Raw genomic sequence first — 44,654 nt, forward strand, 5'->3', positions numbered from 1 at the left:
ACACCCCCCCCGCCCCTCTGGCGGGGGGGGTTGTTTTTTTTTAAACCCACCCCCACACCGGGGGGCGCTTTCTCTTTTTTTAAAACCCCCCCCCCCCACTCCGTTTATCTGTCTGGGAGGAACCGTGACCACACCCCGCGAGGTGTTCGACCAGCTGTCCGACGGCATCACCGCGGCCCGCTGGGACGAACTCTCCGCGCTCTACGCCGAAGACACCGTCGTCGAACATCCGCAACAACCACCGGTCCCCGGCCGCATCGAGGGCCGCGACGCCTTGCACGAACGGTTCACCAGCCCGCTCGCCGCGTCGCTCCGGCTGCACCGCCACGACACCGTCGTGCACGAGACGACCGATCCGGAGGTGATCGTCGCCGAATGGGCGTACTCCGGGAAAGCGCTGAACACCGGGAAAACGTTCGAAGCGGCCAACATCCAGATGCTGCGGGTGCGCGACGGGCTGATCACGCACTCCCGCGACTACCACGACTTCCTGAAGTTCGCCGTCGCCCAGGACGCGTTCGACGCGCTCAAGGCCGGATTCGCCGACGCCACAAGGGAAACCACGCCACTCCCGCCGCGACCCGCTTCGGACGCGGCGCCGGACAGCCCGCGTGGAGTGTTCGAGCGGCTCGTCTACGGCGTCTCGGACGGGCGATGGGCCGAACTTCCCGATCTCTACGCGCCGGAAACCCACGTGACACACCCGTTCCTGCCGGGGGCGCCGGTACTGCGGAGCCGCGACGACCTGCGGGAGCACTTCTCGATCGGCTCAACGATGGAGATCGACATCGAAGCGCGGGACCTGGTGACCCACCAGAGCACCGACCCCGAGGTGGTCATCGGCGAGTTCGCCTACCAGGGTCGCGCCGGGATCGGCACGGCGTTCCAGGTGGCGAACGTCTTCGTGCTGCGGGTGCGGAACGGACTCATCGTCGAATCCCGCGACTACGGCGACCACCTCGCGCTCGCGGCCGCCACCAGCCGCCTCGACGACCTCGCGGCGCGAGCGGCCGCCTAGCGCTTCTCGCTCGCCGGGGCGGGTTCTTCCAGGTCCTCGGGCAGATCGAACTCGCCGTCGCGGACCCCGGCGACGAAGGCGTCCCATTCCGAGGGGGTGAACACGAGGATCACGCCGTCGGGTTTCGAGGACTGGCGCATGGCCACGTAGGTGACACCGTCGGTGTGCGGGACGAACGCGTACTCGACGCAGTCGTCCAGCGTGACACCCTCGGGTTCGGCGCGGATCCAGGCGGCCTCGCTCAGGTCCAGCTCATGCCGGATGTGCGCCTTGTCGTCGACCGGCTGCTCGCTCATGCGATCGCCTCGCTCCGCGAGACAGCGTCCAATTCCTTTTGGCGCATGACATCCATGATTCGCTCGCAAGCGTCGCTCATGGTGCCAGCGTATCTGCCCACCCACCGAACGACAGCAAAGGTCCCCTGCTCTCTTCGGGCGATCGTCGGATGCCGTTGTTACGACCCCGAAACGCCGTGAAGGCCTCCTTCACAGCATTGAGCGCTGTGAAGGAGGCCTTCACGGAACAACCGGGAAACTCAGGCGGTCTCGGTGATCGGCCGGTCGACCCAGGACATCAGGTCGCGCAGCTTCTTGCCGGTCGCCTCGATCGGGTGCTGGTTGCCCTGCTCCTCGAGCTTGGTGAAGTTCGGGCGCCCCGCCTCGTCCTCGGCGACCCATTCACGGGCGAACGTGCCGTCCTGGATCTCGCCGAGGATCTTCTTCATCTCCTCCTTGACCGCGGGCGAGATGACGCGCGGGCCGCGGGTCAGGTCGCCGTACTCGGCGGTGTCGGAGATCGAGTAGCGCTGACGCGCGATGCCGCCCTCGTACATGAGGTCGACGATGAGCTTCAGCTCGTGCAGCACCTCGAAGTAGGCGATCTCCGGGGCGTAGCCGGCCTCGGTGAGCACCTCGAAACCGGTCTGCACCAGCGCGGACGCGCCACCGCAGAGCACGGCCTGCTCGCCGAAGAGGTCGGTCTCGGTCTCCTCGGTGAAGGTCGTCTTGATGACACCGGCGCGGGCACCGCCGATGGCCGCGGCGTAGGACAGCGCGAGCGCCTGGGCGTTGCCCGAGGCGTCCTGCTCCACCGCGATCAGTGCCGGGACGCCCTTGCCGTCGACGAACTGGCGGCGAACCAGGTGGCCGGGGCCCTTCGGCGCGACCATGGCCACGTCCACATTGGACGGCGGCTTGATCAGGTCGTAGCGGATGTTGAAGCCGTGGCCGAAGAACAGCGCGTCGCCGTCCTTGAGGTTCGGCGCGATGTCCTGCTCGTAGATGAAGCGCTGCTTGGTGTCCGGCGCCAGGATCATGATCAGGTCGGCCTCGGCCGAGGCCTCAGCCGGGGTGAGCACGCGCAGGCCCTGCTCCTCGGCCTTCGCCCGCGACTTGGACCCCTCGGGCAGGCCGATGCGGACGTCGACGCCGGAGTCGCGCAGGCTCAGCGAGTGGGCGTGGCCCTGGCTGCCGTAGCCGATGACAGCGACCTTGCGTCCCTGGATGATCGAGAGGTCGGCGTCGTCGTCGTAGAAGATTTCCACTGCCATGGGGGTTACTGCTTCCTTTCCTGACTGCACAAAACTGTGGGGATCAGCGGGGAGAAGTGGCGGTGATCGAGCGGGCCCCGCGTCCCACCGCGACCATGCCGGACTGCACGAGCTCCCGGATGCCGTACGGCTCCAGCATCCGCAGCAGCGCGCCGATCTTGTCCGAGGTCCCGGTCGCCTCGACGGTGAGCGCCTCCGGCGAGACGTCCACCACCTTGGCGCGGAAGAGCTGGACCGTTTCGAGGACCTGGCTGCGCACGGTGGCGTCGGCACGGACCTTCACCAGCAGCAGTTCGCGCTGCACGGCGGTCGACGGCTCCAGCTCCACGATCTTGATCACGTTGACCAGCTTGTTGAGCTGTTTGGTCACCTGTTCGAGCGGTAGCTCTTCAACGGCGACCACGATCGTCATGCGGGACACCTCGGGATTCTCCGTGGGCCCGACGGCGAGGGACTCGATGTTGAAACCGCGGCGGGAGAACAACCCGGACACCCTGGCGAGCACGCCTGGCTTGTTCTCGACCAGCACGCTCAGCGTGTGCACGCTCATCAGTGTTCTCCTTCCGCGCTGACGTCGTCGTCATCGAACAGCGGCCGGATCCCGCGCACCGCCATGATCTCGTCATTCCCGGTGCCGGCGGCGACCATCGGCCACACCTGGGCATCCTTCCCCACGACGAAGTCGATCACGACGGGGCGGTCGTTGATCTCCATCGCGCGGCGGATGGTGGCATCGACGTCCTCGCGGGTCTCACACCGCAGGCCCGCGCAGCCGAGCGCCTCGGCGAGCAGGGTGAAGTCCGGGATCCGGTGCTTGTGCGTGCCGAGATCGGTGTTGGAGTACCGCTCGGAGTAGAACAGGTTCTGCCACTGGCGGACCATGCCGAGGTTGCCGTTGTTGATGACCGCGACCTTGATCGGCGCGCCCTCGATGGCGCAGGTGGCCAGCTCCTGGTTGGTCATCTGGAAGCAGCCGTCGCCGTCGATCGCCCACACCTGCTTGTCCGGGACGCCGAACTGCGCGCCCATCGCCGCGGGCACGGCGAAGCCCATGGTGCCGAGGCCGCCGGAGTTGATCCAGGTGCGCGGGTTCTCGTACTTGACGAACTGCGCGGCCCACATCTGGTGCTGTCCGACGCCCGCCGCGTACACCGCGTCCGGTCCGACCAGCTCACCGATCCGTTCGATGACGTATTGCGGCGACAGCGACCCGTCGTCGGGCCACTCGTAGCCCGCCGGGTAGTTGTCGCGCCAGTCGTTCAGCTGCGTCCACCAGTCGGCCAGGTCCGGCTTGCCGTGCTCCTGCTCCGCGCCGACCGCGGCGATCAGCTCACCGATGATCTCCTTGCAGTCCCCGACGATCGGCACGTCGGCCTTGCGGTTCTTGGAGATCTCGGCCGGGTCGATGTCCGCGTGGACGATCGCGGCGTCCGGCGCGAACGACGACAGCTGGCCGGTGACCCGGTCGTCGAAGCGGGCACCGAGCGCGATCAAGAGGTCCGCCCGCTGCATCGCCGCGACCGCGGCGACCGAGCCGTGCATACCCGGCATGCCCAGGTGCTGCGGATGCGAGTCGGGGAACGCGCCGCGCGCCATCAGCGTCGTGACGACCGGGATGCCGGTCAGCTCGGCCAGCTCGCGCAGCTGCTCCGACGCCTCCGCCTTGATGACCCCGCCGCCGACGTACAGCACCGGTCGCCGGGATTTGGCGATGAGCCGCGCGGCCTCGCGGACCTGCTTGCCGTGCGGGCGCAGCGTCGGCCGGTAGCCGGGCAGCCGCAGGTCGGTGGGCCACGAGAAGGACGTCATCTCCTGCAGGACGTCCTTGGGGATGTCCACCAGGACCGGGCCGGGGCGGCCCGTGGCGGCGATGTGGAAGGCCTCGGCGATGGTCCTCGGGATGTCCGCGGGGTCGGTGACCAGGAAGTTGTGCTTGGTGATCGGCATGGTGATGCCGCAGATGTCGGCTTCCTGGAACGCGTCGGTGCCGATCAGCGCACGGGTCTGTTGCCCCGTGATGGCGACGACCGGGACCGAGTCCATGTTGGCGTCGGCCAGCGGCGTGACCAGGTTCGTCGCGCCGGGACCGGACGTGGCCATGCAGACGCCGACCTTGCCGGTCGCCTGCGCGTACCCGGTCGCGGCGTGCCCGGCGCCCTGCTCGTGCCGGACCAGGACGTGGCGGACCTTCGTCGAGTCGAGCAGCGGGTCGTAGGCGGGCAGGATGGTCCCGCCCGGAATGCCGAACACGACTTCGGCGCCGACCGCTTCGAGCGAGCGCACGAGCGACTGGGCGCCCGTGACCCTTACCGGGGTTCCCGCCGGCGGTGCCGGCTTCGGACGTGCTCCTGGGACACCGGGCGCTGTGGGCCCGGGCTTCGCGTCGCTGCGCGAGGTGGCACTGGTCATCGGTCTCTGCCTCGTGGGTCTCGGTGTGTCACTCGTTCGGGTAGTGCTGCGGGGGTGGAACTGGCTCCGGGCCACGCTGCGTCGGAACATGGCTGTGTTTGAACACGCTGTGTCCAAACACAAAAAACCCCCGCCGACCGATTGGTCGCACGAGGGTCGCGCGTCGACGCAGCGGAGACTTCCTAAGCGTCGACGCGCTTGGGAAGTACGAGGCCGGTCTGCGTTGTCACGTGGCAGACCGTAATCCGCCCTCGGGCGAGGTGTCAACTCTGCGGGACGGACGTTCCGCATGGTGGACGTCCCGGCGGTGCCCGGCACCCGCTTTCGAGCCCTCGCGCGCGGGCGTGCACCATCTTGGTCGTGGCCGAAAAAGAGCAGCGCAACCAGGCAGACGAGGGCCGGACGGCCGTCTTCAAGATCCCGGGCACCGCGTACGCGGCGATCGCCCTTCTCACCGTGTGTGTGACCCCTATCGCACTGGGCGAGATCCCCGGGCTCGAGTTCCTCTACCTCGCCCCGATCGCGTTGTTCGTCTTCGTGCTCCGGACCCGCACGGTGGCCACCCGGCAGGGGCTGGCGATCCGCACGATGTTCGGCAAGCGCGACATTCCGTGGTCGTCGCTGAAGGGCCTCGCGATCACGAAGAAGGCGCGGGTGCGTGCCGTCCTGAAGGACGACACCCAGGTCACGCTGCCGACCGTGCGCACCCGGCATCTCCCGGTGTTGTCGCTGGTCAGCGAGGGCCTGGTGGCCGACCCGAGCGGACTGCTCGACAACGAAGAGCCGTCGCCCGGAAAGCCCGCCGCGGACAAGCCGACCGAGACCGGCCCTTCCGGGGCGGCGACCCAGGAGTAGAATTGGTAGGACCAGTTTTGCGGGCCTCCCGAACCCCCTGCTGGTCCATCCACCTCCACCTGGGAGAACGCCGTGCCTCAACTCCGTTCCCGGACCACCACCCACGGCCGCAACGCGGCGGGCGCGCGCTCGCTGTGGCGGGCCACCGGGATGACCGACAGCGACTTCGGCAAGCCGATCGTGGCCATCGCCAACTCGTACACCCAGTTCGTGCCGGGGCACGTGCACCTCAAGGACCTCGGCGAGATCGTGGCCGAGGCGGTGGCCGAAGCGGGCGGCGTCGCGCGTGAGTTCCACACGATCGCCGTCGACGACGGGATCGCCATGGGCCACTCCGGGATGCTGTACTCGCTGCCCTCGCGCGAGATCATCGCGGACTCGGTGGAGTACATGGTCAACGCCCACCAGGCCGACGCGCTGGTGTGCATCTCCAACTGTGACAAGATCACCCCCGGCATGCTCAACGCCGCGATGCGGCTGAACATCCCGACCGTGTTCGTCTCCGGCGGGCCGATGGAGGCCGGGAAGGCGGTCGTGGTCGGCGGGGTCGCGCAGGCACCCACCGACCTGATCACCGCGATCGCGGCGTCGGCGAACAGCGAGGTCGACGAGGACGGGCTGGGGATCGTCGAGCGGTCCGCGTGTCCGACCTGCGGTTCCTGTTCGGGCATGTTCACCGCGAACTCGATGAACTGCCTGACCGAGGCGCTCGGCCTCTCGCTGCCGGGGAACGGCTCCACCTTGGCGACGCACGCCGCGCGGCGCGCCCTGTTCGAGAACGCCGGACGCACGGTCGTCGACCTGTGCAAGCGCTGGTACGGCGAGGACGACGACTCGGTCCTCCCCCGCTCGATCGCGACGAAGAAGGCGTTCGAGAACGCGATGGCGCTCGACATGGCCATGGGCGGTTCGACGAACACCGTGCTGCACATCCTCGCCGCCGCGCAGGAGGGCGAGGTCGGCTTCACCATCACCGACATCGACGAAATCGGGCGACGCGTGCCCTGCCTGTCCAAGGTCGCGCCGAACTCCGACTACCACATGGAGGACGTCCACCGCGCGGGCGGAATCCCGGCGATCCTCGGTGAGCTGTACCGCGGCGGGCTCCTGCACACCGACGTCCACTCGGTGCACTCGCCGGACCTCGAGTCGTGGCTGGCCGAGTGGGACATCCGCGCGAAGGATCCGTCGGCGGCCGCACTGGAGCTGTTCCACGCGGCACCCGGCGGGGTGCGGACCACGAAGGCGTTCTCCACCGACGCCCGCTGGTCCTCTTTGGACACCGACGCGGCCGATGGCTGCATCCGCGACGTCGAGCACGCCTACACCAAGGACGGCGGACTCGCGATCCTGCGCGGCAACCTCGCCGAGAACGGCGCGGTGATCAAGTCCGCGGGCATCGACGAGGACCTGTGGCACTTCGAAGGCCCCGCCCGGGTGCTGGAGAGCCAGGAGGAAGCCGTCTCCGCGATCCTCAAGAAGGAGATCCAGCCCGGCGAGGTGCTGGTGATCCGCTACGAAGGCCCCGCGGGCGGGCCGGGCATGCAGGAGATGCTGCACCCGACGGCGTTCCTCAAGGGCTCCGGGCTCGGCAAGAAGTGCGCGCTGATCACCGACGGCCGCTTCTCCGGCGGCTCGTCGGGCATCTCGGTCGGGCACATCTCGCCGGAGGCCGCCGCCGGGGGCCTGATCGGGCTCGTCGAGAACGGCGACCGGATCCTGCTGGACGTCCACGAGCGCCGGCTCGAACTGCTCGTCGACGCCGAGGTGCTGGCCGAGCGGCGCTCGAAGATGGAGGCCTCGGAACGGCCGTGGCAGCCGAAGGAGCGGCAGCGCCCGATCACCGCCGCGCTACGGGCCTATGCCCGGATGGCGACCTCGGCCGACACCGGCGCCGTCCGCGACCCGAACAAGTAGAACGGCTCGCTCGGCGGCCTACGATGATCGAGTGACCACGGTGTTCTCGGAGGTCGCCGAGCGCTGCGCCCGGGTAGTCGGCCCTTGCGACGTCGTCGCGGACCTTTCGTGGCCACACGGCGAGGCCACGGTCCTCGCGCTTCGCGGAGCCGACGGGCGCGAGTGGATCGCGAAAACCATCCGCCAGGAGCGGAACTACGTGCGGGAGCGCGACGCCTACCTGAGCTGGGCATCGCCGTTGAACGGCTACGTCCCCGAGCTGATCCACCACGATGACGAGCTGCGGCTGTTGCTGCTCTCCCGGCTGCCCGGTGAGCTCCTGTTCGGGCACCCAGACGAGCTCTCCCCCGACGTCCACTTCCAGGCGGGGGCGCTCACCCGGCGTCTGCACGAAGTCGCCCCGCCGGAAGCCGATCCGGAGTTCGGCGCGCGGCTGCTGCGCAAGTTCGAGGACGTCGTCTCCCGGGCCGACGGGCTGGTGCCCGCCGAGGGTGTGGCGTTCACCGGCCGGGCGTTGCGGGAGCTCGTCGCGCTGCCACCGCCCGAGGTGGTGCCGTGCCATCGGGACAACCAGCCGAGAAACTGGCTGATCGACGACGTCGGGGTGGTCCGCTTCATCGACCTCGGCCGCGTCGAACGCGATGTGTGGATGGCCGATCTGTACCGGCTCCACTTCGACGAGTGGGTCACCCGGCCGGACCTGCGCGAGGCGTTCCTCGCCGGCTACGGCCGCCGTCCCTCCGCCGCGGACCTCGCGCTGTTCCGGACCTACAACGCCTACTCCGCGGTCAGCACCATCGTCTGGGCACACGAACACGAAGACCCGGCGTTCGAGGCCCACGGCCGCATGATGCTCGCGAAGGTCCTCGACGGCCCGGCATGACGAACAAGCCGTCGCCGAAATTCGGCAACGGCCCCTGACCTGGGCTAACGGGTCAGCACGATGACGACGACCGACGCGGCCGCCGCCAGCAGCACGCCGCCGACGGCGAACGGGAACGGCCGCTTGCGCCACGGGGTGTTGCGGTCCAGCGCGAACCGGCCGGAGCCGGTGAAGAGCAGCGCCAGCGCGACGGCGCCCAGCAGCAGCTCGAACTCGAAGCCCTGCCCCTGGCCTTGGAAGAACCCGCCGTGGAACTTCGCGTACACGATGTTGGCGGCCACCCCGAGCAGCCCCGCGGCACCCAGCCAGGTGAACAGCCCGGCGACCACGAGCACGGCACCGCCGACCTCCGTGATCCCGGTGATCCACGAAAGCAGCGTCGTCTGTTTGTGGTAGCCGAACATCTCGAGCGCCCGCGCGAACCCGCCGATGCCCGGACCGCCGAAGAGGCCGAACAAGTGCTGCAGCCCGTGGGCACCCATGATCACGCCGAGAGCGAGCCGGAGTACCAGCAGCCCCAGATCGGACCCGCCCGAACGCGATTCGTCGTCAGTGTCCTCCACGCCGGACAAGATACTGGTGTTCTGGTAGTCGTCAGCTTCACTGCTCACGCGCGCAGGTTAGGGGATACGTCACACTCCCGCGACCCGGATCGCCGGTCAGTACTCCCCTCGGACGAGATTGTTCGGCAGTTCACCCCCGGCATACCGCGCGATCTCCGCCGCCGCCACCGCGTAGGAGCGGCTACGGCCACCGCGCACCGCGCCGCCCACATGCGGGGTCAGCAGCAGTCCCGGCACCTTCCAGAGCGAGTGATCGGCGGGCGGCGGCTCCGGATCGGTGACGTCGAGCGCGGCACGCAACCGGCCCGTCGCCAGCTCGGCGACGAGCGCGTCCGTCGCCACCACGGAGCCACGGGAGACGTTGACCAGCACCGCGCCGTCCGTCATCGCCGCCAGGAACTCCTCGTCCACCATTCCCCGGGTACGCGAGGTCAGCGGGACCATCAGCACGACCACGTCGTGCAAGCCGAGCAGATCGGGCAGCTCGTGGACACCGTGGACGCCCTCGCGCGCCGACATGCCGACCATCGTGCAGCGGACGTCGAACGGTTCGAGCCGGCGGCGCAGGTGCTGCCCGAGATCGCCCGCACCGACAATCAGCGCGCGCTTGCCCTGCAGCGTGTCGGTGGTCTGCCGGTCCCACCGCCCTTCGCGCTGTCCGGCGGCGAAGACGTCGAGCTCGCGATAAATCGACAACAGGACCGCGACCACCCATTCGGCCGTGCTGCCGCCATGTGCGCCACGGCAGGTGGACAGCAGCACGCCGTCGGGGACCTTGCCGACCCAGTCCTCCGCGCCTGCCGTGAGCAGCTGGATGAGCTTGACGTTCGGCACCTCGCCCCACAGCTCGGGACCGGCACGGTGTCTGCCGGGAATGAGGACTTCGGCATCGGCCGCCTCGGGCGGTGTCGGCTCGCCCCACAGATAGCGCACCGCCCGCACCCTGGCTACCTCGGAAAGCACTGCCACGCCTTCGTCGTCGGGGACCAGCACCGTAAGGCTCATGATCACCACGTTATACGCCTACCGCTTACCTGTGGCTCACGTATCGCCACCTAGGCTTGGTAATCGTGCGTACCCGGTTCCGGCGGATGTGGTCTTCGCCGCTGGCTTTGCTGGCCTGCGGCGGTCTGCTGCTCTCCGGCTGCGCCCGGTTCGATGGGCCGGGCACCGGCGCGGGACAGACGTTCACCCCCGCACCACGCCCCAGCCCCGAAGCTCCTCCGTCGATCCAGGGGCCCGGCGGGGCCGGCGACAAGAACGAAAAGGGCCAGCCGGGACAGCCGACACCCGTCCCGCCACCGCAGGGCTGCAAGGACTTCGACAAGGCGGTTCTCGCGACCTGTCTGGACACGGTTTCCGCGGTCGCGGGGCTGCCTGGGGACGGATCCGCCCCCAGCGCGCTGGCCGGGGAGCGGAAATCCGGCCGGGTACTCCTGGCCAGTGCGGGCAAGAGCGCCGCGGACTTCGCGAAACTCGACGTCGACGCCGCCGGTGACGGTGGCCTGACCGGGCTGGCGCTGTCGCCGGGTTATGCCGAAGACCAACTCGTCTTCGCCTACGTCACGACGCCGTCGGACAACCGCGTGGTGCGGTTCGCCAGGGGCCAGGCGCCGAAGCCGGTACTGACCGGAATCCCGAAGGGCGCGACCGGAAACCGCGGCGCGTTGCTCCCGGATGGCAAGGGCGCGCTGCTCGTCGCCACCGGGGACGCGGGCAACGCGGCGGCCGCGGCCGACCCGAACTCGCTCGCCGGGAAGGTGCTGCGCATCGACACCTCCGGGAAGGCCGCGCCGGGCAACCCGACCGGTACCGCCATGTTCGCCAGCGGCCTGCACGCGCCGGGCGGGCTGTGCTCGTCGGCCGACGGCGGGCGCCTGTGGGCCACCGATCGCCTCGGTGACAAGGACGTCATCTACCGCCTGCAGCCCGGCCAGTCGCTCACCGCGCCCGCGTGGTCGTGGCCGGACAAGCCCGGCGTCGCCGGCTGTGCCGACTTCGTGGACGCGAACGGCTTCCTCGCCATCGCGACGTCGGGCGCGGGGAACATGCAGAACCTCCCGGTCAAGCCCGACGGCTCGGTCGGCGGCAAGCCGTCGGTGACCCTCGACGGCAAGACCGGGAAGCCGCCGCTCACCTACGGCAAACTGGCCGGGATGAGCATGATCAACCCGCAGATCGCCGTCGCCGGAACAGTCAACAAGGACGGCGGGAACCCCGTGTCCAGTGACGACCGGGTCGTGATCATCACCCCGGCGTCGGTCAACGGCGGCCAGGGCAAGGATTAGCCCCGGCCTGGTCAGAGCGGTTTCAGCTCGACGCGGCGGCCTTCCGCCGACGAGGTCAGTCCCGCTTCGGCCAGTTGGAGGCCACGGGCCGCGGCGAAGAAGTCGTAGCGGTGTGGCCGTTCCGCGGCGACGTCACGGACGAACTCTTCCCACTGAGCCTTGAACCCGTTGTCGAACTCGCCGTTGTCCGGCACTTCGGACCACTGGTCACGGAAACGTTCGGTCGCCGGGACGTCCGGGTTCCACACCGGTTTCGGCGTCGCCGACCGGTGCTGGACACGGCATCGCCGTAATCCGGCGACAGCGCTTCCCTCGGTGCCGTCGACCTGGAACTCGACCAGCTCGTCCCGGAAGACGCGGGTGCACCAGGACGAGTTGATCTGCGCGATCGTGCCCGGCTCGAGCTCGAAAATCCCGTACGCGGCGTCGTCGGCCGTGGCGGCGTAAGGCTCGCCTTGTTCGTCCCAACGTCGTGGAATGTGCGTTGTGGCCTTCGCGGTCACCGCGGTGACTCGGCCGAACAGGTTTTCCAGCAGGTAACTCCAATGGCAGAACATGTCGAGCACGATCCCGCCGCCGCCCGCGGCCCGGTAGTTCCAGCTCGGACGCTGCGCGGACTGCCAGTCGCCCTCGAACACCCAGTACCCGAACTCCCCGCGGACGGACAGGATCCGGCCGAAGAATCCGCCGTCGATCAGCCTCCGCAGCTTCCGCAGTCCGGGCAGGAAGAGCTTGTCGTGCACCACGCCGTGGCAGATCCCCGCTTCGCGGGCCAGCCCCGCCAGCTCCACCGCGTGCGGCAATGATTCCGCGAGCGGCTTCTCGGCGTATACGTGCTTGCCCGCGGCGATCGCTTTGCGCACCCACGGTTCCCTGGCCGATGTCAACTGCGCGTCGAAGTAGATGTGCACGTCCGGGTCGGAAAGCGCGGTGTCGAGATCGGTCGTCCACCGATCCACTCCGTGCCGCTCGGCCATTTCCGCCAGCTTCGCCGCATTGCGTCCCGCGAGAACAGGCACCAGCCGCACACGGGATCCATCGGGAAGTTCCACACCGCCTTGCTCCCGGATGGCCAGCACCGACCGCAGCAGATGTTGCCGGTAGCCCATCCGGCCGGTGACCCCGTTGAGCAGGACACCCAGTTCGGGCTGGTTCATCATTTTCCGCCTTTCCGTTCGGCGACGACGGCGCGACTGGACCAACCGTTCACCCTACGGACGGCCGGGCCCGCGTCCCGGAAACTTCCCGGCTGCCGGAACGCGCTGAGAGCCTCCTGAGAAAGCGCTTTCTCAGATTACGGCCATTGTCGTATCCCGACCACCACAATGGGTCAGCGACGGCGAGGCATCCTGCTCTCCGCCCGTGCCGCGCGGATATCGAGAATCGAAACGACGAAGGACACGAGCGCCGCGACGAGGCCGAGATAACGGCCGTAGCCGAGGCCGATGACGATGCCCCCGGCGTCGAAGAGCCCCCGCTGGTCGGCGGTGAACTGCCAGTCGTTCGTCACCCAGCCGATGAGCATGAGCACCAGCACCGCGGCGACGGCAACGAGCCACAGCTGGGGAAGGCCGCTGATCCGGACCTTACGGATCTGCCCGAACAGTGCCACCGCCAACCCGGCGGCGAGCAGGAGGAGCGGCGGGAACCAGGAGAAGAAGTCCGAGTTCCACGCGTCACGCACAACGTCGTCGTGGGGCAGCGATTTCAGCGCGTCCTCGACGTCGGGACGGCTGGTGCTCAGTGTGGTCCACGGCAGGAAGGTCGCCACGAGCGCGAGCAGCCCGGCGACGAGGCCGAGCCACTCGCGCCACGTGACGCGCTTGACCGAGAAGGACACTCAGGCCCCTCAGGAACCGACGCGCTCGATGATCAGTTCCCGGACGCGCTTGGCGTCGGCCTGTCCCTTCGTGGCCTTCATGACCGCGCCGACGATCGCGCCCGCCGCGGCGACCTTGCCGCCGCGGATCTTCTCGGCGATGTCCGGCTGCGCCGCCAGCGCCTCGTCGATGGCGGCGAGCAGCGCCGAGTCGTCGGAGACGACCTTCAAGCCGCGCTTGTCCACGACCTCGCGCGGTTCGCCCTCGCCGGCGAGCACGCCCTGGACGACCTCCTTGGCCAGCTTGTTCGTCAGCTCGCCGGAGTTGACCAGCGTGATCACCTCGGCCACCTGGGCCGGCGTGATGGCCAGATCGCCGAGTTCGACCTCGCGAGCGTTGGCCTCCTGCGCCAGCGTGTTGACCCACCAGCTGCGAGCCTCGTCCGGCGCCGCCCCCGCCTCGACCGTGGCGGCGACGAGTTCGACCGCGCCGACGTTGAGCAGGTCACGCAGGGCCTCGTCGGTCAGGTTCCACTCGGCCTGGATCCGCTTGCGCCGCTCGGAAGGCATCTCCGGCAAGGTGGCGCGCAGCTCCTCGACCCATTCGCGCGAGGGCGCGATCGGGACGAGGTCGGGCTCCGGGAAGTACCGGTAGTCCTCGGCGGTCTCCTTGGTGCGCCCCGGCGACGTCGTGCCGTCGGCCTCCTGGAAGTGCCGGGTCTCCTGCTTGATCTTCCCGCCCTCGGCGAGGATCGCGCCCTGCCGCGTCATCTCGTAGCGGACGGCGCGTTCGACGCTGCGCAGCGAGTTGACGTTCTTGGTCTCGGTCCGCGTGCCGAACTCGGCGGCGTCCTTGGCCATCAGCGAGACGTTCGCGTCGCACCGCAGCGAGCCCTGGTCCATCCGGACGTCCGACACGCCCAGCGCGCGCAGCAGGTCACGCAGCGCCGTCACATACGCGCGGGCGACCTCGGGTGCCCGCTCGCCGGTGCCGACGATCGGCTTGGTGACGATCTCGATCAGCGGCACCCCGGCCCGGTTGTAGTCCAGCAGCGAGTGCTCGGCACCGTGAATCCGGCCGGTCGCGCCGCCGACGTGCAGCGACTTGCCGGTGTCCTCCTCCATGTGCGCGCGCTCGATGTCGACCCGCACGACCTCGCCGTCGTCGAGGGTGACGTCGAGATAGCCGTCGAAGGCGATCGGCTCGTCGTACTGCGAGGTCTGGAAGTTCTTCGGCATGTCCGGATAGAAGTAGTTCTTCCGGGCGAACCGGCACCATTCCGCGATCTCGCAGTTCAGCGCGAGGCCGATGCGGATCGCACCCTCGACAGCCTTGCCGTTGACCGCCGGCAGCGCGCCGGGCAGGCCGAGGCAGGTCGGGCAGACGTTCGTGTTCGGCTCACCGCCGAAGACGTTCGCGCAGCCACAGAACATCTTGGTCCTGGTGTTGAGCTCGACGTGCACCTCGAGCCCGAGCACCGGGTCGAACCGGGTGACGACCTCGGCGTAGTCCATCAGCTCGGCCACGGCAGTCATCAGGCCTTCCTTCCCAGCTCGGGCACCTGGTGTACCAGCGATCCTCCAGCCGCGGCGTCACGCGCGACCTCGTAGGCGGCGCCGACGCGGTAGAGCCGGTCGTCGGCGAGCGCCGGGGCCATGATCTGCAGGCCGACCGGCAGACCGTCCTCATGGGACAGTCCACTCGGGACACTCATGGCGGCGTTGCCCGCCAGGTTGGACGGGATGGAGCAGATGTCCGACAGGTACATCGCCATCGGGTCGTCGACGCGCTCACCGATCTTGAACGCTGTGGTCGGCGTTGTCGGCGAAACGAGCACGTCCACCTTCTCGAACGCGTTGTCGAAGTCGCGCGTGATGAGCGTGCGGACCTTCTGCGCCGATCCGTAGTAAGCGTCGTAGTAACCGGACGACAGCGCGTAGGTGCCGAGGATGATGCGTCGCTTGACCTCCGCGCCGAACCCCTTTTCGCGGGTCAGCGCCATGACCTCTTCGGCACTGTGCGTGCCGTCGTCGGCGACACGCAGGCCGTAGCGCATCGCGTCGAACCGGGCGAGGTTCGAGGAGCACTCGCTCGGCGCGATCAGGTAGTAAGCGGGCAGCGCGTAGGTGAAGTGCGGGCAGGAGACCTCGACCACCTCGGCGCCGAGCGCGCGCAGCTGCTCGACCGCGGCCTCGAAGGACCGCAGCACACCCGGCTGATAGCCGTCGCCGCCGAACTCCTTCACCACGCCGACCCGCACACCCTTGAGGTCACCGTTCATCCCCTCGCGGGCCGCGGCCACCACCGCGGGCACCGGCGCGTCGATGGACGTCGAGTCCAGCGGGTCGTATCCGGCGATGACCTCGTGCAGCAACGCCGCGTCGAGGACGGTGCGAGCACACGGACCGGCCTGGTCCAGGGACGACGAGAAAGCCACCAGGCCGTAGCGGGAGACACCGCCGTAGGTCGGCTTGACCCCGACAGTCCCGGTCACCGCGCCCGGCTGGCGGATCGAACCACCGGTGTCGGTGCCGATGGCCAGCGCGGCCTCGAACGCCGCGATCGACGCCGACGAACCGCCGCCGGAGCCACCCGGGATACGGGCGTGGTCCCACGGGTTGTGGGTCGGGCCGAAGGCCGAGTTCTCGGTGGACGAGCCCATGGCGAACTCGTCCATATTGGTCTTGCCCAGCACCACGACGCCGGCCTCGCGCAGCTTGCGCGTCACGGTGGCGTCGTACGGAGGGAGCCAGCCCTCGAGCGTGCGGGACCCGCAGGTCGTCGGGATGCCCTTGGTGGTCAGCACGTCCTTGAGCGCGAGCGGGACCCCGGCCAGCGGCGAAACGGGCGTCCCGTTGGCGACGTCCTCGTCGACCTGGTCGGCCGCGGCGAGCGCGCCCTCGGTGTCCACGTGCAGGAACGCGTGGACGTGGTCGTCGACCTCGGCGATGCGGTCCAGGTGGGCCCGCGTGACCTCGGCGGCCGACACCTCGCGACGGTGGATCAGCCCGGCGAGGTCGGCGGCGGTCTTCTTGATCAGCTCGGTGTCCGTCACTGCTCTTCCCCCAGGATCCGCGGCACCCGGAAACGGCCCTCTTCGGCGGCCGGCGCACCGGCCAGCGCCTGCTGCTGGCTCAACCCGGGACGGACGACGTCGTCACGGAAGACGTTCGTCAGCGGCACGGCGTGCGAGGTCGGCGGGACGTCCTCGGCGGCGACCTCGCTCACCTTGGCCACCGAGTCCAGGATCTGGTCCAGCTGGCCGGCGAAGACGTCGAGTTCGTCGTCGGTCACGGCCAGCCTGGCCAGCTTCGCGAGGTGCGCGACCTCGTCTCGGGAAATGTTGGGCACGCGGGTGACTCCCGGGTTGTGCTGTGCGGGTTCTCTCGGAAGCTGCAAGTCTATGGTGACGGCGTCGGCGGACTCGACTGGGTTATGCCGGGCAGGCCATGGGCGGAAATCCCGCTCGGCGGACAGCGGGTCCCGGTCCGCGGTCCCGTCTGTCACAATCGGCGCCCGGCAAACGCGTTCCACGGCGAGGCTGGAACGCCAGAGGTGAGAGGGGCGCGTGGTGTCGTTCCTGATCCGGGTCCTGCTTCCGGACAGTCCGGGAACCCTGGGTGCGGTGGCCACGGCGCTCGGCACGGTCGGCGCCGACATCCTCAGCGTGGACGTGGTCGAACGCGGCAACGGCGTCGCCGTCGACGACCTGGTGGTCGAACTGCCGTCGGGCCGTCTGCCGGACGCCCTGATCACCGCCGCGGAGAGCGTCGAAGGCGTCGCGGTGGACGCCGTCCGCCCCTACGCGGGTGTGCTGGACACACATCGCGAACTGGAACTCGTCGAAGACATCGCCGCGCAGCCGAAGTCCGGGCTGGAGATCCTCGCCGAGGGTGTGCCGAGAATCATCCGGGCAGGCTGGGCCGTCGTCGTCGAACACACCGACGCGGGCGCACGACGCCTGTCCTCGTCCAGCGCGGCGCCCGAGACACCCATCACAGACCTCCCGTGGCTGCCGCTCGAACGCGCGACAGTCCTGGACGGCGAGGACACCTGGGTGCCGGAGACCTGGAAGGAACTGGGCACCGAACTCGCCGCCACGCCGTTGGGCAAGCCCGGCAAGGCGCTGCTCGTGGCCCGCCCCGGCGGCCCGAACTTCCGTGCCGCCGAGGTCGCCCGGCTCGCGCATTTCGCCGGGATCGTCGCGGTCGTGCTGGACGGCTGACAGCAAGGGACCTTTGCTATCGCCGCCGCGTGAGTCTCTTCACAGCGTCAGCCCATACGCGACGAGCGTGACGTGTGGGAGAGGCTGCCAGTCGCGCTCGGGAAGCCTCGTGAACCCGATTCGGTCGTAGAGGCGATGCGCTGCTTTCATCCCGGCCTGGCTGCTCAGCACCACCCTGGTACGCCCGAGCTCCCGTGCGCGCTCCACGACGGCTCTGGTCAGCGCTTCGCCGATGCCCCGGCCTCGTGCAGCTGAGGCGACGGCGAGCATGCGGAACTCCAGCTCGCCGGTACGGGACACCTCGGCAAGCTCGGTGTCCGGGTGCACGATGACGACCGAGCCCAGCAGAGCCCCGGCACCGTCCACGGCGACCAGCAGCTCACTGTGGGCGGCGCGGCCCTCGACGTCCCGCAGATCTGCCTCGTAACGCGGCTCGACACCGAGGTAGCCGTCGTCCCGGTACGCCGCCACGGTGAGTTCACCCACCGCGCCGAACTCGTCCCGGCGCGGTGCGCGGATCTCGACGTCACTCATCGCTTTTCGCCTCCCCTGTTCCGCTCCCAGCCTCGTCGCCGTCCGTCGGCAACGCCACCTCCACGGCCGCGTCCGGGCCGCAGTCGAGCAGCACCTGGAAACCTGCCTCGTCGAGCACCGGAACCTTGAGCTGGACAGCCTTGTCGTACTTCGAACCGGGCGCGTCCCCGACCACGACGAACGCGGTCTTCTTGGACACCGAGCCGGCCGCCTTGCCGCCGCGAGCCATGATCACTTCCTTGGCCTCGTCGCGCGAGAAGGTGTCGAGCGAACCGGTGACGACGATGGAAAGCCCTTCCAGAGTGCGCGGGATGGACTCGTCACGCTCCTCCTCCATCCGCACCCCGGCGCGTCGCCATTTTTCGACGATCTCGCGGTGCCAACCGACCTCGAACCACTCCCGGGTGGCTTGCGCGATGGTCGGACCGACGCCGTCGACCGCGGACAACTCCTCCTCGCTGGCCTGCTCGATCCGCTCCAGCGAACCGAATTCCCTGGCCAGCGCCTGCGCTGCGGTCGGCCCGACGTGCCGGATCGACAGTGCGACGATCACCTTCCACAACGGCCGGTCCTTGGCCGCGTCGAGGTTCGCCAGCAGCTTGCGTGCGTTGGCCGACAGCTCCCCTGCCTTCGTGCGGAAGAGCTCGACCTCGGCCAGGCTCTCCTCGTCGAGGTCGAACACATCGCCTTCGTCCGCGACGACACGCGCGTCGAGCAGCGCCACCGCGGCCTCGTAACCGAGCACCTCGATGTCGAAGGCACCTCGCCCCGCCAGGTGGAACAGCCGTTCCCGCAGCTGTGCCGGGCAGAACCGGGTGTTCGGGCAACGGATGTCGATATCGCCCTCTTTTTGGTACGCCAGCTCGGTGCCGCACTCCGGGCATTCGGTGGGCATGACGAACTCACGTTCTTCACCGGTACGAGCCTCCACGACCGGTCCGAGCACCTCGGGGATGACGTCGCCGGCCTTCCGGAGCACGATCCGGTCGCCGATCAGCACGCCCTTGCGTTTGACCTCTTCCTGGTTGTGCAGCGTCGCCCTGGCCACCGTCGAACCGGCGACCTTGACCGGTTCGGTCACCGCGAACGGCGTGACCCGGCCGGTGCGGCCGACACCGACCTGGATGTCGAGCAACGTCGTGATGGCTTCTTCCGGCGGGTACTTGTAGGCGATCGCCCACCGTGGCGCCCGCGACGTCGTGCCCAGCCTGCGCTGCAGTGAAACCTGGTCGACCTTGATCACGACTCCGTCGATCTCGTGCTCGGCGTCGTGCCGGTGCTCGCCCCAGTAGGTGATGTGATCGGTGAGTTCCTTCGCCGACCGCAGGACCTTGCTGTGCGGTGAAACCGGGAGCCCCCACGCGGCCAATGCCTCATATGCCTCGGACTGGCGCCCGGGTTCGAAGCCTTCGCGACGGCCCAGCCCGTGGCAGATCAGCCGCAGCCGCCGCTCCCGCGTGATCCGTGGATCCTTCTGTCGTAGCGATCCCGCCGCCGTGTTGCGCGGGTTCGCGTACGGCGGTTTTCCCGCCTCAACCATCTTCGCGTTGAGCTCGAGGAAGTCCTCGACCCGGAAGAACACCTCTCCGCGGATCTCGACCAGTGCCGGAACCGGGAACTGCTCGGTGCCGGTAAGCGTTTCCGGGACCTGCTCGAGCGTGCGCACGTTCAGCGTCACGTCCTCGCCGGTGTGCCCGTCACCCCGTGTGAGCGCACGGGTGAGATGACCGTTCTCGTACAGCAGGTTCACGGCGAGACCGTCGATCTTCAGCTCGGCGAGGTACTCGGTACTCCCGATCTCTTTCTCCACCCGCTCGACCCAGGCGAGGAACTCGTCGGTGTCGAAGACGTTGTCGAGACTGAGCATGCGCTCGAGATGGTCGTGTGCCACGAACTCCGTGGAAAACGTGCCGCCGACGTTCTGGGTCGGTGAGTCGGGCGTGACCAGGCCGGGATGAGCGTCCTCGATCCGCTGCAGTTCGGCGAGCAACTCGTCGAACTGGCCATCGGAGACGATGGGAGCGTCCAGCACGTAATACCGGAACTGGTGGCCGCGAACCTCTTCGGCGAGCGCGGCATGCCGCTCACGGACCTCGGCCGGAACCTCCGTGACGTCCTCCGCGGCGTCCGGGGCGGCCTGGTCGGTGATCTGGTCCTGGGGAAGCTCGGTGCTCACGGGTAGTAACCCTAGCCGGAGCCACCGACATTCTCGCCCGGCTGGCTGCTCAGCGTTCGGACCAGGTCACGGAGTTCGAGGAGGGTGATGGCGGCCTCGGGCTCGGCCTCCGCGGTCTCGACACGACGTAGCCGTTCCGCGGCGACACGCTCACCGAGCGTGGCATCGAGCGGCAGGAACGTCATCGTGGTCCGCGCTCCGGCGTCGAGTTCGGCGAAGGCCGGGTGGAAGACAGCGACGTCGACGACCGCGGCGGATTCGTCGACCTGAGCAGCTACCCGGACGTCGGCGAGCGAGATCTGGTGCTCACCCAAGTTGACCGTCACCCCGCTCGGATCGGGGACCGGCGGCACGGAGTCGTGGTACTCCCAGATCGTGTCGTCGGGCGGCGCGGCGGCCTTCCACGCATCGGTGTAAGGCCGTAGTTCGGGATCCTCTTGGCCGGTGACCACCAGCGCGTAGATCGCCCGCTGTCCACGTTCGAGGGAGAAGTGCAGTCGCGGGTGCAGCGCCTCGACCAGTTGACACAGGTCGTGCTCGACGCGGTGCGGCTCCTGATCCCCCAGCGCGGCGCTGACCTGGGGCAGCAACTCGAACCATCCGCGCCAGAACTCCTCGGCCGCCGCTCCGGCGTCGTCCGGGATCGGCTGGTCTGGCCACGCCGTGCGTGGGTCGGGCGGCTCAGCGGTTTCGCTACGACGGCGGCGGAACAAGCGCATGTCTCGAAGAGTCCTCGTTCGATCGGATTCCCCGACACGCTACGCGTCCGGCCGGGCCGCCGTCTGCCGTTCACCAGGTCTCGGGCGGTTCGGCGAATGCCCTGCCGAGATCACGGGTGAGGGAAAGGGCGCGACGCATCCACTCGGTGGTGGCTCCCGCAAGACCACAGGCCGGAGTCGGCACAGCACGTTCGGCGAGAACGCCGCGGTTGAATCCGAGCCTGTCGACCAGTTCGAGCGCAGGCTCCGCGACGTCACGCAGGCCGGGCCGAGTGCCGGGATCAGTGGTGGGAACAAGTCCGAGGAAGAAGGTAGCGCCGCTGTCCCACGTCTCTCCGATCTCGTCGAGCAACGAGGCCGATGTTTCATCGACGGCGGATAGGTCGAAGGCGATGGCCGCGGCCCCCGCCGCGCGCAGCAGCGCGAGCGGCGGCCGCGCCGCGCAGCAATGCACGATTACGGGCTGCCCCGTGATCTTCGCGGCACCTTCGACAACCGTCGACAGCAGGTCGCGGGCCTCCGGCTCGGGCACAGCCGGAACGTTGCCGTAGCCGGAGGGAGTCGGCAGTCCCCCGGCAAGGACAGCCGGCAATGACGGCTCGTCGAACTGCACGACAACGGGGGCACCGGTGCGTGCGGTGATCTCGGCGACGTGTCCGGTTAGCCCTTCGAGCATGGACGACACGAAGTCCCGAAGGGCGCCACGATCAGTGAGCACACGGTGACCACGAGCGAGTTCGATGCCCGCTCCGAGCGTCCATGGCCCGGCGAGCTGAGCCTTGATCACCGGTGGTGCGGCACCGGCTTTCTCTCGAGCCTCCTGGAGCGCGTCCAGATCCCAGCGAAGCAGATCGGTACCGCGCCGATGGTCGTGGCCGGGCCTGGCGGCGACACGGTAGCCGCTCGGTACCACCTCGACGGCGAGATCGACGAGCATCGACGCCGTACGGCCGAGCAGGTCGGCCCCGACGCCACGCGCGGGCAGTTCCGGGAGGTGCGGAAACCCCGGCAGTTCGCCGAACACGACGGCAGCCGCCTCGGCGGGATCGGTCCCCGGCATGGAACCGATCCCGGTGGCGGCGGCGACTGGCCAAACAGGTTGATTCACGACCCCTGATTCTGGCCGAAGCGCTCCGATCACCACAGAGCGCCCCGCCCCCACCCAGTTCACGGAGCCGCCGCCCGGACCCGGATCCCACGCCCGGCGCCCCCGTCACGGCACCGATTCGGCACCGCTTCCGAGTGACCGGTGTCTCATCACGTCCCGGTAGACACCGGGCTCCCCACGGCTCAAGGTGAGAAATGGTCAGGACATCGACGTCCTGCCGGGACGGAGGTTGCCGTGGAGCCGTTGCCCGACAACAGCAACCGGAACTGGGCGGAGCCCGGGATCTACGAGGTCGCGCCCGGCGTCTACCGGATTCCATTGCCACTTCCCGACGACGCGCTCCGAGCGGTCAACGTCTACGCGGTCACCGACGGCACGAAGCTGGCCTTGATCGACTCGGGCTGGGCACTGACCGAGGCCAGGCAACTGCTTGCCGCCGCTTTGGCGGGAATCGGCGCAGGATTCGCGGATGTCACCGAGTTCTTGGTGACGCATGTCCACCGCGACCACTACACCCAAGCTGTGGCCCTCCGCCGCGAGTTCGGCATGAAAGTCGCGCTGGGCCAGGGAGAAGAACCCTCTCTGAAAGCCTCCGCCAATCCGGAGCGGCTGCCGATGGCTCCTCAGGTCCACCTTCTCCGCCGTTGCGGAGCCGACGCGGTGGTGGAAGCGTTGGCACGGTTGTTCGGCACCGACGTGCGACACCACGAAGCCGATCTGTGGGAAGCGCCGGACGAGTGGCTCCTGCCTGGTCGCCGCACGATCATGCCCGGACGCGAACTCGAAATCGTCCACACGCCGGGACACACCGCCGGACACGTCGTCTTCGTCGATGGCGCGGGCGGCCTGCTGTTCTCCGGTGACCACGTACTACCACACATCACTCCCTCGATCGGCTTCCAGCCTGTTCCCGCCGAGTTGCCGCTGAACGACTACATCGACTCGCTGCGGCTCGTCCGGGGTATGCCCGACCGACGGCTGCTGCCCGCGCACGGCCCGGTCACCGACAGCGTGCACACCCGCGTCGACGAGTTGCTGGAACACCACCGGCAACGACTCGAGACCATGGGCCGGCAAGCTTTAGCCGGTGCGAGCACAGCCTTCGAGATCGCCTCTCGTCTGGGCTGGACGCGCCGCCGCCGCAAACTGTCCGAAATGGACGCGTTCAACCAGATGCTCGCCGTTCTGGAAACAGCCGCTCACCTGGACCTGCTTGTTTCGCAGGGCAAACTTGCCGCTCACGACGTCGATGAAGTAAGGCACTACTCGGCGCCCTGAGCGGGTAGGTCTTTCCCTCTGGAGTAGCCGGCTCTTGGCCACGGGCTTGGGCTTCCTTGCATACTGGTCGAGATGGAAGTCATCAGGCGAGCACGGCGAGCGGACATCGCAGCGGTCGCCGCGCTCTTCCAGGTGCCCGCTCAACCGTTGCTCGACGCCTTCGAACTGCTTGACGCCGACTCTCGGGTCGCGCTGGTCGTGGCGGAGGACGATCACGGCATCGTCGGCACAGCGCAACTGACGATACTCCGGGGTTTGTCCTGGCAAGGCATGCCACGAGGGCTCGTCGAAGGCGTCCGAGCCACTCGCCGGGGCGTGACGAGCGCACTGCTGGCCTGGGCGATCAAGGAAGCCACCAAACGCGGTTGCACCAGGCTCCACCTGGATTCCGGGCTCGCGCGGGGAGATCTGAGCGGCTACTACGCTCGGTTCGGATTCGAACACAGCTATCAAGGGTTCACTCGTTCACTGGGATACTCGCCACGTGAGTGATCCGCAGATCCGCCCAGCGCGACGCGACGACGTCGAAGCCATCGTTCGCATGATCGTCGACGACCAGCTCGGAGCCACCCGAGACTCGGTTGACGACCTCGTTCCGTATCTCCGGGCCTTCGACGAGATCGAACACGATCCGAATCAGCTCCTCATCGTCGCCGCCGTCGAGGACGAGCCGGTCGGAACGCTTCAGCTGACGATCATCCCCGGTATGGCCCGCAAGGGAGCGCGTCGTGGCCAAATCGAGGCAGTCCGGGTCCGCGGCGACCATCGTGGTTCCGGTCTCGGCGGCAGGCTGATTCGCTGGGCTGTCGCGGAATCCCGCCAACGGGGTTGCGCGCTGGTGCAGCTGACCTCGGACGTCTCGCGGGTGAACGCACACCGCTTCTACGAGCGGCTTGGTTTTGTCGCGAGTCACACGGGTTTCAAGCTCGCGCTCTGAACGCTCCGGCATGGCAAGCGTGCTCGGCATGCGGCCTCCGTCCTCAAGTCCGATGTCATTTTGCCCTTCGCCGTCGCGGACAAGGGATTCGCCCAATGTGTCAGAGGGCGGGGCCAGGATGACCTCTCCGCTGCGACAAGTCAATAAATTGATGGCACGAGCGGACCGTTCGCACCATTTTCCGACTTTTTCCTTCCACTCGCGTTTTTTCGTCTTCTTCATGGCGTACGGTCGCCGACATGACACCTTCACCGCGACCCCTGCGCGACACCAGGGACACAGGAGAACGCGAAGATCCGGCAAGCTCGGCCTTTCTGCGACGAATGATCCGCACGGACCCCAGCGTCCTGCGGCGCATGCAAGACGACGCAATTCTGCAGATCGTCGAGGAGACAGACACGGAAATAGCCCGGCTACAGGCTCTGCAACTCCGCTGCGTCGCCGAATTCAATCGGCGCAACCGGGACTCCCAGAGCGTGGTGGCCGAACTCTCCTCCATCCTGTCCATAACGGAACAACATGCGAGCGCGGTGATCTCCGCCGCCGAAGTTCTCACTACCCGGCTGCCGCGCACGCTGCAACTGATGGACGAAGGCACGCTCGACCTCTTTCGCGCCATGAAGGTCACGGATGCCACCTCATGGCTCTCTGATGAGCACGCGGCTATCGTCGACGTGATCTTGGCGAGCCGTTTGCCCGGTAAAAACGCCAATCAGGTTCGGAAAGCCACCACTCACGCCGCCACGAAGGTGGACCCCAATGGCGCCGCCCAGCGTGGCGCACGACGACGCTCCGAGCGGCGTGTGGTGCTGAACCACAGCGCTTCGGGGGTTTCACGCCTGTCCATCGACAACGCACCCGCTGAGAAGGCGACAGCGGCCTATCTTCGGCTCGACCAGGCCGCGCGTGCCCTGAAGACTCCCGACGAAGAACGCACATTGGACCAGTTGAGAACCGACGTCGCGCTGGATCTGCTGCTCAACGACGACGGCGGCGGTGAGGAACGCGCAGAAGTCTTTCTGTACATGGACCTCGCTACCTACCTCGGCCTCAACAACGATCCTGTCGAGATGGCAGGTCACGGCCACATCCCCGCGGCGCTCGCTCGCCGTATCGCCGCGGGGCCGGATACAGCGCTTCGACGGATCATCACCGATCCGCTGAGTGGGCAGATGCTCGAGCTCGGAGGCACCCGCTACCGGCCCACTCCCGACATGGACGAGTTCGTCCGCGTCCGCGATCGAGAATGCAGGCAGCCCGGCTGCACAAGGCCGGCGCAGAACTGCAAAATCGAAAACACTCGCTCCCGAAGCGAGGCCGGCGCCGACACGACGTCGACGAAGCCGGTGACCTTCTGCCCTCGTCACCGTCGGCTGAAACGTCGGGCCGACTGGCATTATGAGGTGTCGCCGGACGACAGCCTCACCATCACCACCCCGACCGGAAGAACCCAACGGAGTTCTGTTCCGCCGTTCCACGATCCGCGTCCGGATTCCCCGCCTGGCGGTCCTCAGCACCGGTGAAGGCGGCGGATAGCCACGATCACTACGCGTTTGGAGCGGCCATCACAGAACGATGCGAAGGCAGCATGCACTGTGCCACGGGCTGTTGTTGCCCGTGCTCGCGCTGCACAAAGTCAGCGAGTAGCCGAGATCTTCGCGCTCCCGAGGACCAGATCACCCGACACGGCGTCAGGGCGATAGAGAACGACGACCTGTCCCGGTGCAACGCCGCGCAAGGGCTCCCGCAGCTGGACCGTCACCTGATCGGAGTCGACTTCGGCCACAGCATCGACGATGCCGCCGTGAGCCCGAACCTGGACGACGCATTCGGTCGGGCCATGCAGTGGCCGGCCACCGGGCCAGATCGCGCGATCCGCCTCGATCACCCGCACTCCCAGGCCTGCCGCGGAGCCGACCTTGACCGTGCCGGACACCGGTTCCAGCGACAGCACGTATCGCGGTCGGCCATCTGGCGCGGGCGCCTCGATACCAAGCCCCTTGCGCTGCCCGACCGTGAACCCGTGCACGCCGGTGTGCCGACCGAGCACCGCCCCGGTTTCCGCATCGACAAGGTCGCCCGGGTGCTGCCCCAACCGCTTCTCCAGGAACGCCTTGGTGTCCCCGTCCGGAATGAAACAGATGTCATGGCTGTCGGGCTTCCTCGCCACGGACAAGCCACGACGTTCCGCCTCGGCTCGCACATCGGACTTCCAGGAGTCGCCGAGCGGGAACATCGCGTGGCTGAGTTGCTCGGGGGTCAACGAGGCGAGCACGTAGGACTGGTCCTTGCCCTCGTCCGCGCTGCGACGCAGTTCCGGAACACCGTCCTGCACGGCCAGGCGGGCGTAGTGCCCAGTCGCCACCGCGTCGAAGCCAAGTGCCACGGCCTTCTCCAGAAGGGCCTCGAACTTGATCTTCTCGTTGCAGGTGACGCACGGATTGGGGGTACGCCCAGCGGCATATTCCCCGACGAAGGTTTCCACTACCTCTTCGGTGAAGCGCTCAGCGAAATCCCAGATATAGAACGGAATACCAAGGATATCGGCGGCCCTGCGAGCGTCGTGCGAATCCTCGATCGTGCAACAACCCCGCGAGCCGGTACGCAGAGTGCCCGGCTTCGCCGACAACGCGAGGTGGACGCCGACTACGTCGTGGCCGGCGTCCACCACACGCGCGGCGGCGACCGCCGAATCCACTCCTCCACTCATCGCAGCCAGTACTCGCATGCCCTACACCTCTTGCTTCTGCTTGCGCATCCCGGCCAGCCCAGCCTGCCGAGCACGCGCCACGACGCCGCCGATCTCCCCGGCGAGCGCCGCGACGTCCGCCGCGGAGGAGGTGTGGCCGAGAGAGAACCTCAACGAGCCGCGGGCGGCGACAGGATCCGCACCCATAGCCAGCAGTACATGGCTCGGCTGGGCGACCCCGGCCGTGCAGGCCGAGCCCGTCGAACACTCGATTCCCTTGGCATCCAACAACATCAGGAGGCTGTCGCCCGCACACCCGGGAAACGTGAAGTGAGCATGCCCGGGCAACCTGTCGCCTTCGCCACCGTTGAGCACCGCGTCCGGCACTTCGCGAAGCACGGCCTCGATGAGCCCGTCACGGAGACGCACGAGTGCCTTGGCCTGTTCTTCCCGCGCCTCGACACACACGCGTACAGCGGCGGCGAAACCGACGATCGCCGGTACATCCAAGGTGCCGGAACGGACACTGCGTTCCTGACCACCGCCATGCAGAAGTGGGACACAAGCGGTGTCCCGACCGAGCAGCAGTGCGCCGACCCCATACGGACCACCGAGCTTGTGCCCGGTGAGACTGAGCGCCGCGGCTCCGCAAGCGGCGAAATCGACCGGGATCGCGCCGACCGCTTGCACCGCGTCGGTGTGCAGCGGCACGCCGAATTCCGCGCAAACCGCCGCGAGCTCGGGTACCGGGTTGATCGTCCCTACCTCGTTGTTCGCCCACATGATCGTGGCCAGTGCCGCGGTCTCCGGTTCCCTGGCGATGGCCGAACGCAACGTCTCAGGCGAGACACGACCCTGGCTGTCGACTTCCAGCCAGGTGATCTCCGCGCCGTCGTACTTCTCGAGCCACTCGACCGTGTCCAGGACCGCGTGGTGCTCGACCGTGCTGCACAGCACGCGGCGCCGTTCGGGCCGCTCGTTCCGGCGCGCCCAGTAGATCCCCTTGACGGCAAGGTTGTCGCTCTCCGTGCCGCCTCCGGTGAAGATCACTTCCGACGGCCTGGCGCCCAGGGCCTCGGCGATCGTCTCGCGGGCCTCCTCGACAATCCGCCGCGCGCGCCTGCCCGAGGAATGCAGCGCTGAGGCGTTGCCCACGGTGGGCAACGCCTCGGTCATCGCCGCTATGGCGTCCGGCAACATCGGAGTGGTCGCCGCGTGGTCGAGGTAGGTCATCGCCCCTTCAGGGTAGTCCGCTTCAGCGGGTGACGAAGCCCACCCTCGCAGTCAGAGTGGGCTGTCACACCTTCGTCGGCCAGCGGCCTGTCAAACGAGCCCCCAGTGCGGCGAGCGCGATGAGCACCGCACTGAGCAGTGCCATTGCGGGCGAAGGGTGCTGCGCCGATGCTACGAGGCCGAGCAAGACACCGCCCAGCCCGATGAGCAGCGCGGATCCCACCCAATCGGCAAGCTGCATCGCCGAGGTGTTGAACCCCCGCTCCCCTTCGGGCGAATATCGCAACAGAAGCACCGAGACAGCCGGCATCGCGATTCCCATTCCGGCCCCTCCCACCGCGCAGACCGCGAAGGCGATCCACCCCGGAAACAGCGGCTGAGACACCAGTCCGAAGCCCACAAGACCCACTGTGACCAGGAGGAACCCGACTCGGAGCGACGCCTCTCTCGACCAGTCGACGAACCTTCCCTGCACCGCCGACGCCGCTGACCAGCCGAGCGCCGTGATGGTCAGCGGCAAGCCGGCGAGTGCCGGGCTGTAGCCATGGACCGCACTCATCGTCAACGGCAGGTAGGCCTCCATTCCGGCGTAAGCGCCGGCGAGGAGCGCCCGCGAAGCCACGACCGTCGGCAGCCCGGGACGGGAGGTCAAGGTGCCCTTCGGCAGCAGCTTGCGCAGCGAATACGCAAGGACGACAAGCCCGGCCGCTCCGACTACGAGGGCGTACGACGAGCGCTGCTGGGCAGCCCAGGTCAAGGCGGCTACACCGAGCGCGGCGACCACCGCCGTGATCACCCCGGCCTGCCGCCCAGCGGCCGCGGGGACATGGGGTGGCAACCGGCGGGCGACGGCGAGGAGCATCGCGATACCGACGATGACCAAGGGGACCAGTCCCAGGAAGACCCAGCGCCACCCGACACTCACCGTGATCAAGCCGGCCAACGACGGTCCGACGACCGCGGGCAGCACCCAAGCGGCCGCGTTCGCGGCGTAGATCACCGGCCGCTCCCGGTCGGTGAACGTCAGAGCGATGAGCAAAGAGACCGAGACCAGCAGCAGCCCCGACCCGAACCCCTGCAACGCCCGGCCGACGAGCAACAACGGCATCCCGGTCGCGGTGCCCGCGACGATCAGTCCGCAGGTGAAGAGGACAGGACCGGCCAACAACGCGGGAACCGGGCCGCGACGGTCGCCCATCCGTCCCGACAACACGGTGGCGATCACACTGGCGATCAGGAATGTGACGAACGGCCAAGCGTAGAGCGAAAGCCCGCGCAGCTCGGCCACGAGCGTCGGCATCGCGGTGGCGACACCCATGTTCTCGAACGCGACCAAGGTGACGACGAGCAGCAACGCGACTGTGGTCAGCCTGCGTTCAGGCGCCCAAAGAACACTGCGGCGGGCGGGCGCTTCGATCGTCCGGCTCATGATCGCCAGCCTGCAACCTCCAGCTCAGTGGAGGTCAAGGCGCACCGGCGAAAGCGCGCTGGGTCAGCTGTTCACTGGGCGCCTCGGCGCCGAGACACGAGCCGACTTGCGCCGTTGCGCTGGGATGCGGACCGTGCCGAGTGCCGAATGCACCGACGCCTCCGCCAGCGACGCCAGCTCGCGACGGTTCGACGCGCGTCCAGGTGCGATCTCGGGACACACCTGCATCTCGAGCACCAAGCCCCGCAAGGCAGCTACCCGGCGAAGCGATGCGATAAGGGACTCTGGACCGATGAACGCCGGCTGGCTGGTCTCCCTGCCGTCGGCGAGCCGGTACCGCAGAGCGATCGGGCGCACGGGTACCCCACCGTCGATCGCGGCCTGGAAGGTGGCCGTCGTGAACCGGCCGGAAGCCAAGCCGCACCAGGTGGTGCCTTCGGGAGTCACGTTCACCAACGACCCGGAGCGCAATGCGGCGGCGAGCTCGTCCATCGTCCCCGGCAAGGTGCGAAGCCTTTCCCTGTCAAGGAAAATGCTTCCACCACGGCGGACAAGGCTTCCGAGCACGGGCCAGCTCGCGATCTCGCGCTTCGCCAGCGCGCGCATCGGCCGCAGCGCGTTGATCGCCACGATGTCCAGCCAGGAGATGTGGTTGTTCACGACCAACGCCCCACGTCCCGCCGGGGCCGCCAGAAAACCTTCTGCCCCACGCAATACCAATTTGACGCCGAAGGCACGCAACACCCCGCGGAACACTGCCCTGATCAGCCGTTCCCTGCCGCGCCCGCGAAGCACGAGCAGCAGCGGGGCGCTCAACACGGCCACGAGGACGACGCCGATCGCCGCGGTGAACCGCAGCACACGACGGGGCAACGCCACCGTCCGTGCACCTTCGGTCAGACAGCCGTCCCCGCAGGGAGACGTGGGCATCCAGGGGTGGCTCATAACTGAGCCCCGAGGAAGAACTTCAGATAACGCTCATCGACGTTGTGCAGGTCGAGCAGCACGAAGAAGTCGGCGACACCGAAGTCCGGGTCGTGGGCAGGCGGGCCGCACACCTTGGCGCCGAGCCGGACGTAGCCCTTGATCAGCGGTGGGAGCAGCGAACGCGCGGGCCGCGCGATCCCCTCGTCCACCCACGGCTGCAAGGGGGTGACGCGGGCCGACTCGTCGGCGTAGTGCTTGGCGCGCAGCACATCCCACACACCGGCCGCGAAGCTTCCGCCGTCGGTCAAGGGCACCGAGGCACAGCCGGCGAGGTAGCGGTGCCCGGAAAGCAGCATGTATCGCGCGATCCCGGCCCACACCAGGCTTACGACGGCGCCGCTGCGATGGTCGGCATGGACACAGGAGCGTCCGGTCTCGACCAGCGACGGCCGGAGCCCGTTGATCGCCGTGAGGTCGAATTCGCTGTCGGAGTAGAGTTTCCCGGCCTGCGCGGCACGCTCGGGCGGCAGCATCCGGTAGGTGCCGACGATTTCGCCCGTGTTGTCGTCCCGCACGACGAGGTGGTCGCAGAACTCGTCGAAGTAGTCGACGTCGAGCCCGGCCTGGAGAGTATTGAGATTCGCCCCGACTTCTTCGGCGAAGACCTCGTATCGCAGCTTTTGCGCGGCGACGACTTCGTCATTTCCGTGAGCGACGAGCAAGGAGTACCTGGGTGCACCGGCCGGAACCTCGACACCCGCCTGGTCAGTACTGACGAGGAGCTGTGACGTCGTCATGGTCAAGGTGTACCCGGCGGGGAGAACCGCGAAGAGTGCCATCCGGTGACCGATTAGTGCACGTTCAGTGAATTGCGGGTTCTCAGGGTTCTCTCAGGTCCGAGACTGCTCCGGAGATGCCGAAGGGCCCTCCGGGAACCATCCCGGAGGGCCCTTCGAATCGATTCGGCGAGCGCTCAGCCCTTGCGCTTCTCGACCGCCTCGGTCAGCTGCGGGGCAACGTTGAACAGATCGCCCACGACGCCGAAGTCGGCGATCTCGAAGATCGGCGCATCGGGGTCCTTGTTGACCGCGATGATCGTCTTCGAGGTCTGCATGCCCGCGCGGTGCTGGATCGCGCCGGAGATGCCGAGCGCGATGTACAGCTGCGGCGACACGGTCTTGCCGGTCTGGCCCACCTGGAACTGCGCCGGGTAGTAACCGGAGTCGACAGCGGCGCGGGACGCGCCGACGGCCGCGCCGAGCGAGTCGGCCAGCTTCTCGACGACATCGAACTTCTCCGCCGAGCCGACACCACGGCCACCCGAAACGACGATCGACGCCTCGGTCAGCTCCGGCCGGTCGCCGCCCACCACCGGCTCCACGCCGGTGATACGCGCGGACTTCGCCGGGTCGCCGGCCGGGATTTCGACGGTCTCCTCGGCCGCGGCACCCTCGGCGGCCTCCGCCTCGACCGCACCGGGCCGCACGGAGACGACCGGGGCACCCTTGGCGGACTTGGACTTCACCGAGAACGCGCCACCGAAGATGGACTGGTCCACGCTGCCGTCGGCGTTGATGCCCACGGCGTCGTAGAGGAGACCGGAGCCCAGCCGGACGGCGAGCCGCGCGGCCACCTCCTTGCCCTCGGCGCCGGCGGCGACGAGCACGGCCGCCGGGGAGGCCTGCTCGGCCAGCTTGGCCAGCACGTCCACCTTGGGGGTGACCAGGAAACCGGTGGCGGCGTCGCCCTCGGCGACGTACACCTTCGCGGCACCGTGCGAGGCCAGCGCTTCCTTGGCCTTCGCCGCGGAGCCCGTCGGGCCGACGACGACCGCGGACGGCTCACCGAGGGCACGGGCGGCGGTCAGCAGTTCGAGCGTGACCTTCTTGACCTCACCGTCGACGTGGTCGACGAGGACGAGTACTTCAGCCATTTCCCTATTCCTCCTCGAAACCTGTCTCAGATGAGCTTCTGGCCGACCAGGTACTCGGCGACCTTGCTGCCGCCGTCGCCCTCGTCCTCGACCTTCTCGCCCGCGGTGCGCGGCGGCTTCGGGGCGGCTTCGATGACCGACGACCAGGCGTTGCCGAGACCGACCTCGCCCGCGTCGATGCCGAGGTCGGCGATGCTCAGGGTCTCGACCGGCTTCTTCTTCGCGGCCATGATGCCCTTGAACGACGGGTAGCGCGGCTCGTTGATCTTCTCGCCGACGCTGACCAGCGCGGGCAGGTTCGCCTCGAGGTGCGTGATGCCGTCCTCGGTCTCACGGTCGGCCTTCACCGCCGTGCCCTCGACGTTCAGCACGCGGACGTAGGTCAGCTGCGGCAGGCCGAGCAGCTCGGCGAGGATCGCGGGGACAGCTCCGCCGCGGCCGTCGGAGGACTCGTTGCCGGCGATGATCAGGTCGTAGCTGCCGACCTTCGCGATGGCGGCCGCGAGGACCTTGGCGGTGGCGATGGCGTCGGAGCCGTGCAGGGCCTCGTCGGAGACGTGGATGGCCTTGTCCGCGCCCATGGACAGCGCCTTGCGGATCGCGTCCGTCGCGCGGTCGGGGCCGACCGAGATCACGGTGACCTCGCCCTCGCCGGCTTCCTTGATCTTCAGGGCTTCTTCGACGGCCTTCTCGTTGATCTCATCGAGCACGGCGTCGGCGGATTCACGGTCAAGGGTGTGGTCGGCGCCGGAGAGCTTCCGCTCCGAGTAGGTGTCCGGTACCTGCTTGACCAGGACAACGATGTTCGTCATGGGTCTTCTTCGACCTCCCGGTAGTGGCCGGCGTCGGCCACGGGACAGTGCTCTACTGGCCGGTAGATTAGAGCCATCCGGCGCGCCTGACCCGGCGAGGTGACGGCATTCACCTGGATGAGCAAACTAGCTGCACGATCGTACCGGTAGTTTTGGGTTGCCCCATATCGTGGGACCGCTCCGCCGATCGGGCGAACGGCGGTCTACTCGGAGTAGGTGGTTAATTGTTAACCTCCGGCACCATGTCCGCCTCCATCGCCGTCATCACGGACTCGAGTTCGTGCCTGCCGGAGCAGCTCGCCGCCCGCTGGGGCATCGGTGTCGCCCAGATCCAGCTGCACGTCGGCGACCATCTCGACGACGAACACCGCTTCGACCGCGCCGAACTCATCGAGTCGATGCGCGCCGGAACCCCGGTCAGCACCACGCCGCCGGATCCCGGCGCGTTCTTCTGGGCCTACCAGGACGCGGCCGCCCGCGGGGCGTCCGCCATCGTGAGCGTCCACATCTCTGGGCGCATGTCCGCGACGCTGGAGGCCGCCCGCGAAGCCGCCCAGCAGGTGCGCATCCCCGTGCACATCCTCGACAGCGGGACACTCGGCATGAGCCTCGGCTTCGCGGCCGTTTCCGCCGCCCGTGCCGCCGCCGCGGGCGCCCAGGTGGATCGGGTGATCGCCGCGGCGGAACGCCGCTTCCGCACCAGTACCGAACTCGTCTACGTGGACACGTTGGAGTACCTCCGCCGCGGCGGGCGCATCGGCGCCGCGCAGTCGATGCTGGGCACGGCACTGTCGATCAAACCGTTGCTCACCGTTACCGGGGGCGAGGTCTCCCCGGCGGCCAGGGCACGCGGCGTCAAACGCGCGCTGGGCAAGCTGGTCGACCTGGCGGTGAAGACGGCGGGCACCCAGCAGGTGGACGTCGCGGTGACCCGCTTCGGCGGGCCTGACGAGCGGGAGTTCGAGATCGGCGGAGCGCTCCGGCAGCGGGTCGCCGGTCTCGGCGAGGCCATGCTCGTCGAGGCCAGCACCGTCATCGGCGCCCACGTCGGCCCGGGCGCCATCGGCATCACGGTGTCTCCGGTGGCTTGATCCGTCGTCCCGGCAGGAGAATCAGGACCAGCGGCACCAGCGCGCCCAGCGCCGTCGTCACCACGATCAGGACCTGGTCCAGCCGTTCGAAATGGGCGAGGTGGCCGAGGTGGTACGCGAAATGCGGCGCGCCGAACAGCAGCGCCGCGACACCGGCGAGGCGGGCGGCCGCGGCCGTGCCGATCACCGCCGCCCCGACCAGGACGGCGGCGAGTGCGAGGTTCAGCCCGCCGAAGTCGCGGATGAGGTGCTCGTTGAAGGCTCCGTCCATCGCCACCCAGCCCCGCCGGAGCCCGGGAAAATCCTGGTAGAAGCCCATGGGCGAAACCAGCGGCCACAGGCCGACACCGGCCTCGATCGCACCGAAGATCACGAGAAGTACGCGTATGAAGGTCCGTTGCATACCCCATGGACAAGACAGCTCCCCAAGACGTGACATCGCCTGCCGTCTTGCCCGTTCCGGCCAGGTCACCCGCTAGGGTCGCGAGCGTGACCACCCCAGCCACCCGGGCCGAAGCGCTGCATCTCACCGGCGAGCGGACCGTCCCCGGCATCGCCGAGGAGAACTACTGGTTCCGGCGCCACGAGGCCGCGTACCTCGCGTTGCTCCCCCACTGTGCGGGCGCGACGGTCCTGGAAGCAGGGTGCGGCGAAGGATATGGAGCGGGTCTCCTCGCCGAGCACGCCCGGCGTGTGGTGGCGCTCGACTACGACCAGCCGACCACGAAGCATGTCGCCCGCCGCTATCCGGCGGTCGCGATCGCGCGTGCCAACCTCGCGTTCCTGCCCCTGCGGGACGCCTCGGTGGACGTCGTGGCGAACTTCCAGGTGATCGAGCATCTCTGGGATCAGGCCGGATTCCTCGCCGAATGTCGTCGTGTGCTCGTACCGGGCGGGAAGCTGCTGGTGACCACTCCGAACCGCCTGACGTTCACCCCGGACAGCGACACCCCGCTGAATCCGTTCCACACCAGGGAACTCGCACCGTCCGAAATGGACTCGCTGCTGACCGGGGCGGGATTCGAGGTCGAGTCGCTGCACGGCTTGCACCACGGTGATCCGCTCCGCGCGCTCGACGCGCGTTACGGCGGTTCGATCATCGACGCCCAGCTCGACGTCGTCATGGGTCAGTTGCCCGGCCAGGCGACCTGGCCGCCCGCGCTGCTCGCGGACATCGAAGCCATTCGCGCCGAGGACTTCGTTGTCCACGGGGAAGACCTCGACGCGAGTCTCGACCTGATCGCCGTGGCGGTGCGCCGGTGAGCGAGTACGAGGGCACCTTCTGCCTGGTGGTGCACAGCCACTTGCCGTGGCTCGCCCATCACGGCAGCTGGCCGGTCGGCGAAGAATGGCTTTACCAGGCCTGGGCGCATTCCTACCTGCCGATGGTGGACCTGCTGCACCGGTTCGCCGGGGAGGGCCGCCGCGACGTGCTCACCCTCGGCATGACGCCGGTACTGGCCGCTCAGCTCGACGATCCGTATTGCATCTCGGCGTGCCACGACTGGCTCGGCCACTGGCAGCTGCGCGCGCAGCACGCGGCGACGCTGTGGCGTGGCGACCCGCTCTTGCGCGAACTCGCCGCGGCCGAGCACCGCACCGCCACCCTCGCCGCCGAGGAGCTCGAAACCCGCTGGCGCCATGGTTTTTCGCCGATCCTGCGTTCCCTTGTGGACAGCGACACGATCGAACTGCTCGGTGGCCCGCTGGCCCATCCGTTCCAGCCACTGCTGGAGCCGCGAGTGCGCGAGTTCGCGTTGCGCGGCGGCCTCGACGACACCGCGCTGCGCATCGGCCGCCGCCCGGAAGGAATCTGGGCGCCGGAGTGCGGCTACGCGCCCGGCATGGAACGCGACTACGCGGCCGCGGGTGTCCGCCGGTTCCTGGTGGACGGCCCGTCGCTGCGGGGCGAAACAGCGTCGGCGCGCACGGTCGGCGACTCCGACGTCGTCTGTTTCGGCCGCGACCTCGAAGTCACCTACCGCGTCTGGTCCCCCAAAGCGGGCTACCCGGGACATGCCGCCTACCGCGATTTCCACACCTGGGCACACGAAGTCGGGTTGAAGCCGTCTCGTGTCACCGGCAAGCAGATCGAGCCGCCGGACAAGGCGCCCTACGATCCCGCGCTCGCCGCCGACGTCCTGGGGCTGCACGTCAAGGACTTCGTGGACACCGTGGTCACGCGGCTGCGCGACCTCAAGGACCGGCACGGTCGTGAATCGCTGGTGGTGGCCGCCTACGACACGGAACTGTTCGGACACTGGTGGCATGAAGGCCCGGCCTGGCTGGAGGGCGTTCTGCGGGCGCTGCCCGAAGCCGGGGTCCGGGTGACGACGCTGCGCGGCGCGATCGAGGCGGGGCACCTCGGAAGCCCCATCGACCTGCCGGCGTCGTCCTGGGGTTCGGGCAAGGACTGGCGGGTCTGGGACGGCGAGCAGGTCGCCGACATGGTCACGGCGAACACCGCGCTCCAGCACCGGCTGCTCGACCTCGTCGCAACCGTGGACAGCACCGCCCGCGACACCGTCGCCGACCAGGCGGTGGCCGAAGCGATGCTCGCGTTGTCGAGCGACTGGGCATTCATGGTCACCAAGGACTCCGCCGCCGACTACGCGCGACGCCGTGCCCGTGTCCACACCGAACGGTTCGACGCGTTGGCGACGCTGGTGCGCGAAGGCGACCGCGCTCGGGCACACGAACTCGCGACGACGTTCCGCGGCGACGACAACCCGTTCGGTCATCTCGACGCCAGGGCGCTCAAGAAGCGCTGACCACGAAGGAAGGGACACCATGGGGATCCAGGACATTCCGCTCAAGACCCTCGCCGGGGAGGACACCACCCTCGGCGCGCTCGGCGGCAAGGCCTTGCTGCTGGTGAACGTCGCTTCGAAGTGCGGGCTGACCCCGCAGTACACCGGGCTGGAGCGGCTGCAGGAGCAGTACGGCGACCGCGGGTTCTCCGTCGTCGGCTTCCCGTGCAACCAGTTCGCCGGGCAGGAGCCCGGAACGGCCGAGGAGATCCAGGCGTTCTGCTCGACCACTTACGGTGTCTCGTTCCCGCTCTTCGAGAAGATCGAGGTCAACGGCGAGAACCGGCACCCGCTCTACGCCGAGCTGACCCGCACCGCCGATGCCGAAGGCGCGGCGGGCGATGTCCAGTGGAACTTCGAGAAGTTCCTCGTCGGCACCGACGGCTCGGTGCTCGGCCGTTTCCGCCCGCGCACCGAGCCAGAGGACGAAACCCTCGTCAAGGCGATCGAGGCGGCGCTGCCGAACTGACCTCGGCGTCGGCACTGCCCGCCGCGATCACCGCCCGGTTGCGGGCGGCCACGGTCGCGAGGTCGAGTTTGACGACCCGCCGGTCGTAGGTCAGGAAGCCGTTGACCTCGTTCTCCACATCGGTGATCTGCGTGTAGATCGCCCCTGCCAGGCCGGCTTCCCGCGCCAGCCGTTCCAGCCGCTCACTGAGTTCGACGTAGCGTTCGGTGAGCTGCTGGGCGGTCGTCGCCATTTCGTACGCCTGGGGTGGCCCCGGCCAGCGATGCTCGTCGAGAACGAGCCCGAGACCGCCGTATTCGCCGTCGAAGACGACCCGGTCGTCGTCCTTCGGCGGCTCACCGGGGCCCACGTAGGTGTGATCGTCGTAGACGTCGCCGACGCGGCAGTCGGGCCTGGAAAAACAGCAGTTGACGCCGCTGTTCGCGATGACCAGCCTGCCCGGATCCAGCTTCTTCACCGACTCCGCGATCCGCGCGGTGTCGAATTCGCCCCAGCCCTCGTTGAACGGCACCCAGCCGATGATCGAGGTGATCCCGCGCAGCTGCGTGATCATCTCGGTCAGTTCGGCCTCGAACCGTGCCTTCGCTTCCGGCACCGGATCCGGCGCCGGGCCGGGCGGGCCGTCGAAGGACACGGTCAGCGAGGGCATGTCCTGCCAGACCAGCAGACCCAGCCGGTCGGTCCAGTAGTACCAGCGTGCCGGTTCGACCTTGACGTGCTTGCGGACGGAGTTGAAGCCGAGTTCCTTCGTGCGCTCCAGATCGAAGCGCAGTGCGTCGTCGGTCGGCGCGGTGTAGATCCCGTCCGGCCAGTAACCCTGGTCGAGCGGGCCGTGCACGAACGTGACGCGGCCGTTGAGCGCGATCCGCGGGCGGCCGTCGGCACCGGGAACGACCTCGACGGTGCGGAGACCGCCGTAGCTGCCGGCTTCGTCGAGGACGTCGCCGTTCCGGTCGAGCAGGCGCACGGTCAGGTTGTAGAGGAACGGGTCCTCGGGGCTCCACAGCCGTGGCCGCGGAATGGCGACGCGTACCGGCTCGCCGACCTCGCCCGTCGCGCGCACCTGGTCGTCGCCGAAATTCGGCGACGCCACGATCTCGACCCGTGCACCGCCGGTGACCTGCGGGAGCACTGTGAATCCGGTGAGGTCCGACGTGATTTCGAGGGCCCTGACATGGGCTGCGGGCACGGGTTCGAGCCACACGGTCTGCCAGATCCCGGACGCGGCCGTGTAGCAGATACCGCTCGGGTCGTTGCGTTGTTTGCCGACCGGGAAGGTGGCGGTGTCGGTGTGGTCCTCGGCCCGGACGGTGAGCTCCTGCGACCCGGACGCGCGGAGGACGTCGGTGATGTCCGCGCTGAACGCGGTGTGCCCGCCTTCATGCGTCGCGACCCGCTGGTTGTTCACCCACACGGTCGCCGACTGGTCGACCGCGCCGAAATGCAGCAGTACCCGCCCGCCCCGCCAGTCCTCCGGGATCTCGAACACGCGCCGGTACCAGAGGACCTCGTCGTGCCTGCCGATTCCGGACAGGGCGGATTCGGGCGGGAAGGGCACCAGGATGCGTTCGCCGTAGCCGGACGGCCGCGGCTCGTCGCCGGAAACCGGCCATCCGGCGTACTCCCAGACGCCGTTGAGGTTCAGCCAGCGTGGCCGGGTGAGCTGGGGCCTCGGGTATTCGGGCGGGACATCGCCGGGCCCGGCCCGAGCGGTCCACGGCGTCGACAGCGGCGGGTCCACATGCTCGAGAAAAGTCATCACCTCCGATGGTGGCAGAGATTCACACAGCGACGGGTGAGCTATTTCACATCTCACCGTCATGGCTCAAACCACCTTCGCGGCCCCTCCCAGCTAACACCGTGTACCAAGACCGGCCGGCCCTCCGAACCACGCGGCGGGGGCGTCCGGGCGGGGCCAACTCGCGAGTAACCTCCTCCCATGCGCGTGCTGATGTTGTCCTGGGAGTACCCGCCCGTGGTCGTCGGCGGCCTGGCACGGCACGTGCACGCGCTGGCCCGCCATCTCGCCCGGCAGGGGCACGAGGTCGTGGTGCTGTGCCGGCACACGGCAGGCACCGACGCGGAAACACATCCACGCACCGACCGGGTGGTCGAGGGTGTGCGGATCATCCGGGTCGCCGAGGACCCGATGCACGTGACCTTCGAACGCGACCTCGTCGCCTGGACGCTGGCGATGGGCCACGCGATGATCCGCGCCGCGCACGACCTGCTGCGCGGCTGGCAGCCGGACGTCGTGCACGCCCACGACTGGCTGGTCACCCATCCGGCGATCGCGATCGCCGAGGCCGCGCGGGTCCCGCTGGTCGGCACGATCCACGCGACCGAGGCGGGCAGGCACTCGGGCTGGCTGTCGCACCCGCTGAACCAGCAGGTGCATTCGGTCGAGTGGTGGCTCGCGAACCGCGCGGACGCGCTGATCACCTGCTCGCAGGCGATGCGCGCGGAGGTGGCACACCTCTTCGAGATCGATGGCGCGGACGTCACGGTGATCCACAACGGCATCGAAGAGCGCAGCTGGCAGGTCCCGGCCGGCGAAATCGCCCGCGCCCGCGAGGTCTACAGCCCGGACGGAGCGCCCCTGCTGCTGTATTTCGGCAGGCTGGAATGGGAAAAGGGCGTACAGGACCTGCTCTCGGCGTTGCCGCGGATCCGCCGCGAGCATCCCGGTACCCGGCTCGTCGTCGCCGGAAAAGGGCGACACTTCGACGAGCTGGTCGACCAGTCGCGGCGGCTGCGGGTGCGGCGCGCGGTCGACTTCGTCGGGCACCTTTCCGACCGTGACCTGCGTGCCGTGCTGGCCGCGGCGGACGCCGTCGTGCTGCCCAGCCGATACGAACCGTTCGGCATCGTCGCGCTCGAGGCGGCCGCGGCGAAGGCCCCGCTCGTCGCTTCGACAGCGGGCGGGCTCGGTGAGGTCGTCGTACACGGCGAGACCGGGCTGGCGTTCTCGCCCGGCGATGTCACCGCGTTGGCGGACGCCGTCGAGACCGTGCTGAGCGACGGCGACGCGGCCACCCGCCGCGCTCTGGCCGCGCAGTCCCGTCTGGCCGCGGACTTCGACTGGAACCGGATCGCCGAAGCGACCGTCGCCGTTTATCGGCGAGCACGCCCCGGCGAACCGGCCGAGCTGGGCCGCCCGAAGATCGCCACCGGCAACGCCTTCGAAATCTGAACCCGAGATCTGAGGCGTAGTCAGCGCGGCACCCGGCCGGTCAACAAGCTGACTCGCACCGATTCGACGAACGACGCGTGGGGCGTCAGCGCCTCGTGGACCCGGGCGGCGAACTCCGCGCGTCGTTCCGGCGCGGGCAGCCGGTCCACGCTCATTGCCGAAAAAACGCCACCGACGATGGTGTCGACGTCGAGGTCTCCGGCGTACTCGACGGTCCGGACGCCGACCTGGTATCCGGCATCGGCCAGTTCCGCCCGGTACCGTTCGCGGCTGACCTCGTCGGTGCCGCACGTGCGAGTGAGCCGCGTGCCGAGCCAGTCCTCCAGAACGTCGCGCAAGGCGCGGGACCACGGAGTGGCCTGGAGCCACAACGGCTCGCCGTTCGTCACCACCGCGACCCCGCCGCCGGGACGCGACAACGGCCACAACGCGCGGAACAACGGGGCCGATTCCATCCAATGCAAGGCCTGGCCGATCGTGGTCACTCCCAGCCGATCGTCACCGAGCAACCTCCCGAGGGCGGGGACGTCGGTGTCGCCGCCGAGCAGCCACGTCACGTTGCGCACGTCCTCGTCCAGCGCCGCGCGCCGGGCCCGTACGAGCATGTCGGGCTCGGGATCCATGCCCAGCACGGCGCGGACCCGCGCCGCGATCGGCCGGGCCAGCTGACCGGTGCCGCAGCCGAGGTCGAGGACGACATCGGCGGCGGACAATCCGAACACCTCGGTCAGCGCGTCGAACACGGCGGGTGGATAACCCCGCCGGTACCGGTGGTAGAACTCGGTCACCTCGCCGCCGAATCCCAGGCTCATGTGCTCAGCCTGCCGCGACGAGGCTGTGGTGACGGACGCTTTCGCTTTCGGCTGAGCGCTTCCGGCTGAGCGCCTCCGCGGTCAGAAGACCGGCAGCAGGAGCCCGTGGCCGGATTTCGGCCGCGGGCCGTGGATCCGGCGGTCGGTCTCCGCGATCGGCACGTCGTTGATGCTCGCCTCACGGCGGCTCATCAACCCGTCGTCGCTGAACTCCCACAGCTCGTTGCCGTAACTGCGGTACCACCGGCCGTCGGCGGTCCGGCACTCGTACTGGAACCTGACGCCGATCCGGTTGCCCCGGAATCCCCACAGTTCCTTGCGCAGTGCGTAATCCAGTTCCCGTTCCCACTTCTCGGTCAGGAACTCGACGATCTGCGGCCGACCTACGACATACCGGTCACGATTCCGCCAAACCGAGTCCTCGGTGTAGGCGAGCGAGACCCGTTCGGGGTCACGGGTGTTCCAGGCGTCCTCGGCGGCCTGGACCTTCTGGCGAGCCGTGTCCTCGTCGAAGGGCGGGAACGGCGGACGTGGCGTCATCGGTTCTCCTTTCCGGCAAGGGAGAACGAACGTTCTCCTCCTGTGGGCTAGAGTAGAGAACGTCCGTTCTCCCCGCCAGAGGCAGGTGACATGGATCCCGCGGAAGCGACCGAACGGCTCCTCGAAGCCGCCGAGACGCTGTTCTACGCCCACGGCATACAGGCCGTCGGGATGGATGCCGTACGTGAACGCTCCGGCGTGTCCCTCAAACGGCTGTACCAGTGCTTCCCGTCGAAGGACGATCTCGTCGAGGCGTACCTGCTGCGGCGCGACGAGCGTTGGCGCGCTTCGCTGCGCGCCTTCGTCCGCGGGCACGGCAACGATCCTCTGGCGGTGTTCGAGTGGCTCTACGACTGGTTCCGCGAGCCGGACTTCCGCGGATGCGCGTTCATCAACTCGTTCGGCGAGTTCGGTGAACCCTCCCCCGGGATCCTCGCGGCCATCCGCAAGCACAAGGACGAAGTCCGCGCGTACATCCGCGAACTGGTGCTTGATCCGCCGCTCGCCGACAAGCTTTTCTCGCTCATGGAGGGCGCGACGGTCCTCGCGGCCATCAGCGGCGACGCCGGTGAAGCGGCCACCGCGCGCGAAGCGGCGGCGGTGTTGCTCAAGGCGCAAAAGCGGCGCCGGACATGAGCGAGCCCGGTGGCGGGGAGCCTCCGCCACCGGGCTCGTTCGGCCACACCGTCCCAAACCGATGTGGAACCCGGCCGTCCTTCGTCAGGTAAGGACGGCCGGAGCGCGAAACACTCTCTACCGGCGAGAGCGCATCGACACAGCCGTGCTCACCGAAGATCGGTGAGGTATCGGGCGTAGGCGCCCGTCGTGAGGAAGCTCGGCAACTTCTCGCCCAGCGCGGTTTCGGTGAAGATCGCGTACGCGTCGTCGACCCTGGTGCCTTCGCCGAGGTCGGCGCGCACCGAAGCCAGTTCGTCGTCCAGGAACTCGACGGCGAGTTCGCGGGTCAGCACTGTCCCGTCCTCGAGCTTCGTGCCGTTGCGGATCCACTGCCACACCTGGCAGCGCGCGATCTCCGCGGTGGCCGCGTCCTCCATCAGGTTGTGGATCGCGGCCGCACCGGTGCCGCGGAGCCAGGCGTCGATGTAGCGCAGCGCGACGTTGATGTTCGCGCGGACACCGGCCTCGGTGACCTCACCGCCCGCGCTCGCGACGTCGAGCAGATCCTCGGCGGTGACGTCGACGTCCTCACGCAGCTTGCCCAGTTGGTTGGGCCAGCCGCCGAGCACGGTGTCGAAGACCTCGCGGCACACCGGGACCAGGCCGGGGTGCGCGACCCACGAACCGTCGAACCCGTCGCCAGCCTCGCGTTCTTTGTCCTGGCGGACCTTTTCCAGCGCGGTGGCGTTGATCTCCGGATCGCGGCTGGGGATGAACGCGGCCATCCCGCCGATCGCGTGCGCGCCGCGCTTGTGGCAGGTGCGCACCAGCAGTTCGGTGTAGGCCCGCATGAACGGCACGGTCATGGTGACCTGCGCGCGGTCCGGCAGCACGAAGTCCGCGCCGTGCGAGGAGAAGTTCTTGATGACGCTGAAGATGTAGTCCCAGCGGCCGGCGTTGAGCCCGGCGGCGTGCTCGCGGAGTTCGTAGAGGATCTCGTCCATCTCGAACGCCGCGGTGATCGTCTCGATCAGCACCGTGGCCCGGATGGTGCCACGCGGGATGCCGAGTTCCCGTTGCGCCAGCAGGAAAACGTCGTTCCACAGCCGCGCTTCGAGGTGGTTTTCCAGCTTGGGCAGGTAGAAGTAGGGGCCGCTGCCGCGCGCGATCAGCTGACGCGCGTTGTGGAAGAAGTACAGCCCGAAGTCCACCAGGCTCGCCGAAACCGGGCGGCCGTCGATGCGGATGTGTTTCTCCACCAGGTGCCAGCCGCGCGGGCGGGCGACGATCGTGGCGGGCTCGTCGCCGACGACGTAGCGTTTCCCGGCCTCGGTGGTGAAGTCGATGTTGCGACGGATGGCGTCGTAGAGGTTGAGCTGCCCGTCGATCACGTTGTGCCAGGTCGGGGACGTCGCGTCCTCGAAGTCGGCCAGCCACACCTTCGCGCCGGAGTTGAGCGCGTTGACCGTCATCTTGCGGTCGGTCGGCCCGGTGATCTCCACGCGGCGGTCCTCGAGCCCCGGCGCGGATTCGGCCACGCGCCACGTCGGGTCGTTGCGGACGGCGTGGGTCTCGGGCAGGAAGCCGAGCGGCTGCTCACCGGACTGGAGCTTTTCGCGGCGCGTGCGGCGCGCGTCGAGCAGTTCGCTGCGGCGACCGGCGAAAGCGTTGTCGAGCTTGACCACGAAGTCGATCGCGGCGGGGGTGAGGATCTCGGCGAACCGGGCCCCGCCCGCCGCCCCCTCCCCCTCCCCGGGGGAGGAGCTCTGCAACAAGACACACCGACCGGTATTGCCGGTCTGGTGGCCGGCACGTTAAT

General features: G+C 68.5%; 43 protein-coding genes. 16 read left to right on the plus strand and 27 right to left on the minus strand.

Annotated elements, in window-relative coordinates; all coding sequences use genetic code 11:
• The first annotated feature begins 124 nt into the window (after positions 1–124).
• Positions 125–1,018, plus strand: coding sequence for a nuclear transport factor 2 family protein (locus ACFWX1_RS11605; protein ID WP_378386326.1), 894 nt, complete (start codon positions 125–127; stop codon positions 1,016–1,018).
• On the opposite strand, the gene ACFWX1_RS11610 is transcribed toward ACFWX1_RS11605, so the two are convergent.
• The 4 genes from ACFWX1_RS11610 to ACFWX1_RS11625 all read right to left on the minus strand — a co-directional run bounded on the left by ACFWX1_RS11610 (position 1,015) and on the right by ACFWX1_RS11625 (position 4,976).
• On the minus strand, positions 1,015–1,314 hold the full coding sequence (locus tag ACFWX1_RS11610) for a DUF397 domain-containing protein (protein WP_378386327.1): 300 nt from the start codon (positions 1,312–1,314) through the stop codon (positions 1,015–1,017). The genes ACFWX1_RS11605 and ACFWX1_RS11610 overlap by 4 nt on opposite strands.
• Positions 1,315–1,553: 239 nt before the next feature.
• Positions 1,554–2,567, minus strand: a complete 1,014-nt coding sequence (ilvC, locus tag ACFWX1_RS11615; protein ID WP_086842286.1) for a ketol-acid reductoisomerase — start codon at positions 2,565–2,567, stop codon at positions 1,554–1,556.
• 43 nt (positions 2,568–2,610) lie between these two features.
• Entirely contained in the window at positions 2,611–3,117 is a 507-nt protein-coding gene (gene ilvN / locus ACFWX1_RS11620; RefSeq protein ID WP_345399851.1) for an acetolactate synthase small subunit, read from the minus strand.
• Positions 3,117–4,976, minus strand: coding sequence for an acetolactate synthase large subunit (locus ACFWX1_RS11625; RefSeq protein WP_378386329.1), 1,860 nt, complete (start codon positions 4,974–4,976; stop codon positions 3,117–3,119). The genes ilvN and ACFWX1_RS11625 overlap by 1 nt, the downstream gene beginning before the upstream one ends.
• A 360-nt stretch (positions 4,977–5,336) precedes the next feature.
• Here ACFWX1_RS11625 and ACFWX1_RS11630 point away from each other — a divergent pair, with 360 nt between their 5' ends.
• The 3 genes from ACFWX1_RS11630 to ACFWX1_RS11640 all read left to right on the plus strand — a co-directional run bounded on the left by ACFWX1_RS11630 (position 5,337) and on the right by ACFWX1_RS11640 (position 8,631).
• Positions 5,337–5,831, plus strand: a complete 495-nt coding sequence (locus ACFWX1_RS11630; RefSeq protein WP_378386331.1) for a PH domain-containing protein — start codon at positions 5,337–5,339, stop codon at positions 5,829–5,831.
• Between the two features lie 72 nt (positions 5,832–5,903).
• Complete coding sequence (ilvD, locus tag ACFWX1_RS11635; RefSeq protein WP_378386333.1) at positions 5,904–7,748, plus strand: dihydroxy-acid dehydratase; 1,845 nt, start codon at positions 5,904–5,906, stop codon at positions 7,746–7,748.
• Positions 7,749–7,779: 31 nt separating this feature from the next.
• Positions 7,780–8,631 carry a phosphotransferase gene (locus ACFWX1_RS11640; RefSeq protein WP_378386335.1) on the plus strand — a complete coding sequence of 284 codons (852 nt, stop codon included), beginning with the start codon at positions 7,780–7,782 and terminating at the stop codon, positions 8,629–8,631.
• A 44-nt stretch (positions 8,632–8,675) separates the two neighbouring features.
• On the opposite strand, the gene ACFWX1_RS11645 is transcribed toward ACFWX1_RS11640, so the two are convergent.
• A complete protein-coding gene (locus ACFWX1_RS11645) occupies positions 8,676–9,206 on the minus strand; it encodes a DoxX family protein (protein ID WP_378386507.1) in 531 nt (176 codons plus the stop codon).
• A gap of 84 nt (positions 9,207–9,290) precedes the next feature.
• Entirely contained in the window at positions 9,291–10,199 is a 909-nt protein-coding gene (locus ACFWX1_RS11650) for a 2-hydroxyacid dehydrogenase (protein ID WP_378386336.1), read from the minus strand.
• A gap of 65 nt (positions 10,200–10,264) precedes the next feature.
• Between ACFWX1_RS11650 and ACFWX1_RS11655 the strand changes: the two genes are divergently transcribed.
• Positions 10,265–11,482: a PQQ-dependent sugar dehydrogenase gene (locus ACFWX1_RS11655; RefSeq protein WP_378386338.1), complete on the plus strand. Its 1,218-nt coding sequence runs from the start codon at positions 10,265–10,267 to the stop codon at positions 11,480–11,482.
• Positions 11,483–11,493: 11 nt separating this feature from the next.
• Here ACFWX1_RS11655 and ACFWX1_RS11660 read toward each other — a convergent pair whose 3' ends face one another.
• The 5 genes from ACFWX1_RS11660 to gatC all read right to left on the minus strand — a co-directional run bounded on the left by ACFWX1_RS11660 (position 11,494) and on the right by gatC (position 16,653).
• Positions 11,494–12,639, minus strand: a complete 1,146-nt coding sequence (locus ACFWX1_RS11660; RefSeq protein ID WP_378386509.1) for a Gfo/Idh/MocA family protein — start codon at positions 12,637–12,639, stop codon at positions 11,494–11,496.
• Positions 12,640–12,812: 173 nt separating this feature from the next.
• Entirely contained in the window at positions 12,813–13,322 is a 510-nt protein-coding gene (locus ACFWX1_RS11665; protein ID WP_378386340.1) for a hypothetical protein, read from the minus strand.
• Between the two features lie 9 nt (positions 13,323–13,331).
• Positions 13,332–14,837 carry an Asp-tRNA(Asn)/Glu-tRNA(Gln) amidotransferase subunit GatB gene (gene gatB, locus ACFWX1_RS11670; protein ID WP_378386342.1) on the minus strand — a complete coding sequence of 502 codons (1,506 nt, stop codon included), beginning with the start codon at positions 14,835–14,837 and terminating at the stop codon, positions 13,332–13,334.
• The gene (gatA, locus tag ACFWX1_RS11675) at positions 14,837–16,357 is read right to left on the minus strand and encodes an Asp-tRNA(Asn)/Glu-tRNA(Gln) amidotransferase subunit GatA (RefSeq protein WP_378386344.1); all 1,521 of its coding nucleotides are present in this window, start codon (positions 16,355–16,357) and stop codon (positions 14,837–14,839) included. The genes gatB and gatA overlap by 1 nt, the downstream gene beginning before the upstream one ends.
• Positions 16,354–16,653: an Asp-tRNA(Asn)/Glu-tRNA(Gln) amidotransferase subunit GatC gene (gene gatC / locus ACFWX1_RS11680; RefSeq protein WP_345399821.1), complete on the minus strand. Its 300-nt coding sequence runs from the start codon at positions 16,651–16,653 to the stop codon at positions 16,354–16,356. Before gatC ends, gatA begins: the two co-directional genes overlap by 4 nt.
• A gap of 220 nt (positions 16,654–16,873) precedes the next feature.
• Between gatC and ACFWX1_RS11685 the strand changes: the two genes are divergently transcribed.
• A complete protein-coding gene (locus tag ACFWX1_RS11685; RefSeq protein ID WP_378325212.1) occupies positions 16,874–17,527 on the plus strand; it encodes an amino acid-binding protein in 654 nt (217 codons plus the stop codon).
• A 39-nt stretch (positions 17,528–17,566) separates the two neighbouring features.
• Here ACFWX1_RS11685 and ACFWX1_RS11690 read toward each other — a convergent pair whose 3' ends face one another.
• From ACFWX1_RS11690 to ACFWX1_RS11705, 4 genes are all read right to left on the minus strand, one after another.
• Positions 17,567–18,061 carry a GNAT family N-acetyltransferase gene (locus ACFWX1_RS11690; RefSeq protein WP_378386346.1) on the minus strand — a complete coding sequence of 165 codons (495 nt, stop codon included), beginning with the start codon at positions 18,059–18,061 and terminating at the stop codon, positions 17,567–17,569.
• Positions 18,054–20,237, minus strand: a complete 2,184-nt coding sequence (gene ligA / locus ACFWX1_RS11695) for an NAD-dependent DNA ligase LigA (RefSeq protein WP_378386348.1) — start codon at positions 20,235–20,237, stop codon at positions 18,054–18,056. Before ligA ends, ACFWX1_RS11690 begins: the two co-directional genes overlap by 8 nt.
• Before the next feature lie 11 nt (positions 20,238–20,248).
• Entirely contained in the window at positions 20,249–20,956 is a 708-nt protein-coding gene (locus ACFWX1_RS11700) for a hypothetical protein (RefSeq protein WP_378386350.1), read from the minus strand.
• A 70-nt stretch (positions 20,957–21,026) separates the two neighbouring features.
• A complete protein-coding gene (locus ACFWX1_RS11705) occupies positions 21,027–22,064 on the minus strand; it encodes a methionine synthase (protein WP_378386351.1) in 1,038 nt (345 codons plus the stop codon).
• 234 nt (positions 22,065–22,298) lie between these two features.
• Here ACFWX1_RS11705 and ACFWX1_RS11710 point away from each other — a divergent pair, with 234 nt between their 5' ends.
• The 4 genes from ACFWX1_RS11710 (at position 22,299) to ACFWX1_RS11725 (ending at position 25,802) form a co-directional block, all read left to right on the plus strand.
• On the plus strand, positions 22,299–23,342 hold the full coding sequence (locus tag ACFWX1_RS11710) for an MBL fold metallo-hydrolase (protein WP_378386353.1): 1,044 nt from the start codon (positions 22,299–22,301) through the stop codon (positions 23,340–23,342).
• Positions 23,343–23,414: 72 nt separating this feature from the next.
• Entirely contained in the window at positions 23,415–23,834 is a 420-nt protein-coding gene (locus ACFWX1_RS11715) for a GNAT family N-acetyltransferase (protein WP_378386355.1), read from the plus strand.
• Between the two features lie 49 nt (positions 23,835–23,883).
• The gene (locus ACFWX1_RS11720) at positions 23,884–24,279 is read left to right on the plus strand and encodes a GNAT family N-acetyltransferase (protein ID WP_378386357.1); all 396 of its coding nucleotides are present in this window, start codon (positions 23,884–23,886) and stop codon (positions 24,277–24,279) included.
• Positions 24,280–24,602: 323 nt separating this feature from the next.
• Positions 24,603–25,802 (plus strand): DUF222 domain-containing protein, encoded by a 1,200-nt coding sequence (locus ACFWX1_RS11725; protein WP_378386358.1) that lies wholly within the window; start codon positions 24,603–24,605, stop codon positions 25,800–25,802.
• A 113-nt stretch (positions 25,803–25,915) separates the two neighbouring features.
• Here the strand turns inward: ACFWX1_RS11725 and mnmA are convergent, their stop codons facing one another.
• The 7 genes from mnmA to ACFWX1_RS11760 form a co-directional block, all read right to left on the minus strand.
• Complete coding sequence (mnmA, locus tag ACFWX1_RS11730) at positions 25,916–27,007, minus strand: tRNA 2-thiouridine(34) synthase MnmA (protein ID WP_378386360.1); 1,092 nt, start codon at positions 27,005–27,007, stop codon at positions 25,916–25,918.
• Positions 27,008–27,010: 3 nt separating this feature from the next.
• The gene (locus ACFWX1_RS11735; protein ID WP_378386362.1) at positions 27,011–28,201 is read right to left on the minus strand and encodes a cysteine desulfurase family protein; all 1,191 of its coding nucleotides are present in this window, start codon (positions 28,199–28,201) and stop codon (positions 27,011–27,013) included.
• Between the two features lie 64 nt (positions 28,202–28,265).
• The gene (locus ACFWX1_RS11740; RefSeq protein WP_378386363.1) at positions 28,266–29,630 is read right to left on the minus strand and encodes an MFS transporter; all 1,365 of its coding nucleotides are present in this window, start codon (positions 29,628–29,630) and stop codon (positions 28,266–28,268) included.
• Between the two features lie 63 nt (positions 29,631–29,693).
• The gene (locus tag ACFWX1_RS11745) at positions 29,694–30,575 is read right to left on the minus strand and encodes a lysophospholipid acyltransferase family protein (RefSeq protein ID WP_378386365.1); all 882 of its coding nucleotides are present in this window, start codon (positions 30,573–30,575) and stop codon (positions 29,694–29,696) included.
• Positions 30,572–31,354, minus strand: a complete 783-nt coding sequence (locus ACFWX1_RS11750; RefSeq protein ID WP_378386367.1) for a GNAT family N-acetyltransferase — start codon at positions 31,352–31,354, stop codon at positions 30,572–30,574. Before ACFWX1_RS11750 ends, ACFWX1_RS11745 begins: the two co-directional genes overlap by 4 nt.
• A 176-nt stretch (positions 31,355–31,530) precedes the next feature.
• Positions 31,531–32,490, minus strand: coding sequence for an electron transfer flavoprotein subunit alpha/FixB family protein (locus tag ACFWX1_RS11755; RefSeq protein WP_378386369.1), 960 nt, complete (start codon positions 32,488–32,490; stop codon positions 31,531–31,533).
• A 26-nt stretch (positions 32,491–32,516) separates the two neighbouring features.
• Positions 32,517–33,302: an electron transfer flavoprotein subunit beta/FixA family protein gene (locus ACFWX1_RS11760; protein ID WP_378386370.1), complete on the minus strand. Its 786-nt coding sequence runs from the start codon at positions 33,300–33,302 to the stop codon at positions 32,517–32,519.
• A gap of 242 nt (positions 33,303–33,544) precedes the next feature.
• On the opposite strand from ACFWX1_RS11760, the gene ACFWX1_RS11765 reads away from it, so the two are divergent.
• Positions 33,545–34,393, plus strand: coding sequence for a DegV family protein (locus ACFWX1_RS11765; RefSeq protein ID WP_378386372.1), 849 nt, complete (start codon positions 33,545–33,547; stop codon positions 34,391–34,393).
• Here ACFWX1_RS11765 and ACFWX1_RS11770 read toward each other — a convergent pair.
• Complete coding sequence (locus ACFWX1_RS11770; RefSeq protein WP_378386374.1) at positions 34,371–34,796, minus strand: hypothetical protein; 426 nt, start codon at positions 34,794–34,796, stop codon at positions 34,371–34,373. The genes ACFWX1_RS11765 and ACFWX1_RS11770 overlap by 23 nt on opposite strands.
• An 86-nt stretch (positions 34,797–34,882) precedes the next feature.
• Between ACFWX1_RS11770 and ACFWX1_RS11775 the strand changes: the two genes are divergently transcribed.
• The 3 genes from ACFWX1_RS11775 to ACFWX1_RS11785 are packed head-to-tail and all read left to right on the plus strand — an operon-like array spanning position 34,883 to position 37,672.
• Complete coding sequence (locus ACFWX1_RS11775) at positions 34,883–35,656, plus strand: class I SAM-dependent methyltransferase (protein ID WP_378386376.1); 774 nt, start codon at positions 34,883–34,885, stop codon at positions 35,654–35,656.
• Positions 35,653–37,164, plus strand: a complete 1,512-nt coding sequence (locus ACFWX1_RS11780; RefSeq protein WP_378386378.1) for a 1,4-alpha-glucan branching protein domain-containing protein — start codon at positions 35,653–35,655, stop codon at positions 37,162–37,164. Before ACFWX1_RS11775 ends, ACFWX1_RS11780 begins: the two co-directional genes overlap by 4 nt.
• Before the next feature lie 19 nt (positions 37,165–37,183).
• Positions 37,184–37,672, plus strand: coding sequence for a glutathione peroxidase (locus ACFWX1_RS11785; RefSeq protein WP_378386380.1), 489 nt, complete (start codon positions 37,184–37,186; stop codon positions 37,670–37,672).
• Here the strand turns inward: ACFWX1_RS11785 and ACFWX1_RS11790 are convergent.
• A complete protein-coding gene (locus ACFWX1_RS11790; protein ID WP_378386382.1) occupies positions 37,641–39,431 on the minus strand; it encodes a glycoside hydrolase family 2 protein in 1,791 nt (596 codons plus the stop codon). The two genes, ACFWX1_RS11785 and ACFWX1_RS11790, sit on opposite strands and share 32 nt — an antisense overlap.
• Positions 39,432–39,611: 180 nt before the next feature.
• On the opposite strand from ACFWX1_RS11790, the gene ACFWX1_RS11795 reads away from it, so the two are divergent.
• Positions 39,612–40,865, plus strand: a complete 1,254-nt coding sequence (locus ACFWX1_RS11795; protein ID WP_378386384.1) for a glycosyltransferase family 4 protein — start codon at positions 39,612–39,614, stop codon at positions 40,863–40,865.
• 20 nt (positions 40,866–40,885) lie between these two features.
• On the opposite strand, the gene ACFWX1_RS11800 is transcribed toward ACFWX1_RS11795, so the two are convergent.
• Together ACFWX1_RS11800 and ACFWX1_RS11805 are read right to left on the minus strand one after the other, a co-directional pair.
• Positions 40,886–41,677, minus strand: coding sequence for a class I SAM-dependent methyltransferase (locus ACFWX1_RS11800; protein ID WP_378386386.1), 792 nt, complete (start codon positions 41,675–41,677; stop codon positions 40,886–40,888).
• Between the two features lie 81 nt (positions 41,678–41,758).
• Positions 41,759–42,217: a nuclear transport factor 2 family protein gene (locus tag ACFWX1_RS11805; RefSeq protein WP_378386388.1), complete on the minus strand. Its 459-nt coding sequence runs from the start codon at positions 42,215–42,217 to the stop codon at positions 41,759–41,761.
• Positions 42,218–42,307: 90 nt separating this feature from the next.
• Between ACFWX1_RS11805 and ACFWX1_RS11810 the strand changes: the two genes are divergently transcribed.
• Positions 42,308–42,853 (plus strand): TetR/AcrR family transcriptional regulator, encoded by a 546-nt coding sequence (locus tag ACFWX1_RS11810; RefSeq protein ID WP_378386389.1) that lies wholly within the window; start codon positions 42,308–42,310, stop codon positions 42,851–42,853.
• A 149-nt stretch (positions 42,854–43,002) separates the two neighbouring features.
• On the opposite strand, the gene aceB is transcribed toward ACFWX1_RS11810, so the two are convergent.
• Positions 43,003–44,607: a malate synthase A gene (gene aceB / locus ACFWX1_RS11815; protein WP_378386391.1), complete on the minus strand. Its 1,605-nt coding sequence runs from the start codon at positions 44,605–44,607 to the stop codon at positions 43,003–43,005.
• Positions 44,608–44,654 lie beyond the last annotated feature (47 nt).

The organism is Amycolatopsis sp. NPDC059021 (assembly GCF_042739895.1).
In the GTDB taxonomy this organism is placed as follows: Bacteria; Actinomycetota; Actinomycetes; order Mycobacteriales; family Pseudonocardiaceae; genus Amycolatopsis.

Bases quoted from the DNA above. Each gene is read 5' to 3' on its own strand.
- ACFWX1_RS11715 (WP_378386355.1), top strand. From the start codon at position 23,415: ATGGAAGTCATCAGGCGAGCACGGCGAGCGGACATCGCAGCGGTCGCC.
- gatB (WP_378386342.1), bottom strand. From the start codon at position 14,837: ATGACTGCCGTGGCCGAGCTGATGGACTACGCCGAGGTCGTCACCCGG.
- ACFWX1_RS11800 (WP_378386386.1), bottom strand. From the start codon at position 41,677: ATGAGCCTGGGATTCGGCGGCGAGGTGACCGAGTTCTACCACCGGTAC.
- ACFWX1_RS11660 (WP_378386509.1), bottom strand. From the start codon at position 12,639: ATGAACCAGCCCGAACTGGGTGTCCTGCTCAACGGGGTCACCGGCCGG.
- ACFWX1_RS11790 (WP_378386382.1), bottom strand. From the start codon at position 39,431: ATGACTTTTCTCGAGCATGTGGACCCGCCGCTGTCGACGCCGTGGACC.
- ACFWX1_RS11625 (WP_378386329.1), bottom strand. From the start codon at position 4,976: ATGACCAGTGCCACCTCGCGCAGCGACGCGAAGCCCGGGCCCACAGCG.
- mnmA (WP_378386360.1), bottom strand. From the start codon at position 27,007: ATGCGAGTACTGGCTGCGATGAGTGGAGGAGTGGATTCGGCGGTCGCC.
- ACFWX1_RS11755 (WP_378386369.1), bottom strand. From the start codon at position 32,490: ATGGCTGAAGTACTCGTCCTCGTCGACCACGTCGACGGTGAGGTCAAG.
- ACFWX1_RS11690 (WP_378386346.1), bottom strand. From the start codon at position 18,061: ATGAGTGACGTCGAGATCCGCGCACCGCGCCGGGACGAGTTCGGCGCG.
- ilvN (WP_345399851.1), bottom strand. From the start codon at position 3,117: ATGAGCGTGCACACGCTGAGCGTGCTGGTCGAGAACAAGCCAGGCGTG.
- ACFWX1_RS11770 (WP_378386374.1), bottom strand. From the start codon at position 34,796: ATGCAACGGACCTTCATACGCGTACTTCTCGTGATCTTCGGTGCGATC.
- ACFWX1_RS11725 (WP_378386358.1), top strand. From the start codon at position 24,603: ATGATCCGCACGGACCCCAGCGTCCTGCGGCGCATGCAAGACGACGCA.
- ilvC (WP_086842286.1), bottom strand. From the start codon at position 2,567: ATGGCAGTGGAAATCTTCTACGACGACGACGCCGACCTCTCGATCATC.
- ACFWX1_RS11735 (WP_378386362.1), bottom strand. From the start codon at position 28,201: ATGACCTACCTCGACCACGCGGCGACCACTCCGATGTTGCCGGACGCC.
- ACFWX1_RS11765 (WP_378386372.1), top strand. From the start codon at position 33,545: ATGTCCGCCTCCATCGCCGTCATCACGGACTCGAGTTCGTGCCTGCCG.
- ACFWX1_RS11700 (WP_378386350.1), bottom strand. From the start codon at position 20,956: ATGCGCTTGTTCCGCCGCCGTCGTAGCGAAACCGCTGAGCCGCCCGAC.
- ACFWX1_RS11745 (WP_378386365.1), bottom strand. From the start codon at position 30,575: ATGAGCCACCCCTGGATGCCCACGTCTCCCTGCGGGGACGGCTGTCTG.
- ACFWX1_RS11650 (WP_378386336.1), bottom strand. From the start codon at position 10,199: ATGAGCCTTACGGTGCTGGTCCCCGACGACGAAGGCGTGGCAGTGCTT.
- ACFWX1_RS11760 (WP_378386370.1), bottom strand. From the start codon at position 33,302: ATGACGAACATCGTTGTCCTGGTCAAGCAGGTACCGGACACCTACTCG.
- ACFWX1_RS11785 (WP_378386380.1), top strand. From the start codon at position 37,184: ATGGGGATCCAGGACATTCCGCTCAAGACCCTCGCCGGGGAGGACACC.
- ACFWX1_RS11740 (WP_378386363.1), bottom strand. From the start codon at position 29,630: ATGAGCCGGACGATCGAAGCGCCCGCCCGCCGCAGTGTTCTTTGGGCG.
- ACFWX1_RS11810 (WP_378386389.1), top strand. From the start codon at position 42,308: ATGGATCCCGCGGAAGCGACCGAACGGCTCCTCGAAGCCGCCGAGACG.
- ACFWX1_RS11610 (WP_378386327.1), bottom strand. From the start codon at position 1,314: ATGAGCGAGCAGCCGGTCGACGACAAGGCGCACATCCGGCATGAGCTG.
- ACFWX1_RS11795 (WP_378386384.1), top strand. From the start codon at position 39,612: ATGCGCGTGCTGATGTTGTCCTGGGAGTACCCGCCCGTGGTCGTCGGC.
- ACFWX1_RS11750 (WP_378386367.1), bottom strand. From the start codon at position 31,354: ATGACGACGTCACAGCTCCTCGTCAGTACTGACCAGGCGGGTGTCGAG.
- ACFWX1_RS11805 (WP_378386388.1), bottom strand. From the start codon at position 42,217: ATGACGCCACGTCCGCCGTTCCCGCCCTTCGACGAGGACACGGCTCGC.
- ACFWX1_RS11720 (WP_378386357.1), top strand. From the start codon at position 23,884: ATGATCGTCGACGACCAGCTCGGAGCCACCCGAGACTCGGTTGACGAC.